Genomic DNA, 56247 nt, shown 5'->3' with positions numbered 1-56247 from the left:
TTCCGGCTGCGCCTCTTTTATGGTGACGTCCAGTCCGGCGTCGTCGTAAAAGCCCTTCTCTTTCGCGGCGTAATATCCGGCGAACTGGAACGCATGGGTCCATTTCAACTGGAGTGTAACCTTCTGCCTGTCCTGTGCAATGGCGGAGGAGAAGAGCAGCAGCGCAAAAATTATTCCGGATAAGACAGATCTTGCCAAAATATACTCCGATAAGTGATATATCTACATATAATATCCTACCAGATTTCGGGAACTATAGTTCGAAAAATTTCTTCATATCCAGAGAAATTTTTTCTCCTGCACGCAGCATCGTGCGAAGCTGCATCAGTTTTTCGTCTACGCATTGCAGAATCTCAAGCCCAGCAAGTTCCTCCCTGTCGGTCTCTATCACTTTTTTAACGCCGCCGTTATGGATGGCAAGTCTTCTGTTGCCCATCAATGCAAGAATGGGGTCGTGGGTGGACATCAGAACTATTTTTTCTTCTTTGACAAGCAGTTCAAGGGCTTTTCGCCTGTCCACTCCCGCGTTCTCAATCTCGTCGATGAGAACTATGGGGGAGGAACTGAGCATAGCTGTGTCCGCTATCATAAGGGCACGGGACTGACCGCCGGAAAGCTGTGTAAGTGCGGTTTCGTATGTGAAGGTTTCCCCTGCAAGCTCGTTTGCGCAGGTTATCACAGCCTCAACAGTTGCCTCGATGTCGGGTATCATGCGGCTTGCTGCGTGCATGGCGATGAACTCGCCGACGCTCATATCCACGACGAAGTTCATATTTTGGGAGAGCTGCGCCACCAGCTTGTTCTCAAGCCGGAATCTGTCCTCGCCGTCCAGTATCTTTCCGTTAACCATAACAGTGCGTCCGGTGGGGGTGTCCTTCTGGGCGAAACATTCTATGTCCGCCAGCAGACGGCTCTTTCCTGAACCTGTGGTGCCTACGATGCACACTATGTCGCCCGGTTTCAGTATCAGTTCGAAATTTTCGGGCGTGCCGGATTTATCGAATCCGCCGACTATGGTGACGCTGTGCACGGAGCGCTCAGCCGTGCTTTTAAGCATCGCCGCCTGTTTTAAAAACTCTATGAAATGGGATGATATCTGTTCTTTGGAAAATCCTTTATCTTCAAGGGCTTCGTTGTCCAGCGCGTCTATTATCTCTCTCGGTGTCAGTTCCGTGTCGGCAATGGAAACACCGACAGAGCGGAAATAGTCCATGCAGTAGGGGTGCTCTTCCGCAATCACCGCTACGGGGGTGTTCATAAGTTCCGTCATACGGCCGCCTCTTCCACTTCTTTGAATACCATCTTTTTGACGTTGCCCTTCTGGTGGTCTGTACCTATGGTCATTTCACCCACGCAGTAGGGGCAGATTGCCGCGGGCACGGAGAAGCGGAGTTTAGCGCCTTCGAGACTGTCAACATCGGTGGCTTTGGAAAAAGCATGTGAGAGGTCATATGCGCCCTGTCCGGTTATGCCGTTCACGAAGATTACCGATGCCTTGGGGTTTGCCTGACGCACACGGAACGAAAAGACCTCCCGCTCCGCCTGAGAAACTATATCGCCTTTTGTAACGGCGACTGTGTCCGCATAGCGCAGCATGGGTCCTATTTTTTTTGGGGTTTCAGCTCCTGCGAGGCAGTCGATAACGCATACCGCGGGTATCTCCTTTATGTGTGGGCTGCACCTGTTGCAGAGTCCGGCGCTCTCGCTTATGAGCATGTCGAATCCTTTCTTTTTCGCCCACTGGAGGCAGTCGTCGATGTTGCTGACGAAGTAGTGGTCGGGGCATAGGTTGCCCGACAGACCTGTCACGACGGATATGCCAGCCTTTTTGTAGAGCAGGTGGTCGGACGTTGAGAGGCAGTCGAATTTCACGACGCCTATTTTCGAATATATCTTTTTAAGATGTACAGCGGTTTTTATTATTACGGCGGTCTTGCCCGCAGAGGGCGGTCCCGCCACTGTTACAAGTTTCATTTATCTGTTCACCAGTACCTGAAATTTCTTTTTACCGTGCGAACTGTGTCTGCTGATGGAGCCTGCCGCCTTGCGGTATTTGGCGAAGCGTGCGTTCAGCTCATCGGAGAATACCTTCATGTCGTGTTCACGGACGAAATCCCAGCCGAACCATTTAAGTTTTGTGCCTTCCGGCAGAACGTTCGGCACGTCCGGGCATGTCGAGGGGAACTTCGCGGAAGACGATATCCCGCCCATGACGGCTCCGGTCATGAAATCCGTAACGGGTTTCATGCGCTCCTCTTTGTCCGCCTTAACCATGAGATACATGGGGCTGACCAGCGCGCCCTCTTCGGGGAATACGATGGATATGTTGTCCGTGTTGGGGCATGTGTCCGCGAAGAACCACGCCAGAACGTAAACCGCCGCGCCATCCTTCATGCTGCTTCCCGCGGCTTTCGCCATCTGGGACGCGTGCCATGTGTCCTTTATGTTGCCCGCCATGCTTTTAACGGCTTCCTCGCCGCCGTCCTTATAGATGTGCATGAGGAGCACTTCGTTAATCTCGTCCTCGCTGCCGCTCACGATGATGTTGTCTTTGTATATGGGGTTAGCAAGGTCAATCCATCGCTCAGGCACGGGGAGGTCGCCCAGTTTTTTGTGGTCTATGAGCATGACATATGCGGAGAACGAATAGACTGTGTACTGACCCAGCGGGTCTTTGAGCTCTTTGAACTCTTCGATATAGGGTTTTGTTTCGACCGCTTTGAACAGTCCGGTGTCGAGGAACCTTTCACGGAAGGGTTTGCGCCAGTATGCGCCGAAGCCCAGAGAGGCTATTGCGTCGGGCAGTTCGTCAATGTTTTCGGTGTCCCATATATATTCGTACGGGTCGGGACCGCCGCAGCCCATGGGCACGAAGCTGACGAGCTTTTCACCGGTTTTTTCATAGTGGTCGTTGAGTGTGCTTTCGAAAGCCTCTTTAAAGAGGTGTTTGAAGGGACACACGACGTATCCGAGAAAATCCGTGCGCACCGCCGGGGTTTCGTCGGTGTAGAGGATTTTCACCTGCGAACAGCTTTCCGCAGTCTCGTTCAGCAGTTTCATAAAGATTTCGGGGTTGATGCTGCGCAGCTTCATAAATGATTCAACGGTGAGCGCCGTCATGAAGACGTGGTTGTTCTGCTCAACGGAGAGTCCGTTTGATATAAAGATGGAACGCGTGTCGGGATAAGTTGAAATGACCTCCGAAAGGGTCATTGCCGGGGTGACAAGGGGCATAATATTCCTCCGTAAGTCCGCGGAAGCGGGCACGTTTGATTTCTTATATCCTTTCCCCACAAAAGATACTTTAATTAATATAGCCATAAGCCATGTTTGGCAAACACTTTTTTTTACATGAAAATATTACGGAAACCTGACAAATTGCGGAAAGTTTTATGTCAGAGGGGTTATAGATTATGGAAAAATAACGAGGTGACGACATGTCCTTTATATTTTTTCTTGCCGCCGCCACATTCTGCATATTCAGAACCGCACGCATAGCCGAAAGGCTTTTCGACGAGATAGCCGACACCGTTAAGGTTATCTGACGCACCCGCGCTTTTATATGTAAAATCATTTGACATAATTGGTCTGATTATGCCAGAATAATCTATCGGGATTCAGGGAAGTCCGGTTAAAATCCGGCACTGCCCCCGCAACTGTAATCCGGACGAAATCCTCATTTTGTCACTGCGAAAGCGGGAAGACGAGGAGAGTAGGCTGATGGAGAGTCAGGATACCTGCCCCGGACAAACCAGCGGAGGGATGGATGACCACAAATCATTCATATAATACCAGTCTACTTTCAAATAGCGTGATATTTTCCACCTCCTGTTGCGTCCGGAGCGCAATAAGGAGGAAACATGATAGAAAAGGTGAGCAAGCGCGACGGGCGTTTCGTTCCGTTTGACGCGGAGCGCATAGCAAACGCTATCTATAAGGCGGCAAAGGCTGTGGGCGGAACGGACAGAAATACCTCTTCCGCGCTGTCCATAAAGGTCTGCCGGAACATCACCGACAAATACGGTCATTACGGCACCGTGTCCGTTGAAGAGATTCAGGACGAAGTTGAAAAGGTGCTCATTGAGCAGGGACACGCGAAAACCGCAAAAGCCTATATCCTTTACAGGAAGCAGAGAGCCGAGATGCGCGATTTTAAAGAGGCGTTCGGCGGACTTGAGTCCATCGTTGAGGAGTATCTGGGCGGAAGCGACTGGCGCGTCAATGAAAACAGCAACACAACCTATGCCCTGCAAGGACTTAACAACTACATTTCTTCAAAGATAACAGCTAAATACTGGCTGAACAAGATATATCCCCAGAACGTACAGCAGGCGCACGTCAACGGCGAATATCACATACACGATCTCGGTCTTCTGGCTGTGTACTGCTGCGGATGGGATCTGAAAGACCTGCTGGTGCGCGGTTTCGGCGGCGTACACGGTAAAGTTGAGAGCAAACCGCCCAAACATCTCCGCTCCGCAATGGGGCAGATAGTCAACTTTTTCTACACCCTTCAGGGTGAAGCGGCGGGGGCACAGGCGTTTTCAAACTTCGATACGCTCCTTGCGCCGTTCATAGCTTATGACGACCTGACATACGCCGAGGTGAAACAGGCTATGCAGGAGTTTATATTCAACCTGAACGTACCCACCCGTGTGGGCTTCCAGACCCCTTTCACTAACCTGACCATGGACTTATACGTTCCGAAAGCCTTTCGTGACGAGGCGGTCATAATAGGCGGCGTTCCGCAGGAGCGTACCTACGGCGAGTTTCAGGAAGAGCTGTTCATGTTCAACCGCGCATTCATCGAGGTTATGCAGGAGGGCGACGCAAAGGGCAGGGTGTTCACCTTTCCCATTCCCACCTATAACGTCGATAAGAATTTCGACTGGAATAACCCCATAGTCACTGACCTTATGAAAATAACCGCAAAATACGGTACTCCGTATTTCGCGAACTTCGTAAACAGTGACATGAGCCCCGACGACGCAAGGAGTATGTGCTGCCGCCTGAGGCTGGACAACAGAGAGCTTCGCAAACGGGGCGGCGGTCTGTTCGGCGCTAATCCTCTGACAGGCTCGATAGGTGTCGTTACCATAAATCTGCCCAGAATAGGCTATACGGCGGGTAATGAAGCGGAGTTTTTCGATAAGCTGACTAACCTCATGGAGCTTGCCAGAGAGGGCTTGAAGATAAAGAGAAAATCACTGGAAAAACTGACCGCAAACGGGCTTTATCCCTATTCGAAGCACTATCTGTCGGATATTTACGAGCGCAACGGTCAATACTGGAAGAACCATTTCAACACTATCGGCATAATAGGCATGAACGAATGTCTGCTGAACTTCCTCGGTGTGGACATCATGAACCCGCAGGGGCTTGAGTTCTCCGTTAAGGTGCTGAACTTCATGCGTGATAGACTCGCAGATTTTCAGGACGAGGACGACATGCTTTACAACCTTGAGGCGACACCAGCCGAAGGCACTTCGTACAGGCTTGCGAAAAAGGATTTCGCCGATTTCAGCGATATCGTGACATCCGGTTCGGCGGAGCGACCCTATTACACCAACTCGACACAGCTTCCGGTGGAACAGACCAGAGACCTTTTCAAGGCGCTGTCCCATCAGGATAAACTTCAGCCTCTCTATACGGGCGGAACGGTTTTCCACGTCTTCCTCGGCGAAGCTGTGGACAGACCCGAAACCGTGTCTAAGCTGCTGGAAAACATCACGGGCAGCTATGCCATGCCCTATATAACCATAACACCGACCTTCTCTGTCTGCCCCGTCCACGGATATATCAAGGGCGAACACAGGGAATGTCCGCTGTGCGAAGAGGACAGAAAACACGAGTTAAGTCTTCAGATTGAAAGACTTAAAAATGAGATAGAACAGGAGGTATCAAATGGATAAGAAAGAAGAACTGCAAAAGCTGGAAACAGAGCTGGACAACGTGAAGGGAACGCCCTGTGACGTATACAGCCGCGTTGTGGGATACCACAGCCCCGTTAAACAGTGGAACGAGGGCAAAAAAGAGGAATTTGAACACAGAGAGACCTTTCAGGTTAAATAATGATGGCATACGATTTTTTTCTTGCGGACTATCAGCATGTGAGCCTTGTGGAATACCCGGGGAAGATAGCCTCCATAGCGTTCACCCACGGGTGCAACCTGCGGTGCAGATATTGCCACAATCCATCCCTCGCGGTGGGCAGAAAAGGGTCTAATAAGCTGGATGAATTCCTTAACTACCTGAATGGTAAGGATATTGAGGCCGTCGCCGTAACTGGCGGCGAGCCTCTTTTTTCCAAAAACCTTAATCTGTTTCTGGGGGATTTAAAGGCAAGAGGTCTTGCGGTCAAGCTGGATACCAACGGGTTTCTGCCCGTTAAACTGGCGAAGATACTTGACGCTGGGCTGGCAGACTACGTTGCTGTCGATCTGAAATCGTTTTCGGCGGAAGACCTTAAAAGTATCGCGAGAACGCCACATAAACAGGACTCATTCTATAAGACAATTGAAGCGCTTAAAATCTCCGGTGTTCCGTTCGAGGTGCGTCATACCATGTGGAAGATGCCTGCCGAGGCGGATGTCATTGCCGTTGCAGAATATATCGGCGATGCGCCGCTGTACATCCAGACGATCAGGGATATGAGGATGCTGGATAAGTCTTATAAACCGGAGATATTTGATAAGGCGGGCGCTGTCAGGCTGATTGAAAAATACGTTGAGAATGTTATGGTTCGTTAGAGCCTGTGGGAACAGATTGCCGCGTCGCCGGCACTCCCCGCGAAGCGTGGCAGTCTCAATTCAGATTCCGGTAATCTGCCTTGCCTTCTCTGTTGCGTAATTGTCTGTCATTCCGGAAATATAATCTGTGACCCTGTGCAGAGCCGTGAAAACATCGTCTTTTTTGGACGGTGCATGGTCGCCCATTATCTTTATAATATGTTGTGTCTTATCTTTGGGTTTATCCGCAGAAACGTATTCGAAAGCCGCATCGCAGAAGGTTTCCAGCAGTATTCCCATTACGTTGTATGCGCCCACTTCAAGCATCAGCTTGCGCCTGTTCTGGTAGATGACATCGTTGCCTGTCTTTTTTGCCTGAGATATCGGCTCTTTGTAAGCTGAGTTTTCCAGCAGATTGTGCTTGTAATGCAGAGTACCATCCATAATAGCTTCGTAATTAGCAAAAAATTCATTAACCACTGCGCCCACGCATTTGTTTATGGCGATGGCGCGCATGTATTCCATGCTCTCTTTAGGTGATTTGCCTTCGAGTTTCTGTTCGGGTAATTCACAGATGGCGTTGAGTATTTCCTTAACTTCCGTGAACCGCAGGATGCCCATTTCGTATGCGTCTTCAAGGTCGATGATGCTGTAACAGATATCGTCAGCCGCTTCGGAGAGATAGGCGAGGGGATGGCGCTTATACATGCCGTCCGCACCCTCAAGTCCGGCTTTTGCTGCTATATCGTCAAGTATTTCCCGTTCGCTTGAGAAACAGCAGAATTTTTTGATATTTTCCTGATAAATCCACGGATATTTCATCATAGCAGCGATAACGGCATAGGTTGGTCGCAGTCCGCCGTTGTCTCGGTACATGGCAAGCCGTGTCATAATGCGGAATGCCTGTGCGTTGCCTTCGAAGTGGATAAAGTCAGATTGAAGTTCCGGTTTAACAGCATCGAAATATTTAGCCCCGTGCTCTTCAAACCAGCTTCCGATGATGGTTTCACCCATGTGACCGAAAGGCGGGTTGCCTATGTCGTGTGCGAGACATGCCGCCTGAACTATCTGTCCCACGCGGTCGGGGTTCATATGTGCGGGAAGGTCTTTAATCTGTGCGCCGACCAGCGTTCCGAGGCTTCTGCCCACGCATGATACCTCAAGGCTGTGGGGGAGCCGCGAGTGTACGTTGTCATTGCTGCGCATTGGGTGAACCTGCGTCTTGCGGTCGAGTCTGCGGAATGAATCGGAGAAGATTATACGGTCAAAATCGATGCTGAAAGGGTTCCGCGCTTCATCGAACTCCCTTTCGTGTTCGTTCAGTCTGTTATAGTTGAGCAGTTTTTCCCACTGCATACATTATCCTGCTATTGCTTTAAACTCGGCATCGTTGGCAAAACTTTCGAAGTCTTTGTCGGTGCGTGCTTTCTTCGCGTATTCAGGTGAAAGTTCTATCGCTTTTTTCAGGTTTTTCAGTGCGCCTTCACGTTTGCCAAGGATAGCGTAGAGACATGCAGCGTTGTACATGGATTCGTGTTTGTCGGGCTTTGCGGCGATAGCTTTTTCAAAGGCGGCAAGCGCCTCCTCCTGCCTGTTCAGCCTGCCCAGCGCCAGTCCGAGGTTATGGAGTGCTTCGTGGAAATCCGGTTTGAGGTCAGCGGCTTTTCTGAAAGCCTCGGCAGCTTTTTCAGTTTCACCGGAAACTATATAAGCGTGTGCAAGGTTGTTCCATACTGCCGCGTCGTCAGGCTTTATGGTTGCCGCTTTTTCAAGGGCGGCGGCGGCTTCGGAGTACCTTTTTAATCTCAGACAGGTGCTTCCGTAGGTTGACTGGAATGTGTCGTTTTCAGGCTCGATTACGCACGCCTTCGCAAGATTTTCAGCGGCGATATCGTATTTTTTGTTGAGATATGCGATATATCCGGTCATATACCATGCGGCGGCAAATTCCGGATCGTCTTTTTTGATATGCTCGAACAGGGCGTTTGCCTCAGTATAATTCTTTTCGTTGAGTCTTTCCACCCCAAGCAGATAAAGCTCTTCCGGCGAGAGTTTGCTGCCCGCCTTGTCCAGAAACAGAAGTTCGTCGGTTATCTCGGAGAGGATATTTTTCTGAACTGTGGTCAGCCGCACAGCCTTATCAGCATCGAAAAGGTATCTGTTGTCGCCAATCTTGACTGCGAGTTTCGCCGCAACCGCCCCTACTGCGGCAAGTACGGGATTTTCCGCATCCTCCGCCGAAACGGTCGCGGGTTTGATGCCGCGAATCATGAGGCTTTGCGCCACAAATTTTTTCAGGCTGACATAGCCCATTATCATTATTGCAGTGAACAGTACAAAAACTGCCAGAAGTCCTGCAAGTACCTGATAAAACTCGTTTCTGTACCACTGCTCTTTTTTATTTACTGCGGCGAGTACAAGGGTGACATCGTTCTCAAGCTGTTTGCTGAGCTGATCTATCCTTGCTATCACCTCTTTATTGTTGGATGAGCGCGCAATTATTGAAAGTTTTGCGCTGATTGATTTTTCAAGGTCGTTAACGCGTGTGTACACGTCTGTGTTCGCCATGTCCGGTTCTTCCGGCAGAAGGCTGAGATCCGTGTCCGGTATCTGAAAGGCGGGAGCCGCAGATTTAGGAAGCTCGGATATCTGAACGGGAAGTTCCGTCGGCTTTTTCCCTGTGTAAAAATTTACGGAATAGGACACAGCAAGCGCTACTGTCAGTATGATAAGGATTAAAGTAAATATGTTTCTCATGGATGAATTTTAGCATCGGTTTAAGTGTAGGTCTACAAAAATCTGTACCGATTGGTTCTATTCTAATTTATTGACAACTGTGTATAAATGATGTAATTAGGTTCCATGGAACTTCTTGAGAAACTGGATGTTTTAAGCAGCAGAATAGACAATCTGGTAGCTGAGCTGAAGAAGGAAAAGGACAGATGTTCCCTCCTTGAGGCTGAAAATATCCGTCTGAAAGATGACAACCGTCACCTTTTGGAACAGAAAGAAGCGGTGCGCGAGCGCATCGAAAATCTTATCGGCAGACTATAAAGCTGCGGGGGTGCAAAGGTGCCTGTCTACGAGCATAAGGTCAACATAAACGGTTTACAGTATCCTCTGGTTACGGACCGCGATAAAGACTTTGTGGACAGAGCCACGGAGCTTTTGCAGAACCGTATGAATGAGATAAAGAACAAGGTGAACGTGCTGGACACGCAAAAACTCGCCGTTATGGCGGCTCTTACGATATCGGCACAATATCTTGATCTGAAAGAGGCGGCGGTTGCCGCGGACGCTATCCTTGACGACCTTCTGCGGAAGGCGGATGTTTGAAAATTGAAAATGACAGGATGTTATTATATAGGTTGCTGACAAACCTGAAAAAAGATGAGACCGCTTCGGCGCTGCGCTTCTCGCGAAGACGTAAATTATTGTCATTGCAAAGAAGACGATAGGCTGACGCGGCAATCTCATTAAATGACACGATGTTATTTATTTACAAAATAGAATGTAAAAAGTCTAAAGATGCCCCTGCTGTGTTCGTGTTTCATATGAAAATTGGAGCCAACACTCCAGAAAAGGGGGATGATACTGATTGCGGTGTGCAAGCCTGCCTTGCAGCAGGAAGCCTGATGCGTCGTGATTCCTCCGCCCTGATGTTACAGGGCTACAATTGGAATATGCTTACGGCATAAGCGGGGGCTTTTTTGTACTTTTTTAACGAACGATAGTTTTTTTGTTAAACATATCATTGCTCATTTTCAATGATGTGCTAATATAATAACCAAAGAGGTACGAACGCATCTTTTGTTTGGCGGCAAAGTGATATGAAAACGGCACCGCCTCATCGCTGTGAACCTCGCAAAGGATTCAGCCTGAAGCAGTCTCGGCAGCCGTAAAGCTGATGCGTTTAGTAACCGACAGAGTTTAAAGGTTTTTTACCGCCCGTTAGGGGTTTATATATAAATGAGAATACTGGAAGAGTTAAGACCTAAGGTCTTTGACGATATAGCCGGACAGAATCATCTGTTGGGTGCAGATTCCGTATTTCGAAAGATGGCAGAAGACGGCGGGTTTGACTCGATCATTCTTATCGGTCCACCCGGCACAGGCAAAACCACCTTGGCAGAAATAATCGGAAACCATTTGCAGATGCCCTTTGTCAGTCTCCACGCGGCCACGGCGGGCGCGGCGGAAATCAAGCAGGTTATGGAGTCTGCGGGAACCAGAGGCAAAACGCTGGTCTTTCTGGATGAACTGCACAGGTTCAACAAAAGCCAGCAGGTGCTGCTTCTCGGACTGATAGATTCCGGACACGCAAAGCTGATCGGAGCTTCCACGGAAAACCCCTATCACAATTTAATACACCCTCTGCGTTCGCGCAGTTTTGTCTTTGAACTTCATAGACTTGACCGTGCGGCATTTGCGCAGATGTTCGCGAAGGCGTGCGAGTATTTTAAAAAGCGGTATAACGCCGTTGACGCCGTTATAACTGACGAGGACTTCGACAGGCTCGTTCAGGCGGCGGACGGCGACGGACGACGTTTTTACAGTCTTCTTGAGCTTTCCGCCATAGGCGGCAGGTTTACGGATGACGTTCTGCACCTCAATGTTAAAGAGGCTGCGCAGCACACGGCTTCCGGAAGATATAACACCGACGAGCATTATAATATGCTTTCGGCGATGATCAAAAGCATAAGGGGAACAGACCCCGATTCCGCGCTTTTGTGGGCTTTTTCGCTCCTTAAAAGCGGTATGGAGCCGGAGGCAATCTTCCGCAGACTGCTTATAAGCGCGTCGGAGGACGTAGGCAGTGCCTTTCCCGATGCGGTGCTGTTTGCACACGCGGGCTATGAAAACTTCATGGCAGTGGGCAGACCGGAAGGGGATATTATCCTCGCCCATGTTGTGACATTCCTTGCAGGCTGCCCCAAGAGCAACCGCAGCTATATGTCGATGCACAGGGTTAAAGAGTATCTCGAAGAGAACGCGCCGGTGGTTCCGGAACCATTGAGGACAAACGGACAGGGATATATTTATCCATTTGACCACGGCGGGTTTGTTAAACAGGAATACGGCGCGACGGACAAAGTCTTTTATGACCCGTCCGACGCTGGATTTGAAAGCAAAATAGCCGACAGGCTGAAAAAACTCCATGCCGGAGTTAAGGTTTATGGAAAAGGCAAAGGCGCGATGTGAGGCGCTTGAGCGCAGAAACAATCTTGATGCGGCATATGCGGGGGCTGCTTCTCTGAAGATAACGGAGCGGTTTTTGGCGGAGTTCTCGGAGTTTGATAGTTTTCTGCTGTATGCGGGCTTTAAAGGCGAGGTCGATACGACGGCGCTTATAAGCATCTTATACGGTATGAAAAAGGCGGTTTATCTGCCCCGTGTCCGAGGGGGCGGTATAGAGCTTGGGCTTTATAAAGGTGAAAACAGCCTTATCTGCGGTGCATACGGAATTTGCGAGCCTGCCGGATGTACCGATTACGAATCCATAGACGTTGCCGCGGTGCCCGGCGTTGCCTTCGACAGAAGGCTTGTGCGGGTGGGCTGGGGCAAAGGTTATTATGACAGGCTCCTTGCGGCGGGCAAAATCAGGATTGCCGCGGGGCTGGCTTTCGAATGTCAGCTTTTCGACAGCATCGAAGCCGAACCCCACGACATCCCATGTGATGTGCTCGTCACCGAAACTGATATATACAGGAGGAACAGCTGATGGGTATAGTTTATTACCTTCTGGTGGTAGCCGGAGCTGTTATCGGAGCATTTTTCGGAATGTTCTGGCAGAAAAAAAGAAATGACGCTGAAAATCTGAAACTGAACAAAACCGCTGAGGACATTATCAGCAGAGCGAAGAGAGAGGGCGACGACATCATTAAGGAGTCCAAACTCGAAGCAAAAGATATTGTTAACAAAGGCAAAGCAGAAATCGAAAGAGAAGTGCGCGAGAAGCGCAACGACCTGAAAGTTCAGGAAAAACGCATCTTCCAGAAGGAAGAGGCGGTTGACAAGAAAATGGAATCCCTTGAGAAAAAAGAGGAATCCTTCGTACAGAAAGATGCGGAATATGACAGACGCCTGAAAGAGATTGAGGCGACAAAAGAACGCATCAACGAGATGAAACAGAATATCATCTTCGAAACCGAAAAGATCGCAAACATGACCAGCGAGGAAGCCAAACAGATGCTTATCGCACAGATGGTTGACGACGCGAAACTTGAAGCCGCAAGAACACTGCGCGAACTGGAAGAGGAGACAAAGACAGAAGCCGACAAAAAGGCAAGAAGCATAATCTCCACAGCCATCCAGCGCTGCGCACCGGAATACATTTCGGAGATAACCGTTACAGTTGTAGCGCTCCCCTCCGACGAGATGAAAGGACGTATCATCGGACGTGAAGGACGTAACATCCGCACGTTTGAAAGCGTTACAGGCGTTGACATAATCGTTGACGACACACCGGAAGCGGTTATCCTTTCGTCCTATGACCCTTTCCGCAGAGAGATTGCCAAAATGACGCTGGAAAGGCTTGTGTCCGACGGACGTATCCACCCAGCGCGCATCGAGGAGATTTACAACAAGGCGAAAGAGGAACTTGAAAAACACGTTCTCGAAGTGGGCGAGGAAGCCCTTTTCAACCTTGGTCTGCACAACGTCAGCAAGGACATCACAAGGCTGCTGGGCAGGCTGAAATACAGAACTTCCTACGGTCAGAACGTTCTCGGTCACTCAATTGAGGTTGCCAAGATAACAGGTCTGATGGCTGCCGAACTCGGACTTAACGAGAAGATAGCAAAACGTGCGGGACTTCTCCACGATATCGGTAAAGCGATCGACTATGAAGCTGAAGGCTCACACACTGAAATCGGTGTTGAAGTCGCTAAAAAGCACAAAGAGGACTGGAGAGTTATCAACGCGATAGCTTCCCACCACGGCGAAGAGGAGTTCAAATGTATCGAGGCTGTCCTTGTTCAGGCGGCGGATGCAATCTCCGCTTCACGCCCCGGTGCGAGACGCGAAGTTCTGGAAAGCTACATCAAGCGTCTTGAAAACCTTGAAACAATCGCAGGCGGTTTTGACGGCGTAAGTAAATCCTACGCTATTCAGGCGGGACGCGAGGTCAGAATCATCGTTGAACCCGAAAAGGTTAACGATGAAAGACTGGTTACGCTGTCCAAAGACATTTCAAAACAGATAGAGGACGAGCTGACATATCCCGGTCAGATAAAAGTGACCGTTATCCGCGAATCCAGAGCGGTCGGATACGCAAAGTGAAAGTCCTCCATATCGGAGATATTATCGGGCGCACAGGCAGAAAGGCGGTTCAAACCTTTCTGCCCGCCGTCCGGGCAGAATATAAACCGGATATCATCATTGCAAATGCCGAAAACTCCTCTGGCGGTTTCGGCATTTCCTATGCTGTATATGAAGAGCTTATGCGGCTCGACATCGACATTCTCACCACAGGCAATCACGTCTGGGACAACAAAGAGGTGGAGAAGTCCATCGATAAGATGGACAGGCTCATCCGTCCCGCGAACATGCCGGAAGGAGTGCCGGGCAGAGGCAGTATAACTATTGAGAAGAACGGCGAAAAATTCACCTGCGTAAACCTTATAGGGCGCATCTTCATGGGGCTTTCCGACTGCCCTTTCCGCAAATTTGATAAAATAATGGAAGATGCCGAAGGGTTCGTTTTCGTGGATTTCCATGCGGAGGCGACCAGCGAAAAGACAGCGTTCGGGCTTTATGCCGACGGGCGCGCAGGAGCCGTTGCCGGAACCCACACCCACGTTCAGACCAATGATGAACGCCTGCTCCCCAAAGGCACCCTTTACCTCACCGACACAGGAATGTGCGGTGCACTCAACTCTGTCATAGGAATGGAAAAATACGCACCTATAGAAAGGTTTCTGACGGGTATGCCGCGCAAATTTGAGGTTGAAAAGCGGGGTAAAATATTGTTTAATGCCTTGGTTTTCGAGTACGGAAGCGACCTGAAGGTCACTGGTTTTTCAACAGTATGCATCACATCGGGAGACTGATATGGACTACAAAGCGGAGATTAAAAGGCTTGCGAAGGAGCGGGATGCAGTTATCCTCGCCCATAACTACCAGATAGATGAAATTCAGGAAATAGCGGACATCACAGGGGATTCACTCGGACTGTCCATTGAGGCTGCAAAGACCTCAAACAAGGTCATTGTTTTCTGCGGCGTACATTTCATGGCGGAGACCGCCCATATGCTCGCACCGGAAAAGACTGTCCTTCTGCCCAGACTTGACGCTGGATGTCCCATGGCGGACATGATAACGGGTGAAAAACTAGCCGAATTCAAGGCGCAGCACCCAGGAGCCGTCACCGTCTGCTATGTGAACTCCACCGCCGAAGTCAAGGCGCAGAGCGACCTCTGCTGCACGTCCGGCAACGCTGTCAACGTCATTAAAAGCATACAGTCTGATAAGATACTCTTTGTCCCCGACAAAAACCTCGGAAACTACGTCCAGAGGTTTACAGATAAAGAGATAATCCTCTATCCCGGCTTCTGCCCCATCCATAACCGTGTCACAGTACCTGAGATACAGCAGCTGCGCCGTGAAAATCCCGATGCAGTCGTTGTCGCACATCCGGAATGCCCGCCCGCTGTGGTGGACATTGCAGACCATGTCTGCTCCACTTCGGGCATATATACCTACTGCAAAACAAACCCTGCGAAGAAATTTATCATCGCAACGGAAACCGGCGTGGGCTACAGGCTCAGGCTTGAAAATCCGGACAAAACCTTCCTGTTCGCATACGAGGGATTCACCTGTAAAAACATGAAAAAGACCACTCTGAAAGATGTTTATGAGTGCCTTTTAAACATGGGCAACGTTATCACTGTCGATAAGGACGTTGCGAAAAAAGCGGTGACCTGCATTGAACGTATGCTCGCCATTCCCAGAAACGAATAGGGTTTTTAAATATAGGCTTTCATTATATTGGAAAATCTGATATTGTTCTTTAAGCCGTTACTATTGATTCGAGGTGTAATTTGAAACGTGTAGCACTTGCGTCCGATCACGGCGGATTCGGTCTTAAAACTGAAATCAAAAACTATCTTACATCAAAAGGTTACGAGATTCTGGATCTTGGAACCGACTCTGAAGTATCCGTTGACTATCCCGACTTCGGCGCAGCAGCCGCAAAAGCGGTGCTGGACAAAAAAGCCGACTGTGCCATAATCATGTGCGGTTCCGGCATAGGCATCTCAATTTCTGCAAACAAATTCAAAGGCATACGCTGTGCGCTCTGTTTCGACACATACACGGCGAAGATGTGCCGTCTGCACAACGATGCAAACATAATGGCGCTCGGCGGGCGCATCACCACCATAGAAAGAGCTGCGGACATGGTGGATCTGTTCCTCAACACTGAGTTTGAGGGCGGCAGACACCAGAGACGCATCGACAAAATAGACGAACTCGCTAAAGACAGCTGGTGCTGAGATGAGCAAAACTGAAAGACCTTCATGGGACGAATATTTTATTGAAATGACAAATCTGGTGAAACAGCGCTCGACATGTCTGAGAAGGCAGGTGGGAGCAGTCATTGTTAAAGACCATCACATACTTGCCACAGGTTACAACGGCGTTCCCAGCGGAATTGCCCACTGCGCTGTCACCGGGTGTCTCAGAGAGCAGCTTAAAGTGCCTTCCGGTGAGCGCCACGAGATATGCCGAGGGCTCCACGCGGAGCAGAACGCGATCATCCAGGCGGCTTATCACGGTATAAGCATCAAAGGCTCAGTAATTTACTGCAACACGAAACCCTGCTCCATCTGCGCGAAAATGATATGCAACGCAGGGATAGAAAAGGTCATTTACGAGCAGGGATACAGCGACCCGCTGGCGGATGAGATGCTTTATGAAAAGCGGGTTCAGCTTATAAAATACGAAAAAGGAAAAATTTAATGCCTTTTTTCGGGTTTAAGGGCGGAATCCACCCGGACTACAACAAATCCTCTACCAGCGGAAAACCAACAGAAACTCTGCCTGTAAGGGTAGGCGACAAGTTCTATCTTCCCCTTTCACAGCATATCGGCGCACCTGCAAAGCCTGTGGCTGCGAAAAATCAACAGGTTAAGACAGGTGAGCTTGTTGCGGAGGCGGGCGGGTTTATAAGCGCCGCAATCCATAGCCCTGTGAACGGTAAAATTGTTTCAATATCCCATGTCGTTCACCCCATGGCGGGGCGGATGGAGGGTATAGTAATTGAGGCGGACGAAACGAACGACAATTACGAGCCTGTTTCAGACGAAGGAAGTTTCCAGCAAATCATACAGAGAGCTGGCATAACGGGTATGGGCGGAGCGACCTTTCCCACACACGTTAAGCTGTCACCGCCGAAAGAGGTGGACACGCTGCTTATAAACGGCGCCGAGTGCGAACCTTATCTTACATGCGACCATCGCATCATGCTTGAAGAACCGCTCAAGGTTATAAAGGGCGCGGTGCTCATCAAAGAAAAACTTAACATTAAGAACCTAATAATAGGGATAGAGAAGAACAAGCCCGACGCTATACAGCTTTTTAAAAGATACGGGCGTGAGTATGGTTTCGAGCTTGTGCCTCTTTATGTGAAGTATCCGCAGGGCGGTGAAAAGCAGCTTATTAAGTCTTGTCTGAACAGGGTTGTGCCTGAGGGTAAACTACCTGTTGAAGTGGGCGTGATAGTCCACAACGTCGGCACGGCAGCCGCAGTTTACGAGGCTTTTTACGAGAGAAAACCGCTATTCGAGCGTATCGTAACAGTTACAGGTGCTGTTGTCACCCCGAAAAACCTCCGCGTGCGGATGGGAACACCAATTCTTTCGCTTATAGAGGCTTGCGGCGGGTTCCTCGGTGTGCCGAAAAAGATAGTTATGGGCGGACCTATGATGGGTATGGCTGTGACATCCGTAGAAACGCCTGTTATGAAGGGTACCAGCGGAATAGTCGTTTACCGCGAAGAGGATATGCCTGACCTCACGAAATATCCGTGTATACGTTGCGGGCGCTGTGTGGATGCGTGCCCCATGCTTCTTGTGCCGTCCATTATGGACAGATTCGTGAAAAGGGAGATGTATGAAGAACTTGAACAGCACCATGTGCTGAACTGCATAGAATGCGGCTGCTGCTCCTATGTATGCCCGTCCAGAAGGACTCTGGTGGGCGGTTTTAAAACTTCTAAACGCCACATAATGCAGATTATAAAGGAGAGAGGGGCGAAAAATGCCTGACAGAAAGTTTCTGGTGACATTTTCACCCCACGACAGACACCCTGAAACCACCAATAAGGTGATGATGACCGTTATAATCGCTATGCTTCCCATAATCGCGAATTCAATATGGTATTACGGTTATTACGCTGTTAAAGGTTATGTGCTGACGGCTCTTTTCTGTGTAGGGTTCGAGTATCTTTTTGATAAGATATCCGGCAGACCAATAGCTATTAAGGATAATTCCGCCCTTCTTACAGGGCTTCTGCTTGCAATGAACATGCCCGCAGCCGCTCCGTGGTGGACTATGCTTGTGGGTTCGTTTGTGGCGATAGTCGTTTCCAAACAGGTCTACGGCGGACTGGGACAGAATCCGTTCAACCCGGCTCTGGTTGCTCGTGTTTTCCTTTTAATAGCGTGGCCTGTGGAAATGACTTCATGGGTGAGACCTTCCCCCGTAATCCACGGTTTTCTTTTTGATACGGTAAGTTCCGCAACGCCTCTCGGAACTCTGAAATCAGACCTCATAGCCCATGGGCACGTTGTTACTGCGAACCTTGCCACCTATACCGATCAGCTCATCGGAAACGTAAGCGGCTGCATGGGCGGCGACGGTGCAATTTTCGTTCTTATCGGCGGACTCTTTATGATGAACAGAAAGATTATTTCATGGCACATTCCCGTATCGTTTCTCGGCACCCTGTTTGTGTTCACCGGAATAATCTGGCTGATAAATCCACAGCGCACCATCGATCCGTTTCTGCACATAATCAGCGGCGGGGCGATGCTTGCGGCTTTTTTCATGGCGACCGACTACGTTACCTCGCCTGTTATAAAGCGAGCGCAGATAGTATTCGGAATAGGCTGCGGGCTTATCGCAGGGGTTATCAGAATATACGGAAGTTATCCTGAGGGCACTGGTTTTGCCGTGCTCATAATGAACGCATTCGTTCCTCTGCTGGATAAATACATGCGCCCGCTGTCGTTCGGCGAGGTGAAGAAATGAATAACCCGCTGAAGATGGTGGTGGTGCTCACTGTTATTTCCGCCCTTGCGGCTCTGCTTCTGGCAGGCGTTTACGGCGCAACAAAACAGAAGATAGCTGATGCGGAGCGTCAGGACTTTTTAAAGGGGCTGACAACGGTTCTGCCTGGATTTGACAACGAACCGGACAGGGATACACTGACTATTGAAGGAAAAACGCTTTATGTAGGCAAGAAGGGCGGACAGGCCTTCGGATATGCTGTTGAAAGCGTTACAGCTAAAGGATATTCCGGTAATATAAAGATACTTGTAGGCGTGTCTTCCGAGGGTAAGGTTCTGGGGGTTGAGGTTATAAGTCATGCCGAAACGCCAGGACTCGGCAGCAAGATAGAGGATAAGATCTGGCGGGACAGCTTCATCGGCAAAACCGCAGGTTCAAATATAACCGTTAAGAAGGACGGAGGCGAAATAGACAGTTTCAGCGGTGCCACAATATCACCGAGAGCTGTCTGTGAAGCTGTCAGAGCCGCCATTGCCGTTATCGGCAAAGCCGGGGGTGCAAAATGAAATTATCCATCCTTACAGAAGGGATTTTTAAGAACAACCCCGTAATGAAGCAGGTTCTGGGGCTCTGTCCGACACTCGCCGTGACCACTTCAGCAATTAACGGGATAGCGATGGGGCTTGCCACGATGGGCGTTCTTATGGGATCAAACGTTGCCGTCGCTCTGGTTAAAAACATAATACCTGCAAAGGTGCGCATACCTGCATATGTTGTGATAATCGCCACCTTTGTTACACTGATAGATCTCTCCATGAACGCGTATTTTCATGACCTGCACAAGATTTTGGGTCTTTTTATCCCGCTTATCGTTGTGAACTGCATAGTTCTTGGCAGGGCTGAGAGTTTCGCATCCAAAAACGGGGTTTTCGATTCGCTTCTGGACGGTATCGGATCGGGACTCGGCTTTACACTGACTCTTTTTGTGCTGGGCAGCATCCGTGAAGTGCTCGGCAGCGGCTCTTGGTTCGGAATAAATCTTTTCGGAAGCGGTTTCAGTCCGGCAATACTCCTTATTCTGCCTCCTGGTGCGTTCATTGTTCTCGGATTTATGATGGCTTTCAACAACTTCGTTGAAGAGCGCAGACGCATAGGCAGAGGGGGCGTTCAATGAGCCTTTTTCTGTTGTTTGTCAGTGCGGTGCTTGTTAATAACTTTGTTCTTGCACGCTTTCTCGGCACATGTCCATTCTTCGGGGTGTCGAAAAAAGTTGAAACATCTGTCGGAATGGGGCTTGCTGTTACGTTTGTAATGACCGTCGCGGGTGCCATCACATGGATAATCCAGTACGCGGTGCTGGACAGGTTCAACGTCGGCTTTTTACAGACGATAGTCTTTATTCTGGTGATAGCCGCACTTGTTCAGTTCGTTGAGATGGTCATAGAGAAGTCCTCCCCAGACCTGTATCAGAGTCTGGGTATATATCTTCCGCTGATAACAACAAACTGCGCAATCCTCGGTTCTGCAATTATTAATATTCAGTCTGGTTTTGATTTCCTGCATATGCTGGTGTTCACAATAGGTTCCGCATTGGGCTTCACACTGGCGCTTGTGCTCTTTGCCGGGATCAGGGAACGCATCGAGCTTTCCGACATCCCGTATTATTTCCGCGGACTGCCCATAGCGTTTATCACGGCGGGCATTCTTGCGCTGGCTTTCATGGGTTTTTCGGGACTGGTGAAGTAATATGACAGCGGCAGTTCTGACCATGGCGGTAACCGGTTTCATAGCCGGACTGGGGCTTATGTACGCCTCGAAAAAATTCCATGTGGAAAAAGACGGGCGTATAGCCGCTGTTAACGATATGCTGCCTGCTGCAAACTGCGGCGGATGCGGATATCCGGGCTGCGGTGCTCTGGCAGAGGCAATCGTTGCGGGCAAGGCACCTGTTAACGCCTGCCCTGTGTGCAGCAGGGAGATGGTTCAGCAGATAGCGGAATATCTCGGAATCACCGTGGAGAGCGGCGTTAAAAAAGTTGCAAGGGTAAGATGCGGCGGCGGATGCGAAAACGCCGTTGAGAAATACAATTATTACGGTCCAAGAGACTGCCACAGCATAGTTCTTTTAAGCGGAGGAAATAAACTCTGCACCTTCGGATGTGTGGGCGAAGGAAGCTGTGTCAAGGCTTGCGGATTCGACGCCATGCACATGGGCAAAAACGGTATTCCGGTGGTCAACGCTGAAAAATGCTGCGCCTGCGGGCTTTGCGTCAGGGCTTGCCCCAGAAACCTCATAACGCTTATTCCCGAAGACAAGCCAATCGTCGTCAACTGTATGTCGAAAGACAAGGGACCGGAAGTGAAAAAGGCTTGCAGTGTCGGGTGCATAGGCTGTAAGATGTGCGAGAAAAAATGCCCTGTCGGCGCTATAGATGTGGACAGTTTCTTAGCGAAGATAGACCCTTCAGTGTGTAATGTCTGCGGCGAGTGTGCGGCTGTGTGCCCCACGAAAGCAATCGGAAATTATACGAAATAATTACTCAAATTCGGCGCAAAAAGGACGATAAATAATAAAGGTGTTTTCACGCCAATGAAAACACACGATACAGCTATGTTCTTGGAGCGTAATGGTGATAAATCCGCAGGACAGACAGAGCCTGTTTGTTGAAGACAGAATAGCACTTCTTAACAGACTCAGCACGTTTTACAAAATGAGCGAGTTCTTTTTTTCCCTGGAAAAGGACACGGTGCGCACCGCGAACGACCATGACATTACCGTTATGTCTCTTGACAGGAAACCCCCCAGCGTCGGTCTGGCGGCGGACAAAATAAAGGAAATATGCGAAAAGCTGAAACTTCTGGATGTTGTAAGCACAGACAACGGAAATATAGTCCGTAAAAAAAATATGCTGCGCCGCAAACTTCTGAGGCTCACAAGTTCACTCGGCGATAATCAGGAGAACAGCTAACCGCAGGTTATAATAATACAGGCGGCATCCAGTTTTTCACAGGCGCTTATCTTCTCTTTCAGACCGCCGGAATCACCGGAAAGTTTCGTAACAAGGGCATCAGCCTTTATCTCACGCATCAGCGCAATGTTAAATTCCTCTGAAAAAGGACCCTGCATCCCGATTATCTGCTTATATTCAGCGCCAGCCAGTCTGCATTTCTCTATGGATTTTTCATATGGCAGGATGCGGATGTGGCATTTAGGCAGAACGGCTTTGAAAGCGTCTATCCTGTTCGAACCGATGGTGAGCAGCACAGATGTGAACTCCTCAGCACGTTTTGCAGCCTCTTCGTATGATTCCACAGTGAGTATCCGTTCGTAATCCGATTCAAGTTTAGGTCTCCGCATGGCGTTGATGTATGGAATATTCAGTTTTTCAGCCGTGCGCAGGGCGAGGGCGGTTATGTTCTTAGCGAACGGATGGGTTGTGTCGGCTATCGCCGTTATACCGTGGTCACGGATGAATGAGATGATACTTTCGTCATCGAACCGCACCAGAACGGTGGGGAACTCTTTACAGAAGGTTTCATAGCCGTACTGAGTGGCAACGGAAACCACGAAATTCCCTTCCAGTGTTTTTAAGTATTCGCGGGTGTCGGATGTGCCGCCGAGAACAAGGGTTTTCAAACCGGATACCCTCTAGGCGTTATCATTTTTCCTTGTTTGATTATGGTTTTTCTGCATCCGACAATGACTATTGACGACATATTTACGAAATCGTAATCGAAATCCGATATCTTTGATATTTTTACGCTCTGGTTTTCCCTGTACGCGTCCCTGACAGTTCCTGTGATGAGGTCTCCGCGGGCTTCGTAGAAGGCTTTCAGTGCATATTCTATCTGCTGCGTGCGTTTCATGCTTTTGGGGTTGTAAATCGCCGCTACGAAGTCGCCCACGTTCACCGCATCAATGCGCTTTTGTATGACCTCCCACGGGGTCAGCAGGTCGGACATGGAGATTATAGCGAGGTCGTCAGCTATTGGTGCGCCGAGGAGCGCGGATGCTGCCATTGCCGCCGTCACACCGGGTATGACGATGATTTCAACGGTATCGTCTGCAAGCTGGTATGTCAGAGATGCCAGAGAGTAAAGCGATGGGTCTCCGCCGCATATGAGGCAAACGTCGTGTCCTTCTTTCGCGTATCTGACCGCCGTTTCAGTCCGTTCAACTTCGCCCTTCATTCCGCTGGTGAAAACGGATGTGCCAGCGGGTATGATGTGTGCCGCCTGCTCCACGTATTTATCGTACCCGCAGACCGCGGTGCAGCTTTTTATGGCGTGTTCAGCCTGTGCTGTTATCGTCTCTCTGCCGTCGGGACCTATGCCTGTCAGAAATATTCTTCCCATTGTTACTCCGAAAGAAATCTGGTCATTTCCTTAGAAATTGCAACCGTAACATTTTCGTATATTGTCTTTTTCAGTATCAAACTCGTATTAAAGCCAGCCATAAGTGCGCATGGCTCCGCTACGGCGCGGACGCCTATGTGCCGTGCAGCCGCTGTCTCTTCAACCTCGTAAGGGCAATGATCGAAGAGATGCTCCGGCAGAAACCGCAGATAAATGCCAAGCTCTTCCGCAGCGTCCAGAAGCCCCTGTTCGTTCTCTTTCACCCATGCGGAGGCGATCAGCCGCAGGTCTGCAAGTTCGATTTTTGCATCGCTGCAAGCCGCTGTCAGTGCGGAAATAATCTGTTCTTTTGACGCACCTTTCCGGCAGCCGACACCTGCAATAAAGAGCTTATTTGCCTCCGTTGCTGTGGTTATGACGGGCACTGCTCCCGTTACTGAAGCAACCCTGTGGGCTAGTCTGTTCGCTCCGCCTTCATGCCCTGAAAGGGCGCTGATGGCGTATCTGCCCACCTCGTCGCAAACCACAACTGCCGGATCTTTATATTTACTGTCCAAAAGCGGTGCCACCATGCGGGTGACTATCCCCTGTGCCATAACGGCAATTATTCCGTGATAATTTTCAAATAATTTTTCAAAACATTCCTTTAATGAAGAATATGTTATAGAATCATATCTTGAAATTTTTTCAGAAAGATACAGATCAGCCTTGAGCCTTTCCGCGATAAAATGTGCCTGTATCGCTCCCTTTTGTGTTACGGCTATTACGGCAATTTTATCTGTATTCATGGCTGAAAGCCCTGTCGTACAGCTTTGAATAGTTTTCGGGATTGCCGTTCAGTGCTTTTCCCACCAGAATCATCGTCTGCTTGGTCATTCCGTTCTTTTTCAGCGTCTTTTCAAGGTCGTAAAGCACGCAGCGGGCTATCTTCTGGTCTTCCCAGCTCGCTCTGTACACCAACACTACGGGTGTGTCGGCGTTCCACCCGTTTTCCGTCAGTATTTTCGTGATATATGCTCCCTGTCCTGCCGACAGGAAAAATGCTATGGTGCCGCCCACTTTCGCAATATTTTCAACCTCTTCCGGCATAGGCGTTCTGCCGGGGGTGCGGGTGATGGTCACAGTCTGGGACACTTCCGGCATGGTGAGTTCAATATTCGCTGCCGCCGCGGATGCCGCCATGCTGGTTACACCGGGGATGGTTTCGTATTCTATGCCGAGGCGGTTAAGCTCCGCCATCTGCTCGCCCGTCGCACCGTAAAGGGACGGGTCGCCTGTGTGGACGCGTGCTACATTTTTATTCTCTTTATGCGCTTTTTTTATTATTTCAACAATCTGCTCCAGATTCAGCGGTGCCGAATCGTATATTTCAGCATCTTCTGAAGCATATTTAAGTATATCAGGGTTGACGAGGCTTCCGGCGTATATGACCACCTGACATTCGCCTATGAGCCTCGCGCCTTTAACTGTGATAAGTTCCACGTCGCCGGGACCAGCGCCTATAAAGTAGACTTTCACGCTGTCTTCTCCTCCAGCACAAGAATGATTCTGGATGTGCCGTAAATGCCTTGCAGCTCCGTATAGACCGTCTCAGTGGGCAGACTTACGTCGCAAAGGATGTAAAAATTGAATTTATCAGTAATTTCAGGGAATTTTTTCATTATAGCGTCGGGAGAGTTGGTTTCGTCGCAAAGAATAACCGTCGATTCCGATGGACATTCATCGAAAAGCTCTCTGCCGTGAACGGACATGAACCTGTATGAGAACCACATCTTTTTCAGCAGTGCAAATCCTGCGCACATTGAGCTTACGCCTGCAATGACCGTTACGTTTTCAAACTCTTTCGTAACGAACCGCGCGAGACTGAAAAATCCCGCGTCGCCTGATACCAGAACGCCTATCTTTCTGTGAGGACACTCTTTTATGAAGTTGATGCAGTCGGTTTTCATGTTGACTGGAACATAGTGGGGTTTGTGCTTTGCGAAGGTCTCCGCAGCGTCGGTCATTCCGATGATAAAGTCCTGTGCTTCAATGGCTTTCAATCCCCTGACGGTTATCATGTCACGGTCTCCGGGACCCACTGATATCACTGTTATTTCAGAGTCTTGCACCTTTTTCCCCTCCGTTCATGTCATAGAAGATAACAGAAACGTGTGCAAAACCGTAGTCTTTTTCTATCTTTTCCGCAAGCTCTCCTGCGAGGAAGGAGAGGTCGATATCGACGGAGGTCAGTATCTCCTCTACGGTATTGAATTTTTCTTTAAGTTCCAGCCTGTCCGCCAGCCAGTCTGTCGCCATGGGAGAGTTCTTCGAATGGGTGTTGTAATAACCCATCAGAATCTTACAGAGTTTTGCCGGATGCCCTGCGACGTATAATCTGTTAAAACCTTTTTTTGAGGCGTAATCAAAGGCTTCGTGTGCAAAGTTGCTCATCAGTATCACAGAGATATGCGGATATTTTTTCAGGAAATGCTTTTCGCCTATCTTGCCCGGCGTAAGGCATATTGTCTCCTTTTGCTCCGCCGCCGCAACGTCTGTTTCGCATTTTATGGTCTCTATTATGGCTTCCACGCTCATAGGGGTAACAATTCCTGTCGTGCCGATTATGGATATTCCGCCCACAACACCGACCTTTTCATTGAACGTCTCTTTTGCTATGCGTTCGCCGTCCGGCGCCCATATTGTCACTTTTGCGCCCCTGTCGCCCAGAAGCCTTTTCAGGTTTTCTTTTATCATTTTTTCAGGTGCCGGATTGATGGCATATCTTCCGACAGGCACCTGCAAGCCTTTCTTTGTGACAATGCCTATGCCCTGACCGCCTGTTACTTCGATATCTCCGGTGTCGTTCAGTACGCAGTCGGCATATATTCTCATGCCGTGGGTGACATCAACATCGTCCCCTCCGTCTTTCACCCCATAGAAAAAATCGATGTCTCTGTGTACCGGAATGTGCGCAGGGGTGCCGTTGGGCAGAAGTATATCGGCAGTTTCTATAATACGGTTTGACAATTTAAAGACGCACGATGCGACCGCCGCGGCACAGGCTGTTGCTCCTGTGGTGTAACCATTTCTCAATTAAGATATTCTCCGTTTGATTTAAATCTGTTTACTAATTTTATATAAACGAATAAAAGTGTCAACACATGCTTGAAAAATACCAGAAATATGCTACAGTCTTCAAGAGGATAAATGAGTATGAAACCTGAAATGATAGTAGCTCTGGATTTTGACAGAGCAGATGCTGCAAAAAACATTGTAGACATGACGGGCGACGCCGTCAAATGGTATAAGGTAGGGCTTGAGCTGTTTGTTGCCGATGGCAAAAACATTATCGAATACCTGAAGAAAAAAGATAAAAATATTTTTCTCGATCTGAAATTTCACGATATTCAAAACACTGTTGTGTCAGCGGTACTGGCTTCTCTGCAATATGAGACCGACATGGTGAACATGCACACGCAGGGCGGCGGCGAGATGATGGCTTCCGTTGTGGAGCGCGTTTCAGAGCACTGCGCGAAGACGAACGTCAGAAAACCACTGCTTATAGGAGTTACACTCCTGACCAGTCTCGATGAAAAGTACATGCAGTCCATGAAGATAGGGTTTCAGAACTCAAAGGACTATGTTCTGCACCTGGCTTCTCTTGCGAAGCAGAGCGGGCTTGACGGAGTTGTCTCCTCAGCGAAGGAGACTCCTTTCATAAAAGAGACCCTCGGCAGAAATTTCATAACCGTAACCCCCGGCATCCGTCCTGCGGAGGCATCCGTTGACGACCAGAAAAGGGTAGTAACCCCGAAAGACGCAAAAAATATGGGCACTGATTATATAGTTATTGGCAGACCTGTCACGCAGGCGAAAGACCCTGCGCAGGCTGCGCTAAAAATATTGGAGGAAATGAATTGAACGCAGAGCAGGTACTGGAACTTTACAGAAAACACAACGCACTTCTGGAGGGGCACTTTCTTCTTTCCTCCGGTCTCCATTCCGATAAATTTCTTCAGTCGGAACTCATCATGCAGCACCCCTATGAGGTTGAAGCTGTCATAGCAGAGCTTGTAAAAAAGCTCTCCGGCGTTGAGTTCGATGTCGTCGTAAGCCCCGCCATCGGCGGTATCCGCTTCGGATATGAGCTTGCGCGCCAGATGAAAAAGCGTACGCTGTTCACCGAACGGGTGGACGGAACTATGATGCTGCGCAGGGGATTTTCCATTGCGAAAGGCGAAAAGGTGCTTCTGGCTGAGGATGTTATAACCACCGGAAAATCAACAAGGGAGTGCATCGACGCCTGCACCGCCGCAGGCGGAGAGGTTGTCGCCGTTACCTGCCTTATAGACAGAAGCGGAGGAAAGGCACATTTTGACCAGTCTTTTATCCCGCTTGTGCAGCTTGACGTTCAGACGTTCGATCCGTCAGTTTGCCCCATGTGCAAAGAGGGAACGCCTGCTTATAAACCCGGCAGCAGGAATATTAAGTAATTATTGTTAATAACATCCGGAAGTATGCGCGTCCTGCGTATATTTCCGGTTCCGTACATTTCTTTTAAAAATCAGCGGAAGCTGTTTTTATGCGTGTTAAGAAATTTCTTATTTTTACGAAATTATTTTTGTGATATAATCCATCTCTTTTAAAGAAAGTACAGTTGAAACACAATTCCGGGGATATTGGCATTGGAAAAACTGGTAAAGTTTGACAAATTTATATCTATAAACCAGAAACTGCTGATAGAGGTGAAGGTGGGGGACCATGCAGGGATATTTGATTCCCGCATAGAGGATATTGCTCATAAAGAGCATATTATGGTGTCCATGCCCACCGACAAGGGACGGACTGTTCCTCTTGCGCCGAATACGCGCCTTCACATCTCATATGTGATGGACATGGGCAGGTTCAGTTTCAAGAGCATTGTTCTGGACAGGCTGAAAAACGGCGCTATGATGCTTTTGAAGATAGCCTATCCCGATGCGGTATTCCGCGAGGAACTGCGGGCGTTCTTCCGTGTGGACACGCGGCTTGCGGTTAAGGCTGCTGTGCCTGTTAAAAAAGACGATATTTGGCTGGAAAAGGTCATTGAGGCAAAAGTTGCCGATATGTCCGGCGGCGGGCTTAAAATGTTTACCGACATTCCCGTTGCAAAGGATGCTACAATAGATATATATTTTCTCGGACAGATAGAGAAGCTGGAGCAGGTGAAGGCGCAGGTAATGCGCTGCCGTGCTGTAGAAGGTAAGTTTGAGATAGGCGTTAAGTTTGTGGACATTCACCAGACCGACAGGGACAGAGTTATCAAATACGTTTTCAAGCGTCAGGTGGAACAGCGGAAGCTGCTAGGTTAGGAGGAGCTTATATGGCATTTAACAGCGAAATGATCATTTTCGGCGAAAAGAATGTTGAAGTTCTCTACCCGATGCACGAGATCGACTCCTATAACGGGGACGAAATGAAAACCCATATCCGTTCGGGCATCGATTCCTCCGACGCTGTTATCATTAACTGCTCCAGAGTGACATACCTTAACAGCAGCGGTCTGCGCGAGCTTATCCAGATACTGAAAAATATGCGCGAGGTCAACAAACCTCTGTATCTTACGGCCGTCAACGAAGAGATTATGAAGGTTTTTAAAAGTACGAACCTCAACCGTCTTTTTAACATACACGAATCCAACGACGACGCAATGCGTTACATCATCTGAAAAAAAGGTATATCTTGACCGAAAAATTCTATATCGATTCCCACTGTCTGGAAGGACTTAAAGATTTTGCCGTGTCCATGGGCTTTGAAAAGTTCCGCGGCGACCAGATTTATAAGTGGATACACAACAGAGGCAGCGAAAACGTTGCCGAAATGACAGATCTTTCCGCGGTTATCCGTCAGAAACTTGGCGAAGTCGCCGCTTTCACCGTGATGGAGCTTGTAAAGGCTCAGCGTTCGGAACTGGACGGCTCCGTTAAGGTGCTTTTCAGGCTGGAAGACGGCGAACACATCGAATCGGTCATCCTTAACGACGGCAAACGCTACACCGCCTGCATCTCTTCACAGGTGGGCTGCCGCATGGGGTGCACCTTCTGTTCCACGGCTTCAATGGGGCTTAAACGAAACCTCACCGTCGGAGAGATACTGAAACAGGTGAAACGCCTGAACGAAATACTTTCTGAGCAGGATGAAAAGCTCACCAATCTTGTCTTTATGGGGATGGGCGAGCCGCTGGATAACATAGAGAACGTACTTGAGGCGCTCAAGGTGCTTCTGGACGACAACGGATACGGATTTTCCCACAGAAAGATAACAGTTTCCACCTGCGGAGTTACGGACAGCATAAAAAGACTGTTCTCCATAGACACACCTGTAAACCTTGCGGTGTCAATAAACGCATCCACTCAGGAAAAGAGAAAGGGCATCATGCCCATATCCAATAAATTTCCACTCGCAGAGCTGGTCAAAACCCTTAAAGAACTGCCCATTCAGAAGCGCAAAAGCGTGACCATCGAATACGTCCTTCTGAAAGGGGTCAACGATACCATCGAGGATGCACAGAATCTTGCGAAACTTCTTAAAGGGCTTGATAGGCTCAAGGTAAATCTTATATTGTACAACGCGGGAGCTGAAAAGGAGTTTAAAGCGCCTGACCAAAAAGATGCTTTAAAGTTTCAGCAATATCTGATAAATAACAGGATAGGCGTTTTCATAAGAAAAAGCCTCGGAAGCGACATCGACGGCGCCTGCGGTCAGTTGCGGGCGAACTATTCGAAAAAAGGTGGGAAAGATGGCGGAAAAACTCCCTGAAGAGGGTATGCAGGCTCCTGATTTCAGCCTTGAAGGCGATGACGGAAACACATATACACTTTCATCATTCAAAGGAAAAAAACTGGTTCTGTATTTCTATCCGAAAGACAATACATCCGGCTGCACTAAAGAAGCCGTTGCATTTACACAGGTTAAGGATGAGTTCGGCGGAAAGAATGCAGTCATAGTCGGCGTAAGCCCCGACAGCATAAAAAGTCACCTGAATTTCAAAGAGAAACAATCCCTCGGCATCCTCCTTTTAAGTGATCCCGACCGCTCGGTTGCCGCGGCATACGGTGCATACGGCGAAAAAAAGATGTACGGAAAATCCGTTACGGGCATAATCCGCTCTACGTTTGTCATAGACGAAAACGGGAAACTTGAGAAAGCGTTCCGCAACGTAAAGGTTGACGGGCACGCGGAAAAAGTGATGTGTGTGCTTTGATGAGCAGCGAAAAATTTGAAGATAAACTGAAAAAACTGGAAGTTATTGTCGAACGCCTTGAAAGCGGCGAAGTGGACATTGAGGAAAACCTCAAGCTGTTTCAGGAGGGCATGAAGCTGGGCAAAGAGTGCCGCAAAATGCTTGACGACATAGAATCAAAGGTCAGCCGCGTGCTTTCCGCGGATGGCGACGAAGTAAAAACGGAGCAGTTTGATGAGCCGCTTTGATATGAAAGGCTACCTCGGTTTCTGGGGCGGCAAGGTTGAGGAATTTTTCGAGGGCTATATGCAGCCCCATGACCCGCATACAAAAAACCTTATGCAGGCAATGCGTTACAGCCTCTTTGCAGGCGGAAAGCGTATCCGTCCGGCGCTGGTCTATTCCGCATACGGAATTTTCGAGGGCTACTTCGACAAAGTAACTCCTTTCGCGTCGGCTGTGGAGATGCTCCACACCTATTCGCTGATACACGACGACCTCCCCGCCATGGACGACGACGACTTCCGCAGGGGCAAACCCACGAACCATAAGGTGTTCGGCGAGGCGACAGCCATTCTTGCCGGAGACGCGCTTCTTACAAAGGCTTTCGAGATAATGTGCAATAAAGAGCTGAACCCCGACGTTACGCCGGAACAGATGCTTGAAGCGGCGTATAAACTTGCCGATGCCACAGGCGACAAGGGTATGGTGGGCGGACAGATAGCCGATATGGAAGCGGAAAAAGGCTTCTTCGACGCTGCTGCTGTGGATTTCATCCACACCCATAAAACGTCAAGACTCCTTGCATATAGCTGTGAACTTGGGGCTATCCTCGGTTTCGGCACGGAAGACGACAAAAAGCGCCTTTACGAATACGGGATGCGCATCGGGCTGGCGTTTCAAATAGTTGACGACATATTGGACATAACGTCCACAACCGAAGAGCTTGGAAAGGACGTGGGCAGCGACGTTGAAAACGGCAAAGCCACCTATCCGGCTGTTCATGGCATAGACGATTCACACCGCAGGGCTGAGCTTCTCATTGAAGAGGCTCTGCAAATTATTTCCGTGTACGGGAGTACGGCGGAACCGTGCCGTGAGATTGCGAAATATATAATTGAGAGAAAGAACTGATATATGACACTGCTTGACAGACTGAACCTGCCGACCGATCTGAAAGTTTTGAGCTATGAACAGCTTGAAGAACTTGCACAGGACGTTCGGGACAAAATAATAAACACCTGCGCGGTTTCAGGCGGGCACCTTGCTCCCAGCCTTGGCGTTGTGGAGCTTACCATCGGTCTGATGAAGGTATTTGATCCTGAAAACGACCGCATTGTCTGGGACGTGGGGCATCAGTCTTACGCCTATAAGATTCTCACCGACAGAAAAGACAGATTCAGCTCCCTGCGCCAGTATAAAGGCATATCGGGGTTCATAAAGCCATCCGAATCAAAATATGACGCGTTCGGCGTGGGACATACCAGCACTTCCATATCCGCAGGGCTTGGTATGCACGTTGCCGATGAGCTTACCGGACGTAAAAGAAAGGTGGTTTCCGTTATCGGCGATGGTGCAATGACTGCCGGAATGGCATTTGAGGCGCTGAACAACCTCGGACATCTGGACAAGAACATGATTGTGGTGCTGAACGACAATGAAATGTCCATCAGTCCCAACGTAGGCGGATTTTCACATTACCTTTCAAACATGATGACTGGTAAATTCTATACAAGGGTGCGCAAGGACGTTCAGGAATACCTTGCCACAAAGCCTCTGGGCAACCGCATTCTCCACCTCGCCAAAAAGATGGAGGAGGGAATGGTGGGATTTTTTACCCCCGGAATCCTGTTCGAGGAGCTTGGACTTCGCTATGTCGGACCCGTTCAGGGGCATAAGATAAAAGAAGTTGTCCGCGCTCTGGAAAACGCCCAGAACGTTGACGGTCCGGTTCTTGTGCACGTTATGACCCGCAAGGGCAACGGATACGGACCGGCAGAACAGAACCCCTCAAAATTCCACGGCGTTGCGTCGTTCGATATCGCCACCGGAAAGTCGGTTAAACTTGGCGGTGCAAAATCCTTCACCGACATATTTGGCGAGACTCTGGCTGACATGGCGGATAAGAATCCGCGTATAGTTGCAATAAGCGCCGCCATGAAGGATGGCACAGGTCTTAACCTTATGGAATCGAAATTTCCGGACAGGGTTTTCGATGTTGGTATAGCCGAGCAGCACGCGGTTACATTCGCCGCCGGAATGGCTATTTCCGGAATAAAACCTTTCGTAGCAGTCTATTCAACGTTTGCCCAGAGGGCATACGATCAGATAATTCACGATGTTGCGCTCCAGAATCTTCCCGTTGTCCTCTGTCTGGACAGGGGCGGGCTTGTTGGTGCGGATGGACCCACACACCATGGCGCATATGATATTTCATACCTGCGCATAGTGCCCAATTTCACAGTTATGCTTCCGAAAGACGGACATGAGCTTGAAGCGATGCTCAGGATCGCCGAAAAGATGGAAACGCCTGTTTCCATACGCTATGCCAGAGGCAGCGCGGGAAGTTACGACGATATCCCCGTTACGCCTGTTGAGCTTGGCAAACCGGAGATAATCGGCGGCGGAAAGGACGTTGTAATCTACTCTGCCGGACACATCTTCGATGAGGCTTACAAGGTATACCAGACACTTACAGAGCGGGGCACAGCCGCAACGCTCGTGAATATCCGCTTCCTGAAACCGCTGGACAGAGAGATTACAGCAGATGCGGCGCGCGGCGCGAAACTGGTTGTGACGGTTGAAGAGGGCAGCGTTAAAGGCGGTGCAGGGGACGAGATAGCCGATATTCTCATGGAGAAGGGCGTACTCGTTAAAATAATCAAGCACGGAATTCCCGATCTGTTTGTTGAACACGGCGACCACAACAGCCTCAGAAAACTCATACAGCTTGATGCGGAAAGTATTCTGGACAATATCGCCAAAAATCTCTGACAATGCAGAAGCAAAAAAAGGAACGTATCGATATACTTCTGGTTCAGCTTGAACTGGCGGAGAACACGGAAGAGGCGGTAAGATATGTCATGGCGGGTCTTGTCGTGGCGGATGATCACAGGGTGGACAAGCCGGGGCAGCTTTTTTCTGCGGACAGCGTTATAAGGCTTAAAGCACATAACAAATTTGCCAGCCGCGGCGGACTGAAACTTGAGAAGGCGGCGGACGAATTTCAGATAGATTTTCAGGGTAGGACTGTAATAGATATTGGTGCCTCCACAGGAGGTTTCACCGATGTTGTCCTTAAAGCTGGTGCGGCGAAGGTCTTTGCTGTGGATACCGGTAAAGGACAGTTGGATCCGCGTCTGGCGCGTGACGAACGTGTCACTGTTCTTGATGCGGTAAATTTCAGAACAATTCCATATGAAACCGTAAACACAAAGGCGGACGTCTTTGTCTGTGACGTGTCTTTCATCTCCCTTTCAAAGATAATCCCCGCATGTGTGCAGTTCTGCAAAGATGATTCGCAGGCAGTTTTTCTCATCAAACCCCAGTTTGAAGCGGAAAAGAACGAGGTGGGCAGGGGTGGGATAGTCTTTGACAGGTCTGTCCACGAAAGAGTGATAAGGCAGGTAATTACATGGGGCGCTGAGAACGGATTCGGTCTTTTCGGGCTGTGCACATCCCCAATAAAAGGCGCCAAAGGAAATATTGAATATCTCGTGTATTTTCGGTACAATGTTCAATTAGCCGAAACGGATACCGAACGCATCGTCAACAGGGTGGTGTATGAAAACCATTGCTATAGTCGCCAAACCCCACGGTGACCGTGTGCGCCCGCTTCTTGAGGAAATGATTACATTTCTGACAGAGCACGGCGTTACCATTTTGAAAGAGAAACGCACGGCAGAGGTGCTGGGCGAGAAAGAATATAATACCGACAATGAGATAAAAGATAAATCCGATCTTGTCATTGTCCTTGGCGGCGACGGAACTCTGATTTCCGCCGTACGCATACTTGGTATGAAAGAGACTCCTATCCTTGGGATAAACCTTGGCAGGCTTGGTTTTCTCACGGAGACAAGGGCTTCGGATGCCATCCATTCACTGAAATCAGTTCTGGACGGCGATTACAGGCTGGAAAGACGGATGAAGCTCCATTCCCATCTTCTTGAAGATGACGAAAAAGTTCTCGAAATCGACGTGCTGAACGATCTTGTGATAAACAAATCAGACGTTGCGCGAATCATCGAAATGTCATTATACATCAACAAAGTATTGGTGAACGAATACAGAGCGGACGGACTTATCGTTGCGACACCGACAGGTTCAACCGCATACAGCCTTGCAGCGGGCGGTCCCATCGTCCATCCCAGTCTTGAATCAATGATAATAACCCCAATATGCCCGCAGGGGCTTTCCAACAGACCTATAGTCATTTCCGACGACAGCGAAGTTGAGATACGCATAAAAACGGGCAACGAGCGGGTATCAATCACATATGACGGGCAGATATACCGCCAGCTTGACACGGAGAAGACCATCACAGTGAAGAAAGCGAGCACATATACGCAGCTTATCGTGCCGAAAGACAAGAACTATTACGCGCTGATACGCGAAAAGCTCGGCTGGGGCGGTGTACAGTGCTGAGTATGCTGAGGGTTGAGAACCTTTCCGTGATAGAAGCTGTTTCGGTTGAGTTCACAGACGGGCTGAATATCATAACAGGTGAGACCGGAGCGGGTAAATCGGTATTTATAGGCGCATTGAGCCTCGTTCTTGGTTCGCGGTTCAGCAGGACGCTCTTCCGCGACCCGGAAAAGAAGATAACCGTCGAGGCTGAATTTCTCGGCGCAACAGACGTGCCTAAGGAACTTGCTGAACAGTTTGAGACCGAAGACGGAATCATCATCCGCCGCGAGATAGACAAGACGGGCAAGAACAGGATATTCATCAACGGGCGCATGGCGACGGTTGAACAACTGCGCGAGCTTACTGCGTCTTTCTGCGACATTCACGGTCAGCATGAGCACCAGCAGCTTTTAGACAGTGCAACCCACATGGGCTTCATAGACAGCCTTGTGCCGCAGGAACCGAAAGACGCCTATGCCGAATGTTTCGGCAGATACAGGGAGCTTGTTTCCCGCATTGCGAAGATAAAATCTGACAGACAGCTCTTCCTTCGCGAAAAGGATATGCTTGAGTTTCAGCTTGGCGAGATTGACGAACTGAAGATAAACCCTGAAGAGGATTCAAAGATTGAAGACAGGATAAACGTCCTGACCAATCTTACGAAAATTCTTGATAATTCATCGAAATCTCTGCAACTTCTCCGCGACGGCGAAGTTAACGCATACGAACTTATAACCTCCGCCGCTTCCGCTTTGAGCGGTATATCAAAATACAGTGATACAATCAGTAAGGCGGCTGATCAGTTGTCCGAGCTGACATATCTGCTCAACGACATCATGGCGAACGTCGAATCCGTTGCCGATGCCGCAGAGGCTGATCCTGACGAGTTGGACAGGCTTGTGGACAGAAAATACAAGCTCCAGAACCTCATGAAAAAATACGGACCGGAGCTTTCGGACGTGTACGCATTTGCGGATAAGGTGCGCGGCAGGCTGAACGAAATGGGTTTTTCCGAGGACAGTCTGAACAAACTGGAAAAGGAGCTTGGAACCCTAGGCGCAGAACTGCACAAAAAAGCGAAAGTTCTCAACGACGCAAGGCGGAAAGCAGCAGACTTCATTGAAAATTCCATAGTTGAAAATTTAAATGAACTTGAATTGAAAAACTCTGTCTTTAAAGTGGTATTTGAAAATACGGAGGATATGGATGCTTCCGCAGGGCTGAAAGCGGAGTTTCACATCAGCACCAACAAAGGCTTTGAACCGGGACCAATACAGAAAGTGGCTTCCGGCGGTGAGATTTCACGCGTCATGCTTGCTATGAAAGAGGTTTTCGCCGAAAAAGACAGGGTGCAGACTCTGGTTTTTGACGAAATCGACACCGGAATCAGCGGGAAAACGGCAAAACAGGTCGCCGTTAAGCTGAAAAAGGTGGCGAATGCAAGACAGGTGATAGTTATCACCCACCTGCCCGTTGTCGCCTGTGCCGGCAGAAAACATCTGCACATCACAAAGGCGGCGGACACAGGACTTGCAAAAACAGAGATAAACGAGATAGACGGGAATAAAAGACTTGCCGTGCTGGCGCAGATGATAGCGGGGAACGATACCCCGTCCGCCGTTGCACAGGCAAAGGAAATGATTGAGGATATGGGTAATGATTGATTCTTTTGTACAGTTTGTACTGAATGCCGTTCATGACATGGGTTATGCCGGAATAGTTATTATGATGACTCTTGAAAGTTCATTTGTCCCATTCCCCAGCGAAGTGGTTGTTCCGCCCGCCGGATATCTCGCTGCACAGGGCAAAATGAATATTTATCTCGTTGTTTTAAGCGGTATCACAGGTTCTATCATCGGCGCGCTGGTGAATTATTACCTTGCAGTGTTTATGGGCAGAGCGCTTCTGGTCAAATACGGCAGATATCTTTTTATGCCCGTAGAGAGGCTGGACAAGATGGAGAGCTATTTCAAAGTGCACGGGGAGATAACCACCTTCGTCGGTCGTCTCATCCCTGCTGTCAGACAATATATCTCCTTCCCTGCGGGACTTGCCCGCATGAGTATGCCCAAATTTATATTTTTCACCTCACTCGGTGCAGGAATATGGGTTGTTATCCTTGCCATCCTCGGATATTTCGTCGGAAATAATATTGAGCTAATCAAATCAAATTTACATCCGATTACTATAATTACATTATGTGTCTTAACTGTTATTGTTATTTTGTATGTCATCTGGCACAGAAAAAGGAGGAAGAATGTCTCTGCGTAGGGTCTTACTGGTTTCGGCGCTATTCGTTTTTACTGTCTTTTCGGCAAACGCTTCAGATAAAATACATAAAATTCAGACAGGCGAAAGCCTTTTCACAATATTTTCCGACAGATTGTCCGCCGCAACCATTCTTAATCTTGAAAAAGAGATAAAGAGGCTTGTGCCGGATTTTACACTGCGCATCGGCACCGTCGTCAAAATAAGCCCGGCATCTGTAACCCTTTCACCGGATAATCTTACAGATATTTCCGTTAAACTGCTGAATGACGATTTTGATATTAAGGTAACTAATCACCCTGTTCATACTGTTACTGCTATTGCTCACGGTGTTGTGGAATCCAGTCTCACCGACGCCATGGTCAAGGCAGGCGAGGGGATAGAACTGGCTTTTATGCTGGCTGACATATATGAGTGGGAGATAGATTTTTTCCATGCCCTGCGCAAGGGTGACACCTTTTCGGTTCTTGTGGAGAAAAAATTTGCCAAGGACAGGTTTATCGGCTACGGCAAAATCCTTGCCGCCGATTTCGTGAATCAGGGCAGATTCCTCCGCGCGCTGTACTATGAATACAACGGCGTTAAAGGATATTACGACGCAGACGGCAAATCACTTAAAAAAGGCTTCCTTAAAGCACCCCTTAAATTCACAAGGATTTCATCAACATACACAGGAAAAAGACTTCATCCGGTTCTTAACAAATACCTTCCCCACCATGGCGTTGACTATGCCGCACCCGTCGGCACTCCCATACTCGCCACCGCGGACGGTGTTGTGCTGAACAGGGAATACAACCAGTTCAACGGCAATTACGTTAAAATACGCCACCTGAACGGCTATGAGACACTTTATCTGCACCTTTCAAAGTTCGCAAAAATAAGAAAAGGTTCCAGAATATCACAGGGTGACGTGATAGGCTATGTCGGCTCCACAGGTATATCTTCGGGACCGCACCTTGACTACCGCATAAAGCAGGGCGGTAAATTCCTTAATCCGCTGACGTTTACATCGCCCAACCTCAGACTGCCAAGGGCGCAGAGGGCGGCTTTCAAAGAGACTGTAAAGCCCCTTGTTGCAAAGATAAACAACGCTTACGGACGGGATGTTCGTTTCAGTTTCCTTCGCGATACGCATATGCGCAGTGACGGAAGTATGATGTAGATATAAAAAAAGCCGGTTCTTATGACCGGCTTATTTGTTTCCGTATAAAATCATCCAGTTTCTCTTTAATATCTTTAAAACCGAACTGCGACATACAGGGTATGTCCGGCGAAATGCGGCAGGTGCTCTTCAGGCACGGCTGGCAATCGAGTCCTGCGTTTGCGTAGGTGTGCTGCGGTGAGGGAAAAACCCAATGGGGTGATGTTGAGCCTATCACGATGAAGGTCGGTACGTTCTGCGCCGTTGCTATGTGGTGCGGTGCTGAATCGTTGCCTATGTGGAGCTTTGCTTTGCCGAGTACAGCTATGAACTCTGAAAGGCTCGTCTGCGGCATGAGAAAGATATTCTCCGTCAGCGTGTCTGTCCTGTCGGTTATGTATTCTTTTTCACCGGGACCGTAGGTCAGAAGGACTTTCGCGCCGTACTGTTTAACCAGATATTCTGCTGTGTCCATAAAGTGTTCGAACTTCCAGCGTCTCGTATCTCTTTTGTGGGTGGGGGAGAGGGTTACGAGAAAGTCGGAACCTTTTATGCCGAACGATTTCAGTATTTCATCTGCACGGGCACTCGCACCGGCAGAAGGAAAAACCTCCGGCTTTGCGTTCAGGTTCGCAGGGTCAAAATCCTTTATAAAGGGCGCCGTCAGCGAAAGTTTTATCACTCCGGGGCAGCCGTCGTACATTTTGCAGGGTGTGTTATAGAAAAATTTTCGGGGCGAGTTTCCGTAGCAGACTTTATATTTAGCGCCGCTCAGAAAAGATATGTAGGCCGTCCGCGGGTTGTTGTGGAAGTCCAGCACAGCGTCGTATCTGTTTTTACGCACTTCTGCGATGATACGAGCCGTCTCTTTTATGCCGCCCTTGCGCTCTGTGGTGAGAATGCGGTCTATGTGGGGATTGTTCTCAACAACAGAGCTGTTCGCTTTAAACGTGAGAAAATCTATCTCCGCGTCGGGATGATATTTTTTCAGTTCTCTGGGGATATGTGTAGTGAGCACTACGTCTCCGGTCTGGTAAAGCTGTATTAAAAGAAATCTCATTCCGCCTCCGATGAAGAGGAGAATATCAGATGAATTGAAAAAGATGAAGAGAAAAAGGTCGGTTGTTTACGGGAACATCAGGCGATTTCAAGTTTTTCGGGTTTAAGTCCCATTCCGTCGCCGAGACCGAAAACATACCATTTAAGCTGCTCGTCCGTAAGGTCGCTGGCAAGGGTGAAAACATCCGCCTCGTTCTGACCCTTCAGCACAAGATTATATGTTTCGCCTGTCGGCTCAAGTTTTTTTTCAAGCAACAGGGCTATCTTGGTTTCTTCAATATTCTTGTTAATGTGCCCCAGAACGGAACAAACATTACTCATGAATTCCATCGAAGGTTTCATCATGCACCTCTGTTTTTATATACTAATGTATCGGTTCATTTTTATCAATGTTTAGTGGTAAAAGATGTTTTGTGTAAAATAATTTTATGTTAGATTATGAACAGTATAGATTATGGGGGACGGCTTGAGGATAGCTTTTGCACAAAGAAAGATTCTGGGACGCAACGGTGCTTCGCGCATTATAGCCGAGCAGATGCGTATTTTCGGCGAAGCCGGGCATGAGATTTACCTTTATTGCGCCAGATGCAACAGAGAGGCTATCGGCAGCGGGATAAGCGTTAAGACCTTTTTTTCCCTTCTGCCGGGCAAAGAGAGACGCAGGCGCGGATATGCCGAGGGGTATGAAAAGTTCTGCCGCAAAAACGGCGTAGGACTTGCCATCGGCAACGGCGATACTGTTTTTCAGGACGTTCTTTTCATGCACAACATGCTTGAGGCTGAACACCGGATAATAAAGGGCGGCGAAGGCTTCCGAGAATCGCCCATTTTTCAGATACACGATCGTATCCTCACAGAGCAGAAGTTTAAGGTATTGATCTGCAACTCCATAATGATGCGCGACTATTTCACTGAAAAATATAATCTGGAAAAAAGCCGTGTCCGCGTGCTTTATCCGGGGTATGACAAGGATATATTCAACACTGCGGATGTTAAAAGTTCGTCCGTTCTCATCCGCGAAAGGCACGGAATAGAAAGAAAATATGCTTTGGGATTCATCTCGTCCGGAAACCTCTTAAAAAGGGGTGTTGATGTCCTTATAGACGCTATGGGGATGCTGGACAGAGAGCTTTCAAAATACGTTTCTCTCCTGCTTATAGGAAAAGACGACAAGATAGAAGACTATAAACGGCGCATAAACGAGGTTAACCCTGAAATTCAGGTGATAGCCGTCGGCGCAGTTGATGATATTGCAAACTATTATAAAACAATAGATATCCTGCTGCATCCCGCCCATATCGAAGAGTTCGGAATGACTCTTCTTGAGGCGGCGGCATGTGGCGTTCCTGTGATAACTTCAAAGATGACAGGTTTTTCAGAGGTTCTGCGCGGGGACGAGCGGAAATATATTATGGAACGCTCTGACGCATCCTCTTTGGCGGAGATGACGACTGCGCTTCTTAACGATGCCCACACAAGGGCGCTCATAGGGGCAAGCTCTGCTATAACCGCTGTTAACTATTCGTGGGAAAGATACTTTTCTAACCTTTACGGTATATACGAAGACTTCGCATTATTGCGGTGAGTATATGAGATATAACGGACAGGTGGAGCAGACCGCTTGTCACCGATGTACCGTCGTTCTGCAATGATTCGGAAACATATTCCCTTGCATCGGCATAATGATTTTTTTCCAGAAGCAGGAGCAGATTGCGGCGAAATATACATGAAAGCAGCTCCCTGCGGAGTTTTGCCGCTCTTTTTTTCTCGCCTGTTGCCGATTCAACATAGTTCATAACATCTATTATACACTCGGTTTCATCAAGCATAGACTCAATGTCCAATGTTTCCTCTGAGGATGTTTCATATCTTTGAACAAGGCTCTCCGCCGTATAGACAAGGTTGCCCTCCGCCATTGCAAGTATCACGGCTGCGGATGCAAAACAGTCAGGTTTCTCAGGCAGTCCCTGAAACAGTGCCGACATTACAATATCCCTTCTTATCAGTATGTTGGTGAAACGAAGAAAAGGGACTTCCGCAAAGACGTTGAAAAGATAGTCGGTGCCTTTGATGTATTCCGGCATGTTGTAGCTTGTGCGCTCTTTTTTACCGTCCGGAGTTATGGTTACAAAAGAAGAGAAGGTCATGGAGATGCCGCCGAAGGTGTCAGACTGTTCTATACGTTTTTCCAGAGAGTTTTCGGAGAGGATTTCGCAATCCTCCAGAAAGCGCACCCATGGGGCACTTGACATATCCAGCAGGCGTACGCACGAGGCGTGGCGGCTAAGTATCTTTTCCGGTTTGAAGTAGAAGAGTTTTTCGCAGGCATATTTCAGCACGGTTTCGTGTACCGTGTCGCTGCCGGAATTGTCACAGACTATCACAGAAGAAGCCATACGCTGATTAAGCGCTGATCTAAGGCATTGTTCGAAATGTGCAGATCCGTATGCGGATATGAGTATGTCCGCCTTTGCGTTCTCCATCGTCTCCCCGAAAAAATTAAGCCTCCGTATCTTAGCATACGGAGGCTTTGTTTATAAATGGAAATTTTGTGGGGATAACGTGATTACGAACAGTGGGAATATCCGCAAGAGTAACAGATATCGCAGCCTTCCACATGCTCAACGGGACCGCCGCAGTCGGGGCAAGCGCCGTTTTTCACTTTGATTCCGTCCTGTTCGGCCTTCTCTGCCTTTTCAAGGAGCTTGTCAACAGTGATGCTGTCGTCCTGTTTGCCGCTGACTTTTATTTCTGTATTGTCACGTATCGCCTGCTCAAGAGCTTTTCCAACTGCATCGGAACAGCTGAGTACTGTGTTTGGTCCGAAACCGTATCTCATGTGGCAGCTGATTCCTTTGAGCTGTTTTATAACGCGGTCAAGTTCGCCGCCGCTTCTGAGGTTTATGGAGATAAGGCGACCGATTGCCTCGCACTGGCTCTGGGCGCATCCGCCCGCTTTGCCCATGCTGGTGAACACTTCGAAAGGTTTGCCTGTTTCGTCCTGATTGATGGTGACATAGAGCTTTCCGCAGCCTGTCATCATTTCAACAGTTCGCCCGACCAGAACTTTAGGTCTGGGTTTTGGTGCGAACACACAGGGTTCCTGTGAAACGGTTTCCTCTTTTGCCTCTTTGTCTTTTGTCCCGACGTTGAGAACCTGACCTGTGCGGCTTCCGTCTCTGTATATTGTTGTTCCCTTACATCCGAGGTTGTATGAGAGCAGATACGTTTTGCGTACATCGTCAACAGTTGCTTCATTGGGGAAGTTGACTGTTTTGCTGACGGCGTTATCGGTGTATTTCTGGAATGCAGCCTGCATTTTCGTGTGCCAGAAAGGGGTTATGTCGTGGGCTGTAACAAACGCATCCTGCCACTTATCAGGCACTGAATCCACACCGTGCAGAGAACCGGTTTCGGCAACCTGCTCAAGAAGTTCGTCTGTAAGGAATCCCTCCTTTTTTGCTACATCCTTGAATACGGGGCTGACCTCAACAAGTTTGTTGTTGTCCATTACCTGTCTGTAGAAGGCGATTGCGAAGAAAGGTTCGATACCGCTGGAGCATCCGGCGATGATGGAGATGGTTCCTGTGGGTGCAACTGTAGTTATAGTTGCGTTACGCATATTTTTGAAACCTTTGTCAGGGTAAATGCTGTCTTTGAAGGTGGGGAAATCGCCTCTGATAACTGCGAGTTCGGCAGATTTCACACGTCCTGTGTCGCGAATGAACTTCATAACCTCTTCCGCAAGTCTGGTTGCCTCGTCAGAGTTATAAGGTATGCACATCAGCGCCAGCATGTCCGCCCAGCCCATGAGACCCAGACCTATCTTGCGGTTGCGTTTGGTCTGTCTGTCGATTTCCGGGATGGGGTATTTATTCATATCTATTACGTTGTCGAGGAAATGCACGGCAACGGCGATTGTCTTTTCAAGGTCTTCCCAGTCTATTTTTCCGTCTTTAACGAATTTGCCGAGGTTTATGGAGCCAAGGTTGCATGATTCATAGGGCAGAAGAGGCTGTTCGCCGCAGGGGTTTGTGCTCTCCATTTCGCCCTCTTTGGGTGTGGGGTTCTCGGCGTTTATCCTGTCCAGATAAACGATACCGGGGTCGCCGCCTTCCCATGCGAGCTGAACCATCTTATCAAAAACCTCTTTGGCTTTTAGTTTGCCTGCGAGTGCTTTTGTTTTGGGGTTTATAAGGTCATACTCGGTGTCGTTTATGACAGCCTGCATGAATTTTTCTGTAATGCCCACGGACAGGTTAAAGTTTGTGAGCTTTGTCTTGTCCTCTTTTGCGTATATGAAGTCCATAACGTCGGGGTGGTCTACGCGCAGGATGCCCATGTTTGCGCCTCTGCGGGTTCCGCCCTGTTTGATTGTTTCGGTTGCCGCGTCAAAAACGGTCATAAAGGATACGGGACCGCTGGACACTCCCCTTGTGGTTTTTACAACGTCGTCTTTCGGACGAAGGCGCGAGAAGGAGAATCCGGTTCCGCCGCCTGATTTATGGATGAGAGCTGTATTTTTAACGGCTTCGAAAATTCCTTCCAGAGAGTCTTCCACCGGCAGAACGAAACAGGCGGCAAGCTGTTGAAGCTCGCGTCCGGCGTTCATAAGGGTCGGGGAGTTGGGCAGGAATTTAAGAGTGACCATCTGGTCGTAAAATTCTTTTGCGGAGGCAAGAAGGTCTGCATTTTTGTCATAGAGTTTGTCGGCTTCTGCAATATTGAGAGCGACTCTTCTGAACATGTCTATTGGTTTTTCAGCCGGTTTTCCGTTGTTATCCCTTTTCAGGTAACGTTTTTCCAGAACTGTGATGGCATTTTGGCTTAACAGCGGCTCACGAGAAAGCGCTTTCTCGATGTCCTTGAGACTCATATTTCCTCCGGCTCTTTGTTTTTAATGAGTAATGTTATATGCAACTAAAAACTTTGTAAAGTCTGTTTTATGCGACGTCGTAAATTTCTCTAAGTGATTGATGAATTGATAAGGCATTGATGTTTATAATAAAATGTCTAATATCAAAATCAACCAATGTTATGCGGAGGCAAGGGTTTAAAAATTAGACGTTCTGTTTTCAGGTTCGAAACCCCTGCTGGATACAGACTTTTAGCTTGTTGGTTTTCAGTATTTTTCAGCCAATCCTGCAAGTGTATAACTTTTAAGCATTTTGATGAGACTGTCCTGAATCTCTGTCCACATGATATGTGCTGTACAGGAGTGTACGAGATTACAGAAGTCATCGTCGAAAATGCACTTGTTAAGGCTGAGTTCGCCTTCGATAGCGGTGATAATGTCGTATACTGTGATTTGCGCGATGTCTTTTGATATTTTGAACCCGCCTTTTTTGCCGCGTTCAGAAGAGAGTATTTCAGATTTTGCAAGATTTTGAAGAATTTTGCCGAGAAAGCTGTCGGGTATGTCGCATTCTGTTGCTAGCTCGGAGCGCATGAACGTTGTTCCGGTGGGCTTGTGCGCCATATGAATTAGCGCTCTTATGGCGTAGTCGCTGGCTCTGGTGACTTTCATTTTGTCTCCTTTGAGAATAATATTAATAAGATGCTATTTGTATAAATATATCCTCGGAGCGTCTTATTTGCAAGAAATTTATGCTTTTTGCCGGAGGTAACGGGTCTTAAAAAAAATCTCAAAAAAGTTCTTGACATCCACAGGGTTTTACGGAATAATTCCGCTCTGCTTTGCAGGGGTATAGCCAAATTGGTAAGGCATCTGGTTTTGGTCCAGTGTATTGTGGGTTCGAGTCCTGCTACCCCTGCCATTTTTTTTAAGTTTTAGAGACAGAAGAAAACGGCTTGAGAATGTGAGATCGCCGCGTCGCTGCGCTCCTCGCGAAGACGTATGGCTGTCTCTGCGAGGGCTTGTCCCTAAGCAGTCTCATCTCCCTTCATCTATCTTACAAATAAATCCTGACAGGTCAGCCTGTATATAGAGACAGCTCACTGAAATGAGAAACTTACCCCGTATAAACACACTTGTTGTAAAGGTCGGAAGCAACATCCTCACACAAAAGGACAAAGGGGTAAATCTCGAATTTCTCTCCTCTTTTGTCAGCCAGATATGCGAGATAAAAAAACAGATCAAAAACATTGTAATAGTTTCTTCCGGTGCTGTCGGCGCGGGATTTAAGATTCTGGGCTTTGAAAGCCGTCCCACAGACATCATAGACAGGCAGGCGTGCGCCGCCGTGGGGCAGGCAAGGCTTATATGGTATTACGACAAGGAATTTGAAAAGTACAATGTAATCCCGGCGCAGATACTTATCACAAAAGATGATTTCGCGAACCGCCGACGTTATCTCAACGCCAGATATACCATCCGCAGGCTGCTTGAGATGGGCGTTGTGCCTATTATAAATGAGAACGACTCGGTTGTTATCGAGGAACTTAAATATATTGAGAATTTCAGCGACAACGATAATCTTTCCGCTCTTGTGGGCGGACTTATCGGTGCGGATATGCTGCTTATAATGTCCGACGTTGACGGACTTTACGACAGCGACCCCACAAACAACCCAGATGCAAAGCGTATCGGCGAAGTGAAATATATCAACGAAGAGCTTTTCAGCCTCGCGGGCAGTTCCGTTTCCGGAGTCGGTACGGGCGGTATGAAATCCAAGCTCACTGCCGCTTCAAAAGCCCTTGACGCAGGCTGCTGCGTGGGCATCATAAACGGGCGCAAACCCGGCGCAATGCTGGATTTCCTTCATGGTGGAGACATCGGTACATATTTCAGCCACACAGAGGACGCTCTCTCACGCCGTCACCACTGGATAGCCTATGCGGCAGGCGCCACAGGTATATTGAAACTTGACAATGGGGCTGTGAACGCCCTTATTCATAAAAAGAAGTCACTGCTTCCCGGCGGAGTCGTTTCCGTTGAGGGGGATTTCGAGATGGGCGACGTGGTTTCCGTCTGCGATGAGGACGGAAAAGAGATAGCCCGCGGGAAGGTCAGATACAACAGCCTTGACCTTAACAGGATAAAAGGTAAAAAAACATCTGACATATTTGATATTTTGGGTTATAAGTTTACTGACGAGATAATCCACCGCGATGACCTTGTCGTCATCAACATCATCGGAGACTGATTATGCTTGAGAATATGCTGAAAGCCGCTAAAGATGCCTCATATGAACTTATGAGCAAGCGCTCAGATATTAAGGATAAAGCACTGGCGGCGGTCGCCTTAAAGCTGGACAGCAGCCGTGAGCTTATCAAGGCGGAGAACGTAAAGGATATTGAATACGCAAAATCAGCGGGACTTTCACAGGCGATGATAGACAGGCTGATTCTCGACGACAAGCGTATCGATGCGATGATAACTGCCGTTAACGAGATAAAGGCTCAGACAGACCCGGTTGGCAAGGTTGTGGAAGGCTACAGACGACCCAACGGGCTTTATATAACAAAAGTGAAGGTGCCGCTCGGTGTTGTGGGCATAATATTTGAATCACGCCCTAACGTTACCATAGACGCCGCCGCACTCTGCCTTAAATCGGGCAATGTTTCGGTGCTGCGCGGCGGAAAAGAGGCGATAAACTCGAACAAATGCCTCGGCAGGCTCATGAAGGACGCTCTCAAAGAGACAGGACTTCCTGAAGCTGCCGTCAACATTATTGAGGACACAGACCGCGCCGTGGTCATGGAAATGCTCAAGGCGAAGGACTATATAGACATCATGGTTCCCAGAGGGGGCGACAGCCTGATAAAGTTCTGCACGGAACACAGTCTTATCCCGCTGGTTAAGCATGATGCGGGTATCTGCCACGTCTTCATCGACGAATGGGCTGACACTGACATGGCTGTCAGCATCGCAGTTAATGCGAAATGTCAGCGGGTAGGTGTTTGCAATGCAATGGAAACTCTTCTGATACATCAGAATATCGCTTCGAAGATTCTGCCGCTGCTTGAAAAGGCATACGCGGAATACAATGTTGAGCTGCGCGGATGCGAAAGGACGCAGAAGATAATCAAGTGTGTTTCCGCAACGGAAGAGGACTGGAAGACCGAGTATCTGGATTACATCCTTTCCATAAAGGTTGTGGATGGTCTGGACGATGCGGTTAACCACATAAATAAATACGGTTCACAGCACTCCGAAAGTATTGTGACCGAAAACTATACCAACAGCGAAAGGTTCCTTGACATGGTGGATGCCGCCGCTGTTTATGTGAATGCCTCTACAAGATGGACGGACGGAGGAGAATTCGGGCTTGGTGCGGAGATAGGAATCAGCACACAGAAGCTCCACTGCCGCGGACCTATGGGCGCCGATGACCTTACCACCACTAAATACCGCATCTACGGAAGCGGACAGATAAAGTAGTGAGGATAGGGCTTTTCGGGGGTACGTTTAACCCCATACACGTCGGACATCTTGCTCTCGCGGAAAACGTCACCGACAGCTTTGCGCTGGACAGGATGATCTTCGTACCGTCGAAGGTGCCGCCCCATAAAACCGAAGGTGTGATAGCTCCTGAGCTGCGTCTGAGAATGGTTCAGCTTGTTGCAGCGGGACTTGGGGAACGGTTTATTGTTTCCGATTTCGAGATACACGAGGAGGGGGTCTCCTTTACCCTTAAAACTCTCCGGCATTTCAGACGCGAATATCCAGAAGACGCTATATTTTTTGCATGCGGAACGGATATTTTCGCCTCTATAGGGAGCTGGTACGAATACAGGGCGCTTTTCGACTATGTTAATTTCATCGTGGTCAGCAGATCCACGATGAGTTTTGAAGACCTTTTGAAGACTATTCCGCAGACGCTTCTTGACAGAGTTGTGGATGCGGATGAATATAAAGACGAGAAATCCGGCAAAATAATATTATACAGAATGCCGGAGGTTGATATATCAAGTACGGAGATACGCAGTATCCTTGAAGAGAGCTACCGGAGGGCAAATCTGCCTGAAGGTGTTTATGAATATATCGCCGAAAACAGATTATACAGGGGAAAAGAATGACAAGAACAGCTCTGCTGGACGATATTCTGAAAGAGATGATCGATCGCAAGACCGAGAACGTTGCATGTTACTACATAGCGCCGAAGAGCAGTATTTCGGACTATATAGTTATCGGCACGGCGACTTCCGAGCCGCACGTCAACGCCATTGCGGAATACGTTCTGGAGAAGATGAAAGAGAAGAGCATCCGTCCTTTCGCAGTTGAGGGACAGGGACGCTCGCGCTGGATATGCCTTGATTTCGGCGAGGTTATGGTGCATTTGATGTGCAGGGACGAGAGACAATATTACAATCTTGAGTCTATCTGGGGCGGATGCGAAAAAGTGGAGATTCCCTACGACTGATAAATTCACAGGGCTGAATATAGTCCTTTTCGAACCCGAAATTCCCCAGAATACAGGGAATATCGGACGTTTCAGCGTGGCGACGGACAGCAGGCTGATCCTTGCAGGAAAGCTGGGATTCAGCCTTGACGATAAATATGTAAAGCGTGCAGGGCTTGACTACTGGAAGAATGTGAAACTTGAGACCATCGACACGCTTGATAATTTTTTTGAAAAATATCCCATCGGAAAGTATCCATACGCCTTTCTTTCAAAATTCGGAACGAAGAACTACACTGAAATACCCCACGAAGACCCGAACCTTATGATTATTTTCGGGCGGGAGACCAGCGGTCTGCCTGATTTCGTGCAGGAGAGATATGCGGAGCACCTGTACCGCATCCCCACAACGGGGAGGGTGCGCAGCCTTAACCTCTCAAACGCTGTGGCGCTGGTGGGCTACGATATTCTGCGCAGAAGGGATTTCGATGGGCTGGATGCACACTGGATGGGACCTGAAACGGGGGAAACCTATGCTTAGGATCGGTCAGATTGACTACGCGAACGTATATCCTATTTTCCATCACCTTGAAAAAGAGAAAGGTTTTAAGCTCATAAAGGGCGTGCCGTCATACCTTAACACCGCAATCCGCGAAGGCGTCATAGACCTTTCGCCGTGCAGCTGCATAGAATACGGCAGAAACCCTGAGAATTACTACATAATTCCCGATATCTCAATAAGCAGCATCGATGAGGTTAAGAGTGTTCTGCTGTTCTCGGATGTTCCAATTGAGGAGCTTGGAGGAAAGCAGGTGTATCTTACATCAGAATCGGGAACCTCAGTTGTTCTTTTTGAGATACTCATGCGGGAGCGCTACGGCATAATCCCTGAATTCACCAAAGAGAATAAGGAAGCGCCCGCAAAGGTTTATATAGGCGATACGGCGCTTTTCGGATACTATAACGACACGTCCAAATATATTTACGACCTCGGCAAACTCTGGAAAGAGTTCACCGGTCTTCCGTTCGTTTTTGCCCTGTGGATAATCCGCAAGGACACTGCGGATGCAAACCGCAAAGAGACCGAGGATTTCGTAAAGCTCCTTGCCCGTATCAAAAAGGACAGCAAGGGTAATCTTGCATCTCTTATTGACCATTACCAGATGAAAGGGCTGACCTCGTACCAGATTATCGATTACTGGGAGATAATCAACTACGACCTTTCCGAGAACCATATTAAGGGATTGCTCACCTATTTCAGCCTTGCGCATAAAATAGGGCGCATAAAAAAGATGCCGTCGCTGGATTTTTTTGTATGAAAATGTTGTGTGTGTTTTATGGAAAAGGGAAATTAGTCTTTAAAAATTAAATGCAAAGTTGTATATTTTTGTTTGAACTTATAGATTGTTGGTCAGTCTTATAACCATAAGATTCGGAGGAAACGTGAAAGATACGGCAATTATCGAAAAAGTGCTGGATGGCGATTCACAGGCGTTTGAAATGCTGATACTCAAGTATCAGTCGAAACTTTTCGCCACTTCGATGAACGTGGTGAAAAACAGAGAGCTGGCAGAGGACATTGTTCAGGAAGCCTTTATGAAGGGCTTTATGAAACTTGATTCTCTGAAAAACAGAGAGCAATTCTATCCGTGGCTGAAACGTATCGCACTCAATATCGCCCTTAATCATTTCGAAAAAGAGAAAAGGGTTATGGATGTTGAGACCGAGGACGACGAAACAAGTTTCTTCGAAAACATCGGAAGCGGCGAAAGTCCGGAAGAACTCACTCTGAAGGAAGAGCTCCACAGATATGTGAGAAACTATGTGGACTCACTCCCCGACAAACTCCGTGTTGTCATTGTTCTCCGCGAGGTGGAGGACATGAGCTACGAAGAAATTGCCGAGATGATGAACATACCGCTGGGAACTGTCCGCAGCAGGCTGTTCAACGCCAGACAGATTATAAAAGACAGACTCATCAATCAGGGGTTGGCAGATGGAATGTACCAAATTTCATAAACTGATTTCATCATACATAGACGAAGAGGCGTCCTCTCTTGAGAGACAGGCGGTTGAAAGACACGTCGCAGCTTGCCCTTCATGCCGCGCGGAGCTTACAAACGAACTGCGCCTTAAAGATATGGTGAAACTTTCATATGAAAAAACTGCGGAAATTGACCTTTCCAAAAACATTATGGCTATGATAGCGCCCAAAGCTGCAAAGCCTGTTAAAAAGAAAGGCTCGTTCTATAAAAAATTCTCTGTTTTTGCGGCGGCTGTTGCGGCTCTTTTTGTTCTGGCTTTTGCGGCTATCATGACCATGGGTACCGAAGAAACTCAGGTTGCGGGCAATGAAAAGCTGGAAGAATACGTTATTGAGCACGTGGGCGCAGGTGTCGCGGACTTCAACGGGACACTCGCCACTGTAAATTATAAGAAATGATCAGATTTTTCCTGTTTTTCGGTATCCTGATACTTTCCTTCGAAATCTACGCCGCCGAACAGGTTTATTTTAAAGTGGCAGTGGACAACAGCACCTATACCGCTTTTATGGGCGGAAAAGCTGGGCTGGACAACACCACTCTGAACTATCTTGCATCAAAGATGCGTAACCAGCAGTTTAAGATAACCGACATAGACAGGGCATATTACGATATAGCCCAGCCGGTATCGATGCGCTTTGCGGGCAGGGACGTTCTGCAGTACGATCTGAAACCCAAGAACGCAGACAGGTTCAGACATATGCTGATGGTAGATTCCACAAACGAGGTAGTTCACAAAGACGTGTACGATCCGTCTGGAAAACTGGTGTACTCGTTCACTATTCTTGAGCCGGAGAACTCTTCCGCAAAACCGGTTACAGCGGAGGGCGAACACGAGAAGACAAATCACTGTTACATCGGGTTCTGCGTCGTTGGCAAAAGAATGCTGAAAGACGGTACGTCGCACATAATGCTTTCCGACGGCATAAACAGATTTTCAATATTCAGAAAGAGAGTTTCAGGCGAAGTTTCCGCAAGTAAAAAAATTGTGTACGGAAACTATGTAATGCGCAAAAAACAGGGCGACGACCTCTTTACGGTTGTCGGAACGATTCCCTACAGCGCCATGCAGACAATGATTGAAAACTACTCAAAACTGGAGGAATAAGTATGAAAAAATTCCTGATCCTGACCTTGTTTATTATTTCAACGGTGACAGCGTTCGCCGCGGGCACTCCCGAATCGTTTTCAGGGGTCTATAAGTCTACCAAAGACGCAGTGGTGAACATCTCCACTACAAAAGTTATGAAAAGATCTGCACATCCGCCCATCAACGACGACGTTTTCAGACGTTTCTTCGGCGACGACTTCGGCGGTATGCTTCCCAATACGCCCAGAGAGTATAAAACAAGCTCCCTTGGCTCCGGTTTCATCATTGAGAGCAACGGTCTCATAGTTACGAATAACCACGTTATCGAAGGCGCAAGCGAGATAATCGTTAAGCTCAACGATGAACATAAATTCCCCGCTAAGGTTGTCGGCAGAGATCCTCTTACAGACCTTGCGCTGATAAAAATCGAACCAGGCAATGTGAAGCTCTCTTCTCTGCCTCTTGGTGATTCCAACAAGGCGGAGATCGGCGACTGGGTTATAGCCATCGGCAACCCGCTCGGACTTGAGTGGACTGTCACAGCGGGTATAATCAGCGCCAAAGGAAGAGAGCTGGGCAGCAGCCCTTATGACAACTTTATGCAGACCGACGCATCCATTAACCCCGGAAACTCCGGCGGACCCCTGATAAATATGGACGGACAGGTTGTTGCCATCAATACGGCTATCATCCCCTCCGGTCAGGGGCTCGGATTTGCAGTTCCGGTGAACATGCTGAAAGAACTCCTGCCCAAATTGAAACAAGGCTCTGTCAAGAGAGGCTGGCTTGGTGTTTCAATTCAGGCAGTGGACGATAAACTCGCCAAAGGCTTCGGCATGAAAGATGCCAAAGGTGCTCTTGTTGCTGATGTTACAAAGGATGATCCGGCAGACAAAGCAGGCGTTAAAGCAGGAGACGTTATCCTGAAGGTCAACGGTCAGCAGGTTTCCGACTCCAAAGACCTTGTGACGCTCATAGGTTCATACAGCCCCGGTCAGACCGTTACTCTTGATATCCTGCGCGACAGAAAAGAGCTGAAAATACCTGTTAAGCTGGGTGTCAGAAAGGGTCAGGACGATGAGGACGCGCCAGCGGGCACCCCCGGAGCGACAATCTCCGTTGCGCCGCTGAACAGAGGCGAAATGGCAAAACTGAACCTCAAATACGGCGTCAAGGTTCTTAACGTTGACGAAAAGAACAACGCATACGAGGCGGGTGTCAGACCCGGCATGATAATCCTCACCATCAACCGCGAACAGGTGAGAACAACAGCGGAGTTTGTTGCCAAATATAACAAGATACCCAAGGGAAGTGTTGTCGTATTGCAGATATACGCATCCGGCAGAAGCAACTTCATAGCTTTTGACAAAGAGTAACAGAACACTCATATAAACAGAAAAGGCGCACCCGAAAGGATGCGCCTTTTTTAATTTGCAGTGATGATTTTCTATACCTTAAACTGCCCCATAAGCACCATGAGGTTTTCCGACTGCTTTTCCAGGTCGGAAACAGTTCTGCTTATCTCTGCCAGCGCGTGTGTGCTCTGCTCAATGCCCGTTGAAATGGTCTGAGCGTTGTCGTTGATATTCTCAATTGCCTGAACCTGTTCTTTGATGGACGTTTCAATCATGTTGTTCATATTGCTCATTTCGTCGACGGAAGAGACTATCTTATCGAAGAAGGTTGCTGTTGTGAGCATGGTCTTAACGCCGGAATCAACCTGCACAAGCGCAAGCCCCATGTCGTCGGAGGCTCTGTTCGATTCTTTCTGCAGGTTGCCTATGATACTGCTTATCTCGCCTGTGGCGCTCTGTGTGCGCTCCGCCAGTTTACGGACTTCGTCGGCTACAACGGCGAATCCTCGCCCGTGTTCCCCCGCTCTTGCCGCTTCTATGGCTGCGTTAAGAGCCAGCAGGTTTGTCTGGTCTGCAATATCGCTTATAACGTTGAGAATGGCGTTTATCTCCTGCGATGAGTCAGCAAGGTTTCTGATGGTGGTTCCCAGTTCGTCCACCTTGTTCTTTATCTGCTGTATCTCGTTTACAGCCTTATTGAGCATTTTGCTGCCTTCGTTGGTGTTATTGGCAGTTTCGTTAGCAACTTTAAGTGTGGTGTCGAGATTATCGTTGATAAGTGATGAAGACGCGCTCATCTCCTCAGTTGCGGAGGCAACGCCTGTGACCTGTGCCGCCTGATCGCTCATTGTCATGGAAAGTTCTTCCGTTGCCGCGGCAAGTTCCGTGCTGCCTGATGCTACGGACTGTGCGTTCTCCTGAACGGTAGTGACTATGTCCCGCAGCTTGTTTATGAACTGGTTGAAATATTTCGAGAGCTGACCCACCTCATCGTCGGATGTTACAGGGAGTTGTTTCGTAAGATCTCCTTCACCGGATGCTATCTCGCGCAGAACGTCTGCCGCTGTCTGGATCCCTTTTGTCATTTTTCCGGTCATCAGCATTGCAATGACGACAGTAATTACCAGCGCTACGGAGGAGATGCCGAAAATACTGAGAAGCATGGTTCTGATACGTGTCTGGGCTTCGGCTTCAAGTTTGGCAACAGCAGCGTCAATGTCGTCTATGTATACGCCGGTACCGATCATCCAGTTCCATGCGTCAATCTTCGTTGCATAGCTTAGTTTCGGAACGTCTTTTCCGGCGGATGGTTTCAGCCATATATATTCAACATAGCCGCCTCCGTCACTTTTCGCCTTATCCAGCATTTCCTTGATAAAATATACTCCGTTGGCATCTTTTGAATCCATCAGGTTCTTTCCGACAATAGCCTTGTTGGGACCCACAGTCAGTGCCGTACCGTCGAAAGTGTATGTGAATATGTAGCCGTCGCCTGCAAAACGTATGCTTTCAAGGATAGCCTTTGCCATCATCTGTGATTGCTCAGGAGTGAGTTCTTTGTGGTTAACAAGCGGGTTCATAGCGGTCAGTGCTATGTCCACGTTGTTTTTTAATTCCTCTTTTTTGCTGTTCATCAGCTTTTCGCGTTCCAGTGAAATTTGTTCTTCGGTTGTGTTTTTAACGTCTCTGTAAACAGTGAAAAGGATGATGCAGGTTACAGCAAGAAGCGGAATCATGACCAGCAGAAGTATTTTTGTTTTTACAGATTTCAGCATGAGGCTCTCCTTCAGCATTATTATAATTATATCTTTAAATTATTTTTTTTGAAATAAAAGTTTGTTTAGTAATTGAAGTTAATAAGACTCTTTAAGTATTTTTTGTAGCATGATTAATTCATGTTTTCAACATTTTAAATATATATCTGTATGAAAAATAACTAAAAATATGTACACCGCAATTGCCCTGTCGCATATGATTTTTTGTATTTAAAAAAAGATTATCTGCGCTTATTATATATTCTGAGGTGGATCATGAGAAAAACGATTTTACTGATTCTGTCCGCGGTACTGTTCTCTGCGACCGCATACGCATATAAAGGCGCAGTTGTATATGTGCCCGTCTATTCGCACATATACACAGGAGACCAGGAGAAACCATTTCTGCTGGCGGTGACGATAAGTATTCGTAACACAGATATGAAAAACCGCATGACCATCATGTCTGCCGACTATTACGGCTCCAACGGAAAACTAATCTCAAGATACATCCCTAAGGCTGTAAATCTGAATCCGCTCTCATCCGTCCGCTTCGTCGTTAAAGAGTCAGACACAGCAGGCGGCTCCGGTGCAAGTTTCATCGTACGCTGGAAATCATCCGCCGATGTTACCGATCCTGTAATTGAATCCGTTATGATAGGTGCGAAGACACAACAGGGGATATCCTTTACGTCGCGCGGTGTTGTCCTCTCAAGGGATTGACGGTGATACGCGGAGCATCCTGCTTCCCGTAACCGTCGCATTTCGGTTGTCCTCAATAAAATCGTCCTCACATACTTCGTGTATGCTCGCCGCCATCTCTGTTAAACATCCTTGTAATGCTTGCGTCTGACCATCAGTTTATTTCGTTTTACTTTGTTGTCTCTGCGAAGAGCATCCGCGACGAAGCAGTCTATATTGGGATATAAAAAAAGGGAGCCGAAGCTCCCTCAGCTTGTTGACAAACCCCATGTAATTGCAAATACATGGGGTTTTTGTTATTGTATATAATGCTTAAAGAAACAGAAGACCAATTTGAAACGGAACTTTACCTGAATATTGATGATCTTGTCCCTCATGATCATCTT

General features: G+C 48.4%; 63 protein-coding genes, 1 tRNA gene, 1 other RNA gene and 1 riboswitch (1 of these 66 only partly in view). Of the genes, 47 read left to right on the top strand and 18 right to left on the bottom strand.

The window, feature by feature from the left end:
- The 4 genes in view from Q7P67_RS05580 to Q7P67_RS05565 are tightly spaced (at most 55 nt apart) and all read right to left on the bottom strand, a layout consistent with a single transcriptional unit that may run on beyond the window.
- Window positions 1–198, bottom strand: partial view of a PAS domain S-box protein gene (locus tag Q7P67_RS05580; RefSeq protein WP_303850935.1) — the 5' end (the start) only. The gene continues 2163 nt to the left of window position 1, outside the view; only the first 198 of its 2361 coding nucleotides appear in the window; its start codon is at window positions 196–198; its stop codon lies beyond the left edge, outside the window.
- A 55-nt stretch (window positions 199–253) separates the two neighbouring features.
- Complete coding sequence (locus Q7P67_RS05575) at window positions 254–1270, bottom strand: ATP-binding cassette domain-containing protein (protein WP_303850932.1); 1017 nt, start codon at window positions 1268–1270, stop codon at window positions 254–256.
- The gene (locus Q7P67_RS05570) at window positions 1267–1974 is read right to left on the bottom strand and encodes a GTP-binding protein (protein WP_303850931.1); all 708 of its coding nucleotides are present in this window, start codon (window positions 1972–1974) and stop codon (window positions 1267–1269) included. The genes Q7P67_RS05575 and Q7P67_RS05570 overlap by 4 nt, the downstream gene beginning before the upstream one ends.
- Window positions 1975–3234 (bottom strand): ABC transporter substrate-binding protein, encoded by a 1260-nt coding sequence (locus Q7P67_RS05565; protein ID WP_303850930.1) that lies wholly within the window; start codon window positions 3232–3234, stop codon window positions 1975–1977.
- Between the two features lie 333 nt (window positions 3235–3567).
- A riboswitch (cobalamin riboswitch) is annotated at window positions 3568–3760 on the top strand.
- Window positions 3761–3860: 100 nt separating this feature from the next.
- On the opposite strand from Q7P67_RS05565, the gene Q7P67_RS05560 reads away from it, so the two are divergent.
- Genes Q7P67_RS05560 through Q7P67_RS05550 form a run of 3 tightly spaced genes read left to right on the top strand, consistent with a single transcriptional unit; the run spans window position 3861 to window position 6749 of the window.
- Complete coding sequence (locus Q7P67_RS05560; RefSeq protein ID WP_303850929.1) at window positions 3861–5912, top strand: ribonucleoside triphosphate reductase; 2052 nt, start codon at window positions 3861–3863, stop codon at window positions 5910–5912.
- Window positions 5905–6072, top strand: a complete 168-nt coding sequence (gene nrdD / locus Q7P67_RS05555) for an anaerobic ribonucleoside-triphosphate reductase (RefSeq protein ID WP_303850928.1) — start codon at window positions 5905–5907, stop codon at window positions 6070–6072. Before Q7P67_RS05560 ends, nrdD begins: the two co-directional genes overlap by 8 nt.
- Complete coding sequence (locus Q7P67_RS05550) at window positions 6072–6749, top strand: anaerobic ribonucleoside-triphosphate reductase activating protein (protein WP_303850927.1); 678 nt, start codon at window positions 6072–6074, stop codon at window positions 6747–6749. The genes nrdD and Q7P67_RS05550 overlap by 1 nt, the downstream gene beginning before the upstream one ends.
- 60 nt (window positions 6750–6809) lie before the next feature.
- On the opposite strand, the gene Q7P67_RS05545 is transcribed toward Q7P67_RS05550, so the two are convergent.
- Window positions 6810–8084 carry a deoxyguanosinetriphosphate triphosphohydrolase gene (locus Q7P67_RS05545; RefSeq protein ID WP_303850926.1) on the bottom strand — a complete coding sequence of 425 codons (1275 nt, stop codon included), beginning with the start codon at window positions 8082–8084 and terminating at the stop codon, window positions 6810–6812.
- 3 nt (window positions 8085–8087) lie between these two features.
- The gene (locus Q7P67_RS05540; RefSeq protein ID WP_303850925.1) at window positions 8088–9485 is read right to left on the bottom strand and encodes a tetratricopeptide repeat protein; all 1398 of its coding nucleotides are present in this window, start codon (window positions 9483–9485) and stop codon (window positions 8088–8090) included.
- Between the two features lie 105 nt (window positions 9486–9590).
- Between Q7P67_RS05540 and Q7P67_RS05535 the strand changes: the two genes are divergently transcribed.
- From Q7P67_RS05535 to Q7P67_RS05455, 17 genes are all read left to right on the top strand, one after another.
- Window positions 9591–9782 carry a hypothetical protein gene (locus Q7P67_RS05535; RefSeq protein ID WP_303850924.1) on the top strand — a complete coding sequence of 64 codons (192 nt, stop codon included), beginning with the start codon at window positions 9591–9593 and terminating at the stop codon, window positions 9780–9782.
- 18 nt (window positions 9783–9800) lie between these two features.
- A complete protein-coding gene (locus Q7P67_RS05530) occupies window positions 9801–10064 on the top strand; it encodes a cell division protein ZapA (protein WP_303850923.1) in 264 nt (87 codons plus the stop codon).
- A gap of 192 nt (window positions 10065–10256) precedes the next feature.
- Window positions 10257–10437, top strand: a non-coding RNA gene (gene ssrS, locus Q7P67_RS05525) — 6S RNA.
- A gap of 260 nt (window positions 10438–10697) precedes the next feature.
- Window positions 10698–11930, top strand: a complete 1233-nt coding sequence (locus tag Q7P67_RS05520; RefSeq protein ID WP_303850922.1) for an AAA family ATPase — start codon at window positions 10698–10700, stop codon at window positions 11928–11930.
- Window positions 11905–12450, top strand: a complete 546-nt coding sequence (locus Q7P67_RS05515) for a 5-formyltetrahydrofolate cyclo-ligase (RefSeq protein ID WP_303850921.1) — start codon at window positions 11905–11907, stop codon at window positions 12448–12450. Before Q7P67_RS05520 ends, Q7P67_RS05515 begins: the two co-directional genes overlap by 26 nt.
- On the top strand, window positions 12450–14009 hold the full coding sequence (rny, locus tag Q7P67_RS05510) for a ribonuclease Y (RefSeq protein ID WP_303850920.1): 1560 nt from the start codon (window positions 12450–12452) through the stop codon (window positions 14007–14009). The genes Q7P67_RS05515 and rny overlap by 1 nt, the downstream gene beginning before the upstream one ends.
- Window positions 14006–14779, top strand: a complete 774-nt coding sequence (locus tag Q7P67_RS05505; RefSeq protein WP_303850919.1) for a TIGR00282 family metallophosphoesterase — start codon at window positions 14006–14008, stop codon at window positions 14777–14779. The genes rny and Q7P67_RS05505 overlap by 4 nt, the downstream gene beginning before the upstream one ends.
- A 1-nt stretch (window position 14780) precedes the next feature.
- Window positions 14781–15689 (top strand): quinolinate synthase NadA, encoded by a 909-nt coding sequence (gene nadA, locus Q7P67_RS05500; protein WP_303850918.1) that lies wholly within the window; start codon window positions 14781–14783, stop codon window positions 15687–15689.
- Between the two features lie 80 nt (window positions 15690–15769).
- Window positions 15770–16222: a ribose 5-phosphate isomerase B gene (rpiB, locus tag Q7P67_RS05495; RefSeq protein WP_303850917.1), complete on the top strand. Its 453-nt coding sequence runs from the start codon at window positions 15770–15772 to the stop codon at window positions 16220–16222.
- 1 nt (window position 16223) lies between these two features.
- A complete protein-coding gene (locus Q7P67_RS05490; RefSeq protein WP_303850916.1) occupies window positions 16224–16688 on the top strand; it encodes a cytidine/deoxycytidylate deaminase family protein in 465 nt (154 codons plus the stop codon).
- Window positions 16688–17995: an electron transport complex subunit RsxC gene (gene rsxC, locus Q7P67_RS05485; protein ID WP_303850915.1), complete on the top strand. Its 1308-nt coding sequence runs from the start codon at window positions 16688–16690 to the stop codon at window positions 17993–17995. The genes Q7P67_RS05490 and rsxC overlap by 1 nt, the downstream gene beginning before the upstream one ends.
- Complete coding sequence (locus tag Q7P67_RS05480; RefSeq protein ID WP_303850914.1) at window positions 17988–18980, top strand: RnfABCDGE type electron transport complex subunit D; 993 nt, start codon at window positions 17988–17990, stop codon at window positions 18978–18980. Before rsxC ends, Q7P67_RS05480 begins: the two co-directional genes overlap by 8 nt.
- Entirely contained in the window at window positions 18977–19525 is a 549-nt protein-coding gene (locus Q7P67_RS05475; RefSeq protein ID WP_303850913.1) for an RnfABCDGE type electron transport complex subunit G, read from the top strand. Before Q7P67_RS05480 ends, Q7P67_RS05475 begins: the two co-directional genes overlap by 4 nt.
- The gene (gene rsxE, locus Q7P67_RS05470) at window positions 19522–20133 is read left to right on the top strand and encodes an electron transport complex subunit RsxE (protein ID WP_303850912.1); all 612 of its coding nucleotides are present in this window, start codon (window positions 19522–19524) and stop codon (window positions 20131–20133) included. The genes Q7P67_RS05475 and rsxE overlap by 4 nt, the downstream gene beginning before the upstream one ends.
- Entirely contained in the window at window positions 20130–20705 is a 576-nt protein-coding gene (gene rsxA, locus Q7P67_RS05465) for an electron transport complex subunit RsxA (RefSeq protein ID WP_303850911.1), read from the top strand. Before rsxE ends, rsxA begins: the two co-directional genes overlap by 4 nt.
- A 1-nt stretch (window position 20706) precedes the next feature.
- Complete coding sequence (locus tag Q7P67_RS05460; protein ID WP_303850910.1) at window positions 20707–21495, top strand: RnfABCDGE type electron transport complex subunit B; 789 nt, start codon at window positions 20707–20709, stop codon at window positions 21493–21495.
- A 91-nt stretch (window positions 21496–21586) separates the two neighbouring features.
- A complete protein-coding gene (locus Q7P67_RS05455) occupies window positions 21587–21928 on the top strand; it encodes a hypothetical protein (protein ID WP_303850909.1) in 342 nt (113 codons plus the stop codon).
- On the opposite strand, the gene cobK is transcribed toward Q7P67_RS05455, so the two are convergent.
- The 6 genes from cobK to cbiD are packed head-to-tail and all read right to left on the bottom strand — an operon-like array spanning window position 21925 to window position 26390.
- Window positions 21925–22596 carry a precorrin-6A reductase gene (gene cobK / locus Q7P67_RS05450; RefSeq protein ID WP_303850908.1) on the bottom strand — a complete coding sequence of 224 codons (672 nt, stop codon included), beginning with the start codon at window positions 22594–22596 and terminating at the stop codon, window positions 21925–21927. The two genes, Q7P67_RS05455 and cobK, sit on opposite strands and share 4 nt — an antisense overlap.
- Window positions 22593–23315 (bottom strand): precorrin-3B C(17)-methyltransferase, encoded by a 723-nt coding sequence (gene cobJ, locus Q7P67_RS05445; RefSeq protein WP_303850907.1) that lies wholly within the window; start codon window positions 23313–23315, stop codon window positions 22593–22595. Before cobJ ends, cobK begins: the two co-directional genes overlap by 4 nt.
- Before the next feature lie 2 nt (window positions 23316–23317).
- Window positions 23318–24103 (bottom strand): cobalt-precorrin 5A hydrolase, encoded by a 786-nt coding sequence (locus tag Q7P67_RS05440; RefSeq protein WP_303850906.1) that lies wholly within the window; start codon window positions 24101–24103, stop codon window positions 23318–23320.
- The gene (gene cobM / locus Q7P67_RS05435; protein ID WP_303850905.1) at window positions 24090–24833 is read right to left on the bottom strand and encodes a precorrin-4 C(11)-methyltransferase; all 744 of its coding nucleotides are present in this window, start codon (window positions 24831–24833) and stop codon (window positions 24090–24092) included. Before cobM ends, Q7P67_RS05440 begins: the two co-directional genes overlap by 14 nt.
- A complete protein-coding gene (gene cbiE, locus Q7P67_RS05430; RefSeq protein WP_303850904.1) occupies window positions 24830–25426 on the bottom strand; it encodes a precorrin-6y C5,15-methyltransferase (decarboxylating) subunit CbiE in 597 nt (198 codons plus the stop codon). Before cbiE ends, cobM begins: the two co-directional genes overlap by 4 nt.
- Complete coding sequence (gene cbiD / locus Q7P67_RS05425; RefSeq protein WP_303850903.1) at window positions 25413–26390, bottom strand: cobalt-precorrin-5B (C(1))-methyltransferase CbiD; 978 nt, start codon at window positions 26388–26390, stop codon at window positions 25413–25415. The genes cbiE and cbiD overlap by 14 nt, the downstream gene beginning before the upstream one ends.
- A 114-nt stretch (window positions 26391–26504) precedes the next feature.
- Between cbiD and pyrF the strand changes: the two genes are divergently transcribed.
- From pyrF to Q7P67_RS05355, 14 genes are all read left to right on the top strand, one after another.
- Window positions 26505–27218 (top strand): orotidine-5'-phosphate decarboxylase, encoded by a 714-nt coding sequence (gene pyrF / locus Q7P67_RS05420; RefSeq protein ID WP_303850902.1) that lies wholly within the window; start codon window positions 26505–26507, stop codon window positions 27216–27218.
- On the top strand, window positions 27215–27790 hold the full coding sequence (gene pyrE / locus Q7P67_RS05415) for an orotate phosphoribosyltransferase (protein ID WP_303850901.1): 576 nt from the start codon (window positions 27215–27217) through the stop codon (window positions 27788–27790). Before pyrF ends, pyrE begins: the two co-directional genes overlap by 4 nt.
- Before the next feature lie 192 nt (window positions 27791–27982).
- Window positions 27983–28648, top strand: coding sequence for a flagellar brake protein (locus tag Q7P67_RS05410; RefSeq protein ID WP_303850900.1), 666 nt, complete (start codon window positions 27983–27985; stop codon window positions 28646–28648).
- Between the two features lie 11 nt (window positions 28649–28659).
- Entirely contained in the window at window positions 28660–29004 is a 345-nt protein-coding gene (locus Q7P67_RS05405) for an STAS domain-containing protein (protein WP_303850899.1), read from the top strand.
- 14 nt (window positions 29005–29018) lie between these two features.
- Window positions 29019–30095 (top strand): 23S rRNA (adenine(2503)-C(2))-methyltransferase RlmN, encoded by a 1077-nt coding sequence (rlmN, locus tag Q7P67_RS05400; RefSeq protein ID WP_303850898.1) that lies wholly within the window; start codon window positions 29019–29021, stop codon window positions 30093–30095.
- Complete coding sequence (locus Q7P67_RS05395; RefSeq protein ID WP_303850897.1) at window positions 30076–30540, top strand: peroxiredoxin; 465 nt, start codon at window positions 30076–30078, stop codon at window positions 30538–30540. The genes rlmN and Q7P67_RS05395 overlap by 20 nt, the downstream gene beginning before the upstream one ends.
- Window positions 30540–30767, top strand: a complete 228-nt coding sequence (xseB, locus tag Q7P67_RS05390) for an exodeoxyribonuclease VII small subunit (RefSeq protein WP_303850896.1) — start codon at window positions 30540–30542, stop codon at window positions 30765–30767. Before Q7P67_RS05395 ends, xseB begins: the two co-directional genes overlap by 1 nt.
- Window positions 30754–31653 carry a polyprenyl synthetase family protein gene (locus tag Q7P67_RS05385; protein WP_303850895.1) on the top strand — a complete coding sequence of 300 codons (900 nt, stop codon included), beginning with the start codon at window positions 30754–30756 and terminating at the stop codon, window positions 31651–31653. The genes xseB and Q7P67_RS05385 overlap by 14 nt, the downstream gene beginning before the upstream one ends.
- A 3-nt stretch (window positions 31654–31656) precedes the next feature.
- Window positions 31657–33513, top strand: a complete 1857-nt coding sequence (dxs, locus tag Q7P67_RS05380; RefSeq protein ID WP_303850894.1) for a 1-deoxy-D-xylulose-5-phosphate synthase — start codon at window positions 31657–31659, stop codon at window positions 33511–33513.
- A 2-nt stretch (window positions 33514–33515) separates the two neighbouring features.
- Entirely contained in the window at window positions 33516–34340 is an 825-nt protein-coding gene (locus tag Q7P67_RS05375) for a TlyA family RNA methyltransferase (protein WP_303850893.1), read from the top strand.
- Window positions 34303–35163 (top strand): NAD(+)/NADH kinase, encoded by an 861-nt coding sequence (locus Q7P67_RS05370; protein WP_303850892.1) that lies wholly within the window; start codon window positions 34303–34305, stop codon window positions 35161–35163. The genes Q7P67_RS05375 and Q7P67_RS05370 overlap by 38 nt, the downstream gene beginning before the upstream one ends.
- Window positions 35164–35165: 2 nt before the next feature.
- Window positions 35166–36809, top strand: coding sequence for a DNA repair protein RecN (recN, locus tag Q7P67_RS05365; protein ID WP_303851134.1), 1644 nt, complete (start codon window positions 35166–35168; stop codon window positions 36807–36809).
- Window positions 36802–37416: a DedA family protein gene (locus Q7P67_RS05360; RefSeq protein ID WP_303850891.1), complete on the top strand. Its 615-nt coding sequence runs from the start codon at window positions 36802–36804 to the stop codon at window positions 37414–37416. Before recN ends, Q7P67_RS05360 begins: the two co-directional genes overlap by 8 nt.
- The gene (locus Q7P67_RS05355) at window positions 37403–38575 is read left to right on the top strand and encodes a peptidoglycan DD-metalloendopeptidase family protein (RefSeq protein ID WP_303850890.1); all 1173 of its coding nucleotides are present in this window, start codon (window positions 37403–37405) and stop codon (window positions 38573–38575) included. Before Q7P67_RS05360 ends, Q7P67_RS05355 begins: the two co-directional genes overlap by 14 nt.
- Window positions 38576–38594: 19 nt before the next feature.
- On the opposite strand, the gene Q7P67_RS05350 is transcribed toward Q7P67_RS05355, so the two are convergent.
- On the bottom strand, window positions 38595–39614 hold the full coding sequence (locus Q7P67_RS05350) for a glycosyltransferase family 9 protein (RefSeq protein WP_303850889.1): 1020 nt from the start codon (window positions 39612–39614) through the stop codon (window positions 38595–38597).
- A 77-nt stretch (window positions 39615–39691) separates the two neighbouring features.
- A complete protein-coding gene (locus Q7P67_RS05345) occupies window positions 39692–39958 on the bottom strand; it encodes a hypothetical protein (protein ID WP_303850888.1) in 267 nt (88 codons plus the stop codon).
- A gap of 121 nt (window positions 39959–40079) precedes the next feature.
- Between Q7P67_RS05345 and Q7P67_RS05340 the strand changes: the two genes are divergently transcribed.
- Window positions 40080–41198, top strand: coding sequence for a glycosyltransferase family 4 protein (locus tag Q7P67_RS05340; RefSeq protein WP_303850887.1), 1119 nt, complete (start codon window positions 40080–40082; stop codon window positions 41196–41198).
- Here the strand turns inward: Q7P67_RS05340 and Q7P67_RS05335 are convergent.
- From Q7P67_RS05335 to Q7P67_RS05325, 3 genes are all read right to left on the bottom strand, one after another.
- The gene (locus tag Q7P67_RS05335) at window positions 41155–42096 is read right to left on the bottom strand and encodes a glycosyltransferase family A protein (RefSeq protein WP_303850886.1); all 942 of its coding nucleotides are present in this window, start codon (window positions 42094–42096) and stop codon (window positions 41155–41157) included. The genes Q7P67_RS05340 and Q7P67_RS05335 overlap by 44 nt on opposite strands.
- A gap of 83 nt (window positions 42097–42179) precedes the next feature.
- Window positions 42180–44489 (bottom strand): vitamin B12-dependent ribonucleotide reductase, encoded by a 2310-nt coding sequence (locus Q7P67_RS05330; protein WP_303850885.1) that lies wholly within the window; start codon window positions 44487–44489, stop codon window positions 42180–42182.
- Window positions 44490–44735: 246 nt separating this feature from the next.
- Window positions 44736–45140, bottom strand: a complete 405-nt coding sequence (locus tag Q7P67_RS05325) for an Rrf2 family transcriptional regulator (RefSeq protein ID WP_303850884.1) — start codon at window positions 45138–45140, stop codon at window positions 44736–44738.
- A 174-nt stretch (window positions 45141–45314) separates the two neighbouring features.
- On the opposite strand from Q7P67_RS05325, the gene Q7P67_RS05320 reads away from it, so the two are divergent.
- From Q7P67_RS05320 to Q7P67_RS05270, 11 genes are all read left to right on the top strand, one after another.
- A tRNA-Gln gene (locus Q7P67_RS05320) sits at window positions 45315–45390 on the top strand.
- Window positions 45391–45576: 186 nt separating this feature from the next.
- Entirely contained in the window at window positions 45577–46719 is a 1143-nt protein-coding gene (proB, locus tag Q7P67_RS05315; RefSeq protein WP_303850883.1) for a glutamate 5-kinase, read from the top strand.
- Between the two features lie 2 nt (window positions 46720–46721).
- Window positions 46722–47957, top strand: coding sequence for a glutamate-5-semialdehyde dehydrogenase (locus tag Q7P67_RS05310; RefSeq protein ID WP_303850882.1), 1236 nt, complete (start codon window positions 46722–46724; stop codon window positions 47955–47957).
- A complete protein-coding gene (gene nadD, locus Q7P67_RS05305) occupies window positions 47957–48595 on the top strand; it encodes a nicotinate-nucleotide adenylyltransferase (protein ID WP_303850881.1) in 639 nt (212 codons plus the stop codon). The genes Q7P67_RS05310 and nadD overlap by 1 nt, the downstream gene beginning before the upstream one ends.
- On the top strand, window positions 48592–48939 hold the full coding sequence (gene rsfS, locus Q7P67_RS05300; protein WP_303850880.1) for a ribosome silencing factor: 348 nt from the start codon (window positions 48592–48594) through the stop codon (window positions 48937–48939). The genes nadD and rsfS overlap by 4 nt, the downstream gene beginning before the upstream one ends.
- Window positions 48940–48952: 13 nt before the next feature.
- Window positions 48953–49459, top strand: coding sequence for a tRNA (cytidine(34)-2'-O)-methyltransferase (locus tag Q7P67_RS05295; RefSeq protein ID WP_369696003.1), 507 nt, complete (start codon window positions 48953–48955; stop codon window positions 49457–49459).
- Window positions 49452–50237 carry a menaquinone biosynthetic enzyme MqnA/MqnD family protein gene (locus tag Q7P67_RS05290; protein WP_303850878.1) on the top strand — a complete coding sequence of 262 codons (786 nt, stop codon included), beginning with the start codon at window positions 49452–49454 and terminating at the stop codon, window positions 50235–50237. Before Q7P67_RS05295 ends, Q7P67_RS05290 begins: the two co-directional genes overlap by 8 nt.
- A gap of 124 nt (window positions 50238–50361) precedes the next feature.
- A complete protein-coding gene (locus Q7P67_RS05285) occupies window positions 50362–50937 on the top strand; it encodes a sigma-70 family RNA polymerase sigma factor (RefSeq protein WP_303850877.1) in 576 nt (191 codons plus the stop codon).
- Window positions 50915–51361 carry an anti-sigma factor gene (locus tag Q7P67_RS05280; protein ID WP_303850876.1) on the top strand — a complete coding sequence of 149 codons (447 nt, stop codon included), beginning with the start codon at window positions 50915–50917 and terminating at the stop codon, window positions 51359–51361. The genes Q7P67_RS05285 and Q7P67_RS05280 overlap by 23 nt, the downstream gene beginning before the upstream one ends.
- Window positions 51358–52068, top strand: coding sequence for a MucB/RseB C-terminal domain-containing protein (locus Q7P67_RS05275; RefSeq protein WP_303850875.1), 711 nt, complete (start codon window positions 51358–51360; stop codon window positions 52066–52068). Before Q7P67_RS05280 ends, Q7P67_RS05275 begins: the two co-directional genes overlap by 4 nt.
- A 2-nt stretch (window positions 52069–52070) precedes the next feature.
- Complete coding sequence (locus Q7P67_RS05270; protein WP_303850874.1) at window positions 52071–53426, top strand: Do family serine endopeptidase; 1356 nt, start codon at window positions 52071–52073, stop codon at window positions 53424–53426.
- A 71-nt stretch (window positions 53427–53497) separates the two neighbouring features.
- On the opposite strand, the gene Q7P67_RS05265 is transcribed toward Q7P67_RS05270, so the two are convergent.
- Entirely contained in the window at window positions 53498–55180 is a 1683-nt protein-coding gene (locus Q7P67_RS05265; protein WP_303850873.1) for a methyl-accepting chemotaxis protein, read from the bottom strand.
- A 255-nt stretch (window positions 55181–55435) separates the two neighbouring features.
- Between Q7P67_RS05265 and Q7P67_RS05260 the strand changes: the two genes are divergently transcribed.
- Window positions 55436–55882 carry a DUF3124 domain-containing protein gene (locus Q7P67_RS05260; RefSeq protein ID WP_303850872.1) on the top strand — a complete coding sequence of 149 codons (447 nt, stop codon included), beginning with the start codon at window positions 55436–55438 and terminating at the stop codon, window positions 55880–55882.
- The last annotated feature ends 365 nt before the right edge of the window (window positions 55883–56247 follow it).

The organism is Seleniivibrio woodruffii (assembly GCF_029267515.1).
GTDB classification, from domain to species: domain Bacteria; phylum Chrysiogenota; class Deferribacteres; order Deferribacterales; family Geovibrionaceae; genus Seleniivibrio; species Seleniivibrio woodruffii_A.
This window is presented reverse-complemented; position numbering and strand designations above follow the sequence as displayed.

Excerpts from the sequence above, each read along its gene's own strand:
- Q7P67_RS05520 (WP_303850922.1), top strand. The coding sequence starts at position 10,698 with ATGAGAATACTGGAAGAGTTAAGACCTAAGGTCTTTGACGATATAGCC.
- Q7P67_RS05345 (WP_303850888.1), bottom strand. The coding sequence starts at position 39,958 with ATGATGAAACCTTCGATGGAATTCATGAGTAATGTTTGTTCCGTTCTG.
- Q7P67_RS05460 (WP_303850910.1), top strand. The coding sequence starts at position 20,707 with ATGACAGCGGCAGTTCTGACCATGGCGGTAACCGGTTTCATAGCCGGA.
- Q7P67_RS05490 (WP_303850916.1), top strand. The coding sequence starts at position 16,224 with ATGAGCAAAACTGAAAGACCTTCATGGGACGAATATTTTATTGAAATG.
- nrdD (WP_303850928.1), top strand. The coding sequence starts at position 5,905 with ATGGATAAGAAAGAAGAACTGCAAAAGCTGGAAACAGAGCTGGACAAC.
- Q7P67_RS05515 (WP_303850921.1), top strand. The coding sequence starts at position 11,905 with ATGGAAAAGGCAAAGGCGCGATGTGAGGCGCTTGAGCGCAGAAACAAT.
- Q7P67_RS05455 (WP_303850909.1), top strand. The coding sequence starts at position 21,587 with ATGGTGATAAATCCGCAGGACAGACAGAGCCTGTTTGTTGAAGACAGA.
- Q7P67_RS05550 (WP_303850927.1), top strand. The coding sequence starts at position 6,072 with ATGATGGCATACGATTTTTTTCTTGCGGACTATCAGCATGTGAGCCTT.
- Q7P67_RS05330 (WP_303850885.1), bottom strand. The coding sequence starts at position 44,489 with ATGAGTCTCAAGGACATCGAGAAAGCGCTTTCTCGTGAGCCGCTGTTA.
- Q7P67_RS05405 (WP_303850899.1), top strand. The coding sequence starts at position 28,660 with ATGGCATTTAACAGCGAAATGATCATTTTCGGCGAAAAGAATGTTGAA.
- Q7P67_RS05270 (WP_303850874.1), top strand. The coding sequence starts at position 52,071 with ATGAAAAAATTCCTGATCCTGACCTTGTTTATTATTTCAACGGTGACA.
- Q7P67_RS05545 (WP_303850926.1), bottom strand. The coding sequence starts at position 8,084 with ATGCAGTGGGAAAAACTGCTCAACTATAACAGACTGAACGAACACGAA.
- proB (WP_303850883.1), top strand. The coding sequence starts at position 45,577 with ATGAGAAACTTACCCCGTATAAACACACTTGTTGTAAAGGTCGGAAGC.
- rsfS (WP_303850880.1), top strand. The coding sequence starts at position 48,592 with ATGACAAGAACAGCTCTGCTGGACGATATTCTGAAAGAGATGATCGAT.
- Q7P67_RS05325 (WP_303850884.1), bottom strand. The coding sequence starts at position 45,140 with ATGAAAGTCACCAGAGCCAGCGACTACGCCATAAGAGCGCTAATTCAT.
- Q7P67_RS05280 (WP_303850876.1), top strand. The coding sequence starts at position 50,915 with ATGGAATGTACCAAATTTCATAAACTGATTTCATCATACATAGACGAA.
- Q7P67_RS05350 (WP_303850889.1), bottom strand. The coding sequence starts at position 39,614 with ATGAGATTTCTTTTAATACAGCTTTACCAGACCGGAGACGTAGTGCTC.
- nadA (WP_303850918.1), top strand. The coding sequence starts at position 14,781 with ATGGACTACAAAGCGGAGATTAAAAGGCTTGCGAAGGAGCGGGATGCA.
- Q7P67_RS05260 (WP_303850872.1), top strand. The coding sequence starts at position 55,436 with ATGAGAAAAACGATTTTACTGATTCTGTCCGCGGTACTGTTCTCTGCG.
- Q7P67_RS05480 (WP_303850914.1), top strand. The coding sequence starts at position 17,988 with ATGCCTGACAGAAAGTTTCTGGTGACATTTTCACCCCACGACAGACAC.
- Q7P67_RS05355 (WP_303850890.1), top strand. The coding sequence starts at position 37,403 with ATGTCTCTGCGTAGGGTCTTACTGGTTTCGGCGCTATTCGTTTTTACT.
- Q7P67_RS05310 (WP_303850882.1), top strand. The coding sequence starts at position 46,722 with ATGCTTGAGAATATGCTGAAAGCCGCTAAAGATGCCTCATATGAACTT.
- Q7P67_RS05370 (WP_303850892.1), top strand. The coding sequence starts at position 34,303 with ATGAAAACCATTGCTATAGTCGCCAAACCCCACGGTGACCGTGTGCGC.
- Q7P67_RS05540 (WP_303850925.1), bottom strand. The coding sequence starts at position 9,485 with ATGAGAAACATATTTACTTTAATCCTTATCATACTGACAGTAGCGCTT.
- Q7P67_RS05395 (WP_303850897.1), top strand. The coding sequence starts at position 30,076 with ATGGCGGAAAAACTCCCTGAAGAGGGTATGCAGGCTCCTGATTTCAGC.
- Q7P67_RS05265 (WP_303850873.1), bottom strand. The coding sequence starts at position 55,180 with ATGCTGAAATCTGTAAAAACAAAAATACTTCTGCTGGTCATGATTCCG.
- Q7P67_RS05570 (WP_303850931.1), bottom strand. The coding sequence starts at position 1,974 with ATGAAACTTGTAACAGTGGCGGGACCGCCCTCTGCGGGCAAGACCGCC.
- Q7P67_RS05375 (WP_303850893.1), top strand. The coding sequence starts at position 33,516 with ATGCAGAAGCAAAAAAAGGAACGTATCGATATACTTCTGGTTCAGCTT.
- rsxC (WP_303850915.1), top strand. The coding sequence starts at position 16,688 with ATGCCTTTTTTCGGGTTTAAGGGCGGAATCCACCCGGACTACAACAAA.
- recN (WP_303851134.1), top strand. The coding sequence starts at position 35,166 with ATGCTGAGGGTTGAGAACCTTTCCGTGATAGAAGCTGTTTCGGTTGAG.
- Q7P67_RS05535 (WP_303850924.1), top strand. The coding sequence starts at position 9,591 with ATGGAACTTCTTGAGAAACTGGATGTTTTAAGCAGCAGAATAGACAAT.
- Q7P67_RS05335 (WP_303850886.1), bottom strand. The coding sequence starts at position 42,096 with ATGGAGAACGCAAAGGCGGACATACTCATATCCGCATACGGATCTGCA.
- Q7P67_RS05560 (WP_303850929.1), top strand. The coding sequence starts at position 3,861 with ATGATAGAAAAGGTGAGCAAGCGCGACGGGCGTTTCGTTCCGTTTGAC.
- Q7P67_RS05440 (WP_303850906.1), bottom strand. The coding sequence starts at position 24,103 with ATGAATACAGATAAAATTGCCGTAATAGCCGTAACACAAAAGGGAGCG.
- pyrF (WP_303850902.1), top strand. The coding sequence starts at position 26,505 with ATGAGTATGAAACCTGAAATGATAGTAGCTCTGGATTTTGACAGAGCA.
- Q7P67_RS05275 (WP_303850875.1), top strand. The coding sequence starts at position 51,358 with ATGATCAGATTTTTCCTGTTTTTCGGTATCCTGATACTTTCCTTCGAA.
- xseB (WP_303850896.1), top strand. The coding sequence starts at position 30,540 with ATGAGCAGCGAAAAATTTGAAGATAAACTGAAAAAACTGGAAGTTATT.
- Q7P67_RS05565 (WP_303850930.1), bottom strand. The coding sequence starts at position 3,234 with ATGCCCCTTGTCACCCCGGCAATGACCCTTTCGGAGGTCATTTCAACT.
- rsxE (WP_303850912.1), top strand. The coding sequence starts at position 19,522 with ATGAAATTATCCATCCTTACAGAAGGGATTTTTAAGAACAACCCCGTA.
- dxs (WP_303850894.1), top strand. The coding sequence starts at position 31,657 with ATGACACTGCTTGACAGACTGAACCTGCCGACCGATCTGAAAGTTTTG.
- rny (WP_303850920.1), top strand. The coding sequence starts at position 12,450 with ATGGGTATAGTTTATTACCTTCTGGTGGTAGCCGGAGCTGTTATCGGA.
- Q7P67_RS05575 (WP_303850932.1), bottom strand. The coding sequence starts at position 1,270 with ATGACGGAACTTATGAACACCCCCGTAGCGGTGATTGCGGAAGAGCAC.
- Q7P67_RS05360 (WP_303850891.1), top strand. The coding sequence starts at position 36,802 with ATGATTGATTCTTTTGTACAGTTTGTACTGAATGCCGTTCATGACATG.
- rsxA (WP_303850911.1), top strand. The coding sequence starts at position 20,130 with ATGAGCCTTTTTCTGTTGTTTGTCAGTGCGGTGCTTGTTAATAACTTT.
- Q7P67_RS05475 (WP_303850913.1), top strand. The coding sequence starts at position 18,977 with ATGAATAACCCGCTGAAGATGGTGGTGGTGCTCACTGTTATTTCCGCC.
- cobJ (WP_303850907.1), bottom strand. The coding sequence starts at position 23,315 with ATGGGAAGAATATTTCTGACAGGCATAGGTCCCGACGGCAGAGAGACG.
- Q7P67_RS05385 (WP_303850895.1), top strand. The coding sequence starts at position 30,754 with ATGAGCCGCTTTGATATGAAAGGCTACCTCGGTTTCTGGGGCGGCAAG.
- Q7P67_RS05290 (WP_303850878.1), top strand. The coding sequence starts at position 49,452 with ATGCTTAGGATCGGTCAGATTGACTACGCGAACGTATATCCTATTTTC.